The 57,671-nt window shown below is 56.4% G+C and carries 51 protein-coding genes (2 of these 51 running past the window's edge); 27 read left to right on the top strand and 24 right to left on the bottom strand.

Annotation, left to right across the window (positions count from 1 at the left end; all coding sequences use genetic code 11):
• Window positions 1-578 carry the 5' portion of an amino acid ABC transporter substrate-binding protein gene (locus tag QZ869_RS18420; RefSeq protein ID WP_296098243.1) on the bottom strand. It extends 223 nt beyond the left edge of the window, so the window shows 578 of its 801 coding nt (coding positions 1-578); it begins with the start codon at window positions 576-578; its stop codon lies beyond the left edge, outside the window.
• A gap of 152 nt (window positions 579-730) precedes the next feature.
• Window positions 731-2,935: an EAL domain-containing protein gene (locus QZ869_RS18425; protein WP_296106435.1), complete on the bottom strand. Its 2,205-nt coding sequence runs from the start codon at window positions 2,933-2,935 to the stop codon at window positions 731-733.
• A gap of 274 nt (window positions 2,936-3,209) precedes the next feature.
• Between QZ869_RS18425 and QZ869_RS18430 the strand changes: the two genes are divergently transcribed.
• A complete protein-coding gene (locus tag QZ869_RS18430) occupies window positions 3,210-4,142 on the top strand; it encodes a methylenetetrahydrofolate reductase (protein ID WP_296106438.1) in 933 nt (310 codons plus the stop codon).
• Between the two features lie 42 nt (window positions 4,143-4,184).
• Here QZ869_RS18430 and QZ869_RS18435 read toward each other — a convergent pair whose 3' ends face one another.
• Genes QZ869_RS18435 through QZ869_RS18450 form a run of 4 tightly spaced genes read right to left on the bottom strand, consistent with a single transcriptional unit; the run spans window position 4,185 to window position 8,072 of the window.
• Window positions 4,185-5,102 (bottom strand): ROK family protein, encoded by a 918-nt coding sequence (locus QZ869_RS18435; RefSeq protein ID WP_296106442.1) that lies wholly within the window; start codon window positions 5,100-5,102, stop codon window positions 4,185-4,187.
• Complete coding sequence (gene nagA / locus QZ869_RS18440) at window positions 5,099-6,280, bottom strand: N-acetylglucosamine-6-phosphate deacetylase (protein ID WP_296106444.1); 1,182 nt, start codon at window positions 6,278-6,280, stop codon at window positions 5,099-5,101. The genes QZ869_RS18435 and nagA overlap by 4 nt, the downstream gene beginning before the upstream one ends.
• Complete coding sequence (locus QZ869_RS18445) at window positions 6,277-7,299, bottom strand: SIS domain-containing protein (protein ID WP_296106447.1); 1,023 nt, start codon at window positions 7,297-7,299, stop codon at window positions 6,277-6,279. Before QZ869_RS18445 ends, nagA begins: the two co-directional genes overlap by 4 nt.
• 23 nt (window positions 7,300-7,322) lie before the next feature.
• The gene (locus QZ869_RS18450) at window positions 7,323-8,072 is read right to left on the bottom strand and encodes a GntR family transcriptional regulator (RefSeq protein ID WP_296017367.1); all 750 of its coding nucleotides are present in this window, start codon (window positions 8,070-8,072) and stop codon (window positions 7,323-7,325) included.
• Between the two features lie 469 nt (window positions 8,073-8,541).
• On the opposite strand from QZ869_RS18450, the gene QZ869_RS18455 reads away from it, so the two are divergent.
• From QZ869_RS18455 to QZ869_RS18475, 5 genes are all read left to right on the top strand, one after another.
• Complete coding sequence (locus QZ869_RS18455) at window positions 8,542-9,720, top strand: Gfo/Idh/MocA family oxidoreductase (protein WP_296080583.1); 1,179 nt, start codon at window positions 8,542-8,544, stop codon at window positions 9,718-9,720.
• Between the two features lie 13 nt (window positions 9,721-9,733).
• Window positions 9,734-10,618 carry a carbohydrate ABC transporter permease gene (locus QZ869_RS18460; RefSeq protein ID WP_296017371.1) on the top strand — a complete coding sequence of 295 codons (885 nt, stop codon included), beginning with the start codon at window positions 9,734-9,736 and terminating at the stop codon, window positions 10,616-10,618.
• Window positions 10,615-11,475 (top strand): carbohydrate ABC transporter permease, encoded by an 861-nt coding sequence (locus tag QZ869_RS18465; protein ID WP_296080580.1) that lies wholly within the window; start codon window positions 10,615-10,617, stop codon window positions 11,473-11,475. Before QZ869_RS18460 ends, QZ869_RS18465 begins: the two co-directional genes overlap by 4 nt.
• A gap of 95 nt (window positions 11,476-11,570) precedes the next feature.
• Window positions 11,571-12,734, top strand: a complete 1,164-nt coding sequence (locus QZ869_RS18470) for an ABC transporter substrate-binding protein (protein ID WP_296106605.1) — start codon at window positions 11,571-11,573, stop codon at window positions 12,732-12,734.
• Between the two features lie 123 nt (window positions 12,735-12,857).
• Window positions 12,858-13,976 (top strand): ABC transporter ATP-binding protein, encoded by a 1,119-nt coding sequence (locus QZ869_RS18475; protein ID WP_296017624.1) that lies wholly within the window; start codon window positions 12,858-12,860, stop codon window positions 13,974-13,976.
• Window positions 13,977-14,107: 131 nt separating this feature from the next.
• Here QZ869_RS18475 and QZ869_RS18480 read toward each other — a convergent pair whose 3' ends face one another.
• Together QZ869_RS18480 and QZ869_RS18485 are read right to left on the bottom strand one after the other, a co-directional pair.
• Window positions 14,108-15,583, bottom strand: a complete 1,476-nt coding sequence (locus QZ869_RS18480) for a M81 family metallopeptidase (RefSeq protein ID WP_296039620.1) — start codon at window positions 15,581-15,583, stop codon at window positions 14,108-14,110.
• Window positions 15,584-15,616: 33 nt separating this feature from the next.
• Complete coding sequence (locus tag QZ869_RS18485) at window positions 15,617-16,105, bottom strand: hypothetical protein (protein WP_296017377.1); 489 nt, start codon at window positions 16,103-16,105, stop codon at window positions 15,617-15,619.
• A gap of 114 nt (window positions 16,106-16,219) precedes the next feature.
• Here QZ869_RS18485 and QZ869_RS18490 point away from each other — a divergent pair, with 114 nt between their 5' ends.
• From QZ869_RS18490 to QZ869_RS18520, 7 genes are all read left to right on the top strand, one after another.
• Complete coding sequence (locus QZ869_RS18490; protein WP_062424125.1) at window positions 16,220-16,606, top strand: RidA family protein; 387 nt, start codon at window positions 16,220-16,222, stop codon at window positions 16,604-16,606.
• A 10-nt stretch (window positions 16,607-16,616) separates the two neighbouring features.
• Window positions 16,617-17,483, top strand: a complete 867-nt coding sequence (locus QZ869_RS18495) for a MurR/RpiR family transcriptional regulator (RefSeq protein ID WP_296106451.1) — start codon at window positions 16,617-16,619, stop codon at window positions 17,481-17,483.
• 4 nt (window positions 17,484-17,487) lie between these two features.
• On the top strand, window positions 17,488-18,270 hold the full coding sequence (locus tag QZ869_RS18500; protein ID WP_296106454.1) for an SDR family oxidoreductase: 783 nt from the start codon (window positions 17,488-17,490) through the stop codon (window positions 18,268-18,270).
• 27 nt (window positions 18,271-18,297) lie between these two features.
• Window positions 18,298-20,217 carry a family 20 glycosylhydrolase gene (locus QZ869_RS18505; protein WP_296106456.1) on the top strand — a complete coding sequence of 640 codons (1,920 nt, stop codon included), beginning with the start codon at window positions 18,298-18,300 and terminating at the stop codon, window positions 20,215-20,217.
• Window positions 20,218-20,231: 14 nt separating this feature from the next.
• Window positions 20,232-21,671 carry a M81 family metallopeptidase gene (locus QZ869_RS18510; RefSeq protein ID WP_296106459.1) on the top strand — a complete coding sequence of 480 codons (1,440 nt, stop codon included), beginning with the start codon at window positions 20,232-20,234 and terminating at the stop codon, window positions 21,669-21,671.
• A gap of 123 nt (window positions 21,672-21,794) precedes the next feature.
• Entirely contained in the window at window positions 21,795-23,033 is a 1,239-nt protein-coding gene (locus QZ869_RS18515; RefSeq protein ID WP_296106463.1) for an MFS transporter, read from the top strand.
• 79 nt (window positions 23,034-23,112) lie between these two features.
• Window positions 23,113-23,847, top strand: a complete 735-nt coding sequence (locus tag QZ869_RS18520; protein ID WP_296106466.1) for a copper homeostasis protein CutC — start codon at window positions 23,113-23,115, stop codon at window positions 23,845-23,847.
• A gap of 33 nt (window positions 23,848-23,880) precedes the next feature.
• Here the strand turns inward: QZ869_RS18520 and QZ869_RS18525 are convergent, their stop codons facing one another.
• Window positions 23,881-25,290 carry a diguanylate cyclase gene (locus QZ869_RS18525; protein ID WP_296106470.1) on the bottom strand — a complete coding sequence of 470 codons (1,410 nt, stop codon included), beginning with the start codon at window positions 25,288-25,290 and terminating at the stop codon, window positions 23,881-23,883.
• 227 nt (window positions 25,291-25,517) lie between these two features.
• Window positions 25,518-27,608, bottom strand: coding sequence for a carboxy terminal-processing peptidase (locus QZ869_RS18530; protein ID WP_296106473.1), 2,091 nt, complete (start codon window positions 27,606-27,608; stop codon window positions 25,518-25,520).
• A 213-nt stretch (window positions 27,609-27,821) separates the two neighbouring features.
• Here QZ869_RS18530 and QZ869_RS18535 point away from each other — a divergent pair, with 213 nt between their 5' ends.
• The 6 genes from QZ869_RS18535 (at window position 27,822) to QZ869_RS18560 (ending at window position 32,850) form a co-directional block, all read left to right on the top strand.
• A complete protein-coding gene (locus tag QZ869_RS18535) occupies window positions 27,822-28,649 on the top strand; it encodes an alpha/beta hydrolase (protein WP_296106476.1) in 828 nt (275 codons plus the stop codon).
• A gap of 268 nt (window positions 28,650-28,917) precedes the next feature.
• Entirely contained in the window at window positions 28,918-29,205 is a 288-nt protein-coding gene (locus QZ869_RS18540; protein ID WP_296106477.1) for a hypothetical protein, read from the top strand.
• Window positions 29,206-29,644: 439 nt separating this feature from the next.
• The gene (locus QZ869_RS18545; protein WP_296106607.1) at window positions 29,645-30,106 is read left to right on the top strand and encodes a ribonuclease HI; all 462 of its coding nucleotides are present in this window, start codon (window positions 29,645-29,647) and stop codon (window positions 30,104-30,106) included.
• 133 nt (window positions 30,107-30,239) lie between these two features.
• On the top strand, window positions 30,240-31,106 hold the full coding sequence (locus tag QZ869_RS18550) for an SDR family oxidoreductase (RefSeq protein WP_296106480.1): 867 nt from the start codon (window positions 30,240-30,242) through the stop codon (window positions 31,104-31,106).
• 46 nt (window positions 31,107-31,152) lie between these two features.
• Window positions 31,153-31,539 carry a hypothetical protein gene (locus QZ869_RS18555; protein WP_296080553.1) on the top strand — a complete coding sequence of 129 codons (387 nt, stop codon included), beginning with the start codon at window positions 31,153-31,155 and terminating at the stop codon, window positions 31,537-31,539.
• 174 nt (window positions 31,540-31,713) lie between these two features.
• Entirely contained in the window at window positions 31,714-32,850 is a 1,137-nt protein-coding gene (locus tag QZ869_RS18560; RefSeq protein WP_296106482.1) for a ceramide glucosyltransferase, read from the top strand.
• Window positions 32,851-32,898: 48 nt separating this feature from the next.
• Here the strand turns inward: QZ869_RS18560 and QZ869_RS18565 are convergent, their stop codons facing one another.
• From QZ869_RS18565 to QZ869_RS18590, 6 genes are all read right to left on the bottom strand, one after another.
• Window positions 32,899-33,150 carry a hypothetical protein gene (locus QZ869_RS18565; RefSeq protein ID WP_296017421.1) on the bottom strand — a complete coding sequence of 84 codons (252 nt, stop codon included), beginning with the start codon at window positions 33,148-33,150 and terminating at the stop codon, window positions 32,899-32,901.
• 114 nt (window positions 33,151-33,264) lie between these two features.
• On the bottom strand, window positions 33,265-34,479 hold the full coding sequence (locus tag QZ869_RS18570) for a glycosyltransferase family 4 protein (RefSeq protein WP_296106485.1): 1,215 nt from the start codon (window positions 34,477-34,479) through the stop codon (window positions 33,265-33,267).
• Window positions 34,480-34,643: 164 nt separating this feature from the next.
• The gene (locus QZ869_RS18575) at window positions 34,644-35,945 is read right to left on the bottom strand and encodes a glycosyltransferase family 4 protein (protein WP_296106488.1); all 1,302 of its coding nucleotides are present in this window, start codon (window positions 35,943-35,945) and stop codon (window positions 34,644-34,646) included.
• A 9-nt stretch (window positions 35,946-35,954) separates the two neighbouring features.
• Window positions 35,955-36,635: a polysaccharide deacetylase family protein gene (locus QZ869_RS18580; RefSeq protein ID WP_296106490.1), complete on the bottom strand. Its 681-nt coding sequence runs from the start codon at window positions 36,633-36,635 to the stop codon at window positions 35,955-35,957.
• 73 nt (window positions 36,636-36,708) lie between these two features.
• Window positions 36,709-38,046 carry an O-antigen ligase gene (locus tag QZ869_RS18585; RefSeq protein ID WP_296080538.1) on the bottom strand — a complete coding sequence of 446 codons (1,338 nt, stop codon included), beginning with the start codon at window positions 38,044-38,046 and terminating at the stop codon, window positions 36,709-36,711.
• A complete protein-coding gene (locus QZ869_RS18590; RefSeq protein ID WP_296106493.1) occupies window positions 38,046-39,515 on the bottom strand; it encodes a GumC family protein in 1,470 nt (489 codons plus the stop codon). Before QZ869_RS18590 ends, QZ869_RS18585 begins: the two co-directional genes overlap by 1 nt.
• Window positions 39,516-39,633: 118 nt before the next feature.
• On the opposite strand from QZ869_RS18590, the gene QZ869_RS18595 reads away from it, so the two are divergent.
• Together QZ869_RS18595 and QZ869_RS18600 are read left to right on the top strand one after the other, a co-directional pair.
• Window positions 39,634-40,923 (top strand): lipopolysaccharide biosynthesis protein, encoded by a 1,290-nt coding sequence (locus tag QZ869_RS18595; protein ID WP_296106495.1) that lies wholly within the window; start codon window positions 39,634-39,636, stop codon window positions 40,921-40,923.
• The gene (locus QZ869_RS18600; RefSeq protein ID WP_296080531.1) at window positions 40,920-42,008 is read left to right on the top strand and encodes a hypothetical protein; all 1,089 of its coding nucleotides are present in this window, start codon (window positions 40,920-40,922) and stop codon (window positions 42,006-42,008) included. Before QZ869_RS18595 ends, QZ869_RS18600 begins: the two co-directional genes overlap by 4 nt.
• A 125-nt stretch (window positions 42,009-42,133) precedes the next feature.
• On the opposite strand, the gene QZ869_RS18605 is transcribed toward QZ869_RS18600, so the two are convergent.
• The 5 genes from QZ869_RS18605 to QZ869_RS18625 all read right to left on the bottom strand — a co-directional run bounded on the left by QZ869_RS18605 (window position 42,134) and on the right by QZ869_RS18625 (window position 48,261).
• Complete coding sequence (locus QZ869_RS18605; protein WP_296106497.1) at window positions 42,134-44,299, bottom strand: glycoside hydrolase; 2,166 nt, start codon at window positions 44,297-44,299, stop codon at window positions 42,134-42,136.
• Window positions 44,299-45,300, bottom strand: a complete 1,002-nt coding sequence (locus QZ869_RS18610) for a glycosyltransferase (RefSeq protein ID WP_296106500.1) — start codon at window positions 45,298-45,300, stop codon at window positions 44,299-44,301. Before QZ869_RS18610 ends, QZ869_RS18605 begins: the two co-directional genes overlap by 1 nt.
• Before the next feature lie 178 nt (window positions 45,301-45,478).
• Window positions 45,479-45,703: a hypothetical protein gene (locus QZ869_RS18615; RefSeq protein ID WP_296080524.1), complete on the bottom strand. Its 225-nt coding sequence runs from the start codon at window positions 45,701-45,703 to the stop codon at window positions 45,479-45,481.
• A gap of 302 nt (window positions 45,704-46,005) precedes the next feature.
• Window positions 46,006-46,695, bottom strand: a complete 690-nt coding sequence (locus QZ869_RS18620) for an SDR family NAD(P)-dependent oxidoreductase (protein ID WP_296080607.1) — start codon at window positions 46,693-46,695, stop codon at window positions 46,006-46,008.
• Between the two features lie 15 nt (window positions 46,696-46,710).
• Complete coding sequence (locus tag QZ869_RS18625) at window positions 46,711-48,261, bottom strand: cryptochrome/photolyase family protein (RefSeq protein WP_296106503.1); 1,551 nt, start codon at window positions 48,259-48,261, stop codon at window positions 46,711-46,713.
• Window positions 48,262-48,987: 726 nt separating this feature from the next.
• On the opposite strand from QZ869_RS18625, the gene QZ869_RS18630 reads away from it, so the two are divergent.
• Window positions 48,988-49,158 (top strand): BA14K family protein, encoded by a 171-nt coding sequence (locus tag QZ869_RS18630; RefSeq protein WP_296106506.1) that lies wholly within the window; start codon window positions 48,988-48,990, stop codon window positions 49,156-49,158.
• Between the two features lie 67 nt (window positions 49,159-49,225).
• On the opposite strand, the gene QZ869_RS18635 is transcribed toward QZ869_RS18630, so the two are convergent.
• Window positions 49,226-49,855 (bottom strand): outer membrane beta-barrel protein, encoded by a 630-nt coding sequence (locus tag QZ869_RS18635; RefSeq protein WP_296039677.1) that lies wholly within the window; start codon window positions 49,853-49,855, stop codon window positions 49,226-49,228.
• A 289-nt stretch (window positions 49,856-50,144) separates the two neighbouring features.
• On the opposite strand from QZ869_RS18635, the gene QZ869_RS18640 reads away from it, so the two are divergent.
• A complete protein-coding gene (locus QZ869_RS18640) occupies window positions 50,145-50,342 on the top strand; it encodes a hypothetical protein (protein ID WP_296106509.1) in 198 nt (65 codons plus the stop codon).
• 126 nt (window positions 50,343-50,468) lie between these two features.
• Here the strand turns inward: QZ869_RS18640 and QZ869_RS18645 are convergent, their stop codons facing one another.
• Window positions 50,469-51,656: a Gfo/Idh/MocA family oxidoreductase gene (locus QZ869_RS18645; RefSeq protein WP_296106513.1), complete on the bottom strand. Its 1,188-nt coding sequence runs from the start codon at window positions 51,654-51,656 to the stop codon at window positions 50,469-50,471.
• 24 nt (window positions 51,657-51,680) lie between these two features.
• Entirely contained in the window at window positions 51,681-52,733 is a 1,053-nt protein-coding gene (locus QZ869_RS18650) for a sugar phosphate isomerase/epimerase (protein WP_296017448.1), read from the bottom strand.
• Between the two features lie 283 nt (window positions 52,734-53,016).
• Here QZ869_RS18650 and QZ869_RS18655 point away from each other — a divergent pair, with 283 nt between their 5' ends.
• From QZ869_RS18655 to QZ869_RS18670, 4 genes are all read left to right on the top strand, one after another.
• Window positions 53,017-53,709, top strand: a complete 693-nt coding sequence (locus tag QZ869_RS18655) for a superoxide dismutase (protein ID WP_296039681.1) — start codon at window positions 53,017-53,019, stop codon at window positions 53,707-53,709.
• Window positions 53,710-54,019: 310 nt separating this feature from the next.
• Window positions 54,020-55,618, top strand: coding sequence for an ABC transporter substrate-binding protein (locus QZ869_RS18660; protein ID WP_296098167.1), 1,599 nt, complete (start codon window positions 54,020-54,022; stop codon window positions 55,616-55,618).
• Window positions 55,619-55,768: 150 nt separating this feature from the next.
• Window positions 55,769-56,773, top strand: coding sequence for an ABC transporter permease subunit (locus tag QZ869_RS18665; protein ID WP_296017455.1), 1,005 nt, complete (start codon window positions 55,769-55,771; stop codon window positions 56,771-56,773).
• 15 nt (window positions 56,774-56,788) lie between these two features.
• Window positions 56,789-57,671, top strand: partial view of an ABC transporter permease subunit gene (locus tag QZ869_RS18670; protein WP_296017457.1) — the 5' portion only. The gene runs 35 nt beyond the window's last position; the window shows 883 of its 918 coding nt (coding positions 1-883); it begins with the start codon at window positions 56,789-56,791; its stop codon lies beyond the right edge, outside the window.

A 57,671-nucleotide genomic window follows, 5' to 3' on the forward strand; every position in this document is an offset into this window, starting at 1 on the left:
AACGCGTCTTTGGAAATCACGTAGTCTTCGGGCGACTTCGAGAATGCCACGTTAGCGGCCAGTAGAACATCATCCATGACGAAGGCGGATGCTCGGTTATTTTCTACCGCAGCGAATGCTTCCGAATTCAGTTTCGCGATCAATACTGAGATATTGAGCTTTTCCGCTCTGTTGAGATTTTGCAGCTGCGCTATGTTGATGGTGCCTGTCGTTGAGGCGACTGTGCGACCTGCAAGGTCTCTGATGGTGTTGAGGCTGCTCGATTTTTTTGACACGAAACGGGTGGCGGTGATGAAGTGAGGATAGGAGAAGGCCACCTGTTCACGCCGTTCGGCGTTGTTGGTGGTCGCGCTGCACTCCATGTCTATCTTGCCGGATTTGACCAGCAGAAACCGCGTAGCCGCCGTTGCTACCACATAATCTATCTTGATCGTATCGAGCTTGAGCGTTTGACGGACATGTTCGGCAATCTCCCGGCACAGATCGATCGAGTATCCGCGCGCCACGCCATCCGGCGTCACATAAGAAAATGGCAACTCGTCCTGGCGATGACCTATGGTAATCGTCTTTGTCCGCACGATCTTCTCGAGCGTCGGACTCTTCAGGTCTTCAGCGGCGGCAGGATGTGAAACACTTTGGGCGCAAATGATCGCGGCACATAGAATCGAAATAAGACTGAAGCACTTCGACAGGCGGAGCCTGGTATCACTATGCTGCACGATCGTTACTCCTAACCGTGGAAAATTTTTACGTCACTGGAATGCTGCCAACTTTCTATGTCTTTGAGAGCCATTGGACGGCCAAGATGGTATCCCTGCACCAGATCACAACCAGCGGCGCGTAGCAGGGAAAGCTGTTCTCGCGTTTCGACGCCTTCTGCCGTTGTCTCAAGCCCCAGGCCTTTAGCGATGTGGATGAGCCCTTGAATGATCGCAAGACTCTCGGTCTTCGTCATCGCTTCGGAAACAAAACTACGATCGATCTTGATCTTGCTCACCGGCAATTTGGTCAGATAGGCAAGGCTTGAATAACCAGTGCCGAAATCGTCGAGGGCGATTTTAACGCCGAGCGCACGGATGTCCTCCAGGCATTTTTCCGACTGCATATCGGAAAGAAGCACAGTCTCCGTCAGTTCAATCTCCAGCCTCGAAGGAGGCAAGCCGCTGTCTTTGAGCGCCCGCTTCACCTTGGCCACAAGGTCACCTTGCTGAAGTTCGATTGCTGAAATGTTAACCGCGACCGCCGCATCATTGGAGAACTGCATGGCTTCCACGCATGCGCGGCGCAGAACCCATTCGCCGATAGCGCAGATCTGACCGGTCTTCTCGGCAATAGGAATGAACTGATCCGGATTGATCAAACCGCGAAGGGGATGCCGCCAGCGGACAAGAGCCTCGAACGTCACTGGCTGCGAATCCGAGAAAGAAAAAATCGGCTGATAGTGCAAAACGAATTCGTCGCGCTGGATCGCAAGATCCACGTCCTGCTGGAGTTCGTGATCCTGTTCCGGGGACATCTCCATGCCGTTTTCGAAGAAGCGAAAGTTGCCGCGCCCTTCAGACTTTGCGCAATAGAGAGCCACATCGGCATGCTTGAGAAGCTCGGAATTGTCAGTCCCATGAATAGGAGCCATGGAAATGCCGATGCTGGTGCCGACGCTGGCTTCCTTGCCGAACAGGATAAAGGGACGTGATGCCGCCGCGACGATGCCTTCCGCCAGCCGGTTTGCCTCCCGCACAGCATTTTTTCGCACGACCTGGATCACCGCGAACTCGTCGCCGCCGAGGCGCGCCACCATGTCCTGCGGACCGATCAGTTGCAGCAGGCGCTCCGCGAAAGCCGTTAAAAGGGCATCTCCACTGGCATGCCCCATCACGTCATTAACGGCCTTGAAGCGGTCGAGATCAAGAAGCATGAGATTGAAACGAAGGCCGTTGCCCAGTTCGCCGATATCGCCATCCAAGCGCTTGCTGAAGAAAGCCCGGTTTGGCAGCCCTGTCAGCGGATCATGATGGGCAAGATGCTCCATCTGTCTTGCAACATCGCGCATCACGCGCAGATTTTCCCGCTCGACAACGGCCTCGCGCACCTTCTCGATTGCCACCGCAACACGACCGATCTCGTCATTGCGTCCTTGAAACGGCGTGACCGACTGAGTGTCGTCATGAGCGATTTTCGTCAAAGCCTCGATCAAGGAGGGGACCGGCATGAAGACCTTACGCATCAGAACCGTAACGATTACGCCTGTAGCGACAAGGATGGTTACTAAAAGAATGAGAGAGTTACGCAGAAGCTTCGTTTGCGTTTCGAACAGATCGGAAGCTTTGCCGATGGTTGTTACCACTCCGCCCTGAAGGCGCCCCGCCTGATCGACAACCGGAACATAGGCAATATAATACTTAACGTCGCCCAGTTCGGCGAAACCGACGTAAAAACGATTGAGTGTCGCGCCTTCGGTCAACGTAAGCGGTATTCTGTTGGCTTCCCCCATCGCATCCGCAGAGCTGACAAAAACATGACTTGCCGCGTCATTCTGGAAAATCCAGATGTTGTTCTTGGTTTGCGCGGCTGCGAGGGCAAGGACATCGCCCGGATTAAAACCCGTGTCGAGGATCGACGCTTCGTCACCAAGCGGCCTGTCACTTATGATTTTGACGATCTGCCCGTCCTGGTCGCTTTCTATGGAAATGAACGTGTAGATCGTGCGGATGGACGAACTCGTCACCTGCGCGTTGAGCTCGGCCTGTCGATGCCATTGATCGCGCGAGTCTCTCTCGACCATGATCCAGCCGACAGCAGCGCCGACAAGATAGGCGAGTACGACGCTGGAAACGAGAAAAAGAGTTATCTTCCAAAATAATGACTGGTACCAGACAATTCTGGTCGGTCGTGCTGGAGCAACTGCCTCGAAATGGTGCGGACTCTCGGCGCTCAAGGGCTTCTGACTTTCACGTTGTCCTCTTACGAGGGATAAACCGGGCCAACTTATCTTCTAGCGTCTCGACACGTCGCAGGTTGAGAGCCGCACTGTTGGCGAAGATAGTAAAGATATCCTGCCATCCACCGACATGATTTGACGGCATGGCTAAAAAAGAGAAAACAGCTTGGTCGGAATGGATTATTCGTTGCGTCGTTGGATCTAAAAGCCCTGTTACGGTGGCCGCGATCAAGAAGAGACTGCCCTTTGGGCAGGCAGGAAAAAACAGCACATGGCAATATTGAAATTCATCGATCGATCGAAGAACAATGGTGGCGCGGTCGCAAAATATGCAGGCTCACTGCTGCATCCTTACTCCATTGAGGTGACACCGCGTACCGCGGCAAAGATCGACGATTTTTCAGCTCTTCTGCCATCCGGAACACGCGTGTACATCGCCCATATCGCTGGCACATCGATCGGCGACATGGTCGCCACCGCAAGGCGGCTGCGTGAGGATGGCTTCGCCGTCATGCCACATTTTCCCGCACGCAGCATTCCCGACGTGCCGACACTGGAAAGCTGGATCTCGCTCTACCGTAACGAGGCCGATGTGACGGAGGCGCTTCTGCTGGCTGGAGGAGAAACGCGTCCGGTCGGCACTGTCGAGAGTTCTATTCAGCTACTGGAAAGCGGACTGTTCGACAGATATGGATTCAAACGCCTGCATGTCGCAGGCCACCCGGAAGGAAGCCGCGATATCGATCCGGACGGAACGACGCGCAATGTCGACAGCGCATTAAAGTGGAAGACGGATTTTTCCGGTCTGACCGACGCCCACATGGCGATCGTAACGCAGTTCGGCTTCGATCCGACCGTCATCACAACATGGGCTGAACGTGTTGCCCAAGCAGGAATCACACTTCCCATTCATGTGGGAATTGCGGGCCCAGCAAAACTCCAGACCCTGATCAAGTTCGCGCTCTCCTGCGGTGTCGGCCCTTCGCTGAAGCTCTTGCAAAAACGAGCACTGGACGTGACGCGGTTGATGCTTCCATACGGGCCGGGCGACATGGTCGGCGCGCTGACGGACTATGTCCGCGACAATCCTCAGACACTGATATCCCAGTTCCATCTCTTTCCACTGGGTGGCATCGAACCTGCGGCCAGATGGGTGGCCGACAATACCATCACCCAGCCGCGACCAGCGACCGCTACCTTGTGAAGGAGCGTTTACAGACCGGCTGTCGATGACATTCACCGAGAATCAGGCTTCAGACGAAGCGAAGGCCGCCCCCAGGACTGCGGCTCCCACAAGGCCCGGCTCTATTGCACATTCAGCGCGCACCACGAGCGGCCGCTGAAACTTGCGGAGAATTCTGGCTTTCACGGCGCGATCAAGAGCCTCGATCAGCGGCAGTGAATTTGACAGGCCGCCGCCGACCGGAACGATCGTAGCGCCAGTCATATTGACGACGAGCGCCAGTGGAGCGGAAAGAATATCGATATAGACGTCTATCGTGCGGGCTGCATTTACATCGCCGGTCTGCCAGGCGTCGAGGATGTCTTCCGCCTTCAACTCGGACCCCGCCAGATGACGATGCAGCTTTTCCATGCCACGAGCACTACCGATGGCGTCTACACATCCATCCAGCCCGCATCCACAAGCAAAGCGCGGTAGTTCCACAGGCGGATTTCCAGCGCGAGTGGCGGCAACCGGGCCATGACCCCATTCGCCGGCAAAGCCGCCTGCGCTATTGATCAGCTTTCCATCCACGACGAGACCGCCGCCGACGCCCGTTCCCAGAATCGCGCCAAAAACCACCCGATGCCCGCGCCCGGCGCCCGCACCGTATTCGGCGAGCGCACAGCAATCGGCATCATTGGCAATCAGAACCGGAAGGCCAAGAGCGGCTTCCAGATCTGCTCGCAGAAGACGCCCATGGGCGCAGGGAATATTGGCGATAACGGCGCGATCAGTATCGGGATCGATAATGCCCGCAATCGAAAGCGCCACACAGGTCGGCGTCTCGCCAATCTCGTCGATCACGTCTTTCAACACGCCGATGAAGGCGTCGAAATCATGGATTGGCGTTTGTCGCCGGGCCACGGGACGAACATCGTCGACCGCCCACGCGCCTGCGCCCTTAATGGCCGTGCCGCCGATATCGAAGCAGACGATCACGCAGCGACCCCTTTTGCAAAATCTTCGCCATAGGCGCAATTACCGCCAATAAAAGTCGCTCTCAAGGTCAGGTCCTCTTGCAGCACGAGCAGATCCGCATCCATTCCCACTGCGAGAGTGCCTTTCGTTGCGCAACCGATGGCCTCGGCCGGATAAAGCGAGGCCATGTTCAAAGCGTCAGCCAAAGGCAGGCCAAGATGCTCATGAACGAAGCGCACACAAGACAGCATGTCGATATCGGCACCGGCAAGCGTACCATCAGCAAGCGTCAATCGTCCGCCCCTGCGAAAGACCTCACGGCCATTCAGCAGGAAGCCCTGCAAGTCGGTGCCGATGGTCGACATAGCGTCGGTCACCAGGAATATCCGGGCCGGCCCCTTCTTTGCGGCCAGAGCAACTTGCATGACCATCGGATCAACGTGGAATCCGTCGGCAATAAGGCCGCAGGACAAGCGGCCATTGGCGAGCGCGACGCCAACGAGACCCGGCTCCCGGTTCTCCATCTGGCTCATCGCATTGAAGAGATGCGTGGCCATCGACGCCCCGGCCGAAACATAGGGAAGAATGTCGCGCGCCTTGGCATTGGTATGTCCGAGACTGACGACATATCCTGCCTCAACCAATGCTGTGACGTCGCCAGGAGAAACACTTTCGGGAGCGAGCGTGATGAGGGCCTCGCCAAAACGTCCCGCATGTTCCACAAGAAAACTGAGATCGGGCTGTTCAAGCGGGCGGATCAAGGATGGATCGTGGGTTCCCTTGCGCGCCACCGAGAGATGGGGGCCTTCCAGATGCAAACCGAGGTAGCCGGGCACCTTTTGCGAATATGCGGCAATACCGGCCTCGACCGCTCTCGCACGGATTTCGGCTGTATCGGTGATGACGGTGGGAAGAAGAGCCGTCGTGCCGTAAGCTGCATGCGCTGAACAGATGGTGCGAATGCCGTCGAGATCAGGCTGGTTGTTCAGCAGCACACCGCCGCCACCATTCACCTGAAGATCGATGAAGCCTGGAACGAGGAGGCTACCCGCCACGTCACGCCTTTCGATTGAAGGCGAAAGATCGGCCTGCGCCACAATGGCTTCGATGCGACCATTGCTCACGACCAACGCTTGCCCCTCAAGGAACCCGACGCCGTCGAAAACCCGACCGCCGCACAGTGCAAATGAACCACTCATCGTGTTTCCGTGACCTTTTTGAGCGCAACCGGCCTATCGGGATCGAAGCCGCGCGCGAGAGAGAGGACCTCGACCATGCTATAATACGGAACGATCAACGCCAGCGCATCGGTTAAAGGATGGCCCGTTTCGACAAAAGGCAGAACGGTGGCGCCTCTACCCTGATCTGATGTCAGATAGACATTGGCATTCTTGGTCACGAGACCCGACGCTGTCTGGGCAATCGACGCCTCTGCCTTGTCGCGCGCGGCAAAGGCAATCACGGGGAAGCTTTCTGCCACCAGCGACACTGGACCATGCAGAACCTCGGCCGATGAGTAGGCTTCCGCGTGTAGCTCGCAGGTTTCCTTACATTTCAGCGCCGCTTCCATTGCAATGGCGAGCGCCGGGCCGCGACCGAGCATGTAGAGGGATTCGGCCTTGACCAAAGGTTCGACCAGCACACTCCAATCGAGTGACAGCGCTTTGTCCAGATGATCAGGGAGCGCTGCCACAGCTTTTTTCAAGGTGGCCGAACCGCTCCACTCGCTCAAAACAGCAAGACCGGCAACAATCGAATTGACGTACGACTTCGTGGCTGCCACCGCGATCTCCGGTCCAGCCTGAATGTTAACAGAGATGGAAGCAGCATCTGCGAGAGGAGATGGTGTCGTATTCACCAGCGAAACGGTCAACGCGCCACCTGCCTTAGCGCCTTCAAGCATGGCGACGATGTCCGGGCTCGCCCCCGACTGAGATACCGCAAAGGCTGCAGCACGTTGCAAGCGAAGCGGCGCCTGATAAATCGACGCCAGCGATGGGCCGAGTGAGGCGACCGGTAGGCCAAGCTCGAGCTCTATCGCGTATTTGAGGAAATAGGCCGCATGATCCGAAGATCCTCGGGCAATGGTGACTACAACTGCGGGATCACGCGCGGCAAGAGCGCTTCCTGCCCGTGCCACATCGTCTTTTCCACGATCCAGCAGCCGGGCGACAGCCTGTGGAATTTCATTGATTTCGCGTCGCATCATAGTCGTCATCAGTAAAGCCCTTATGTTTTTGATCAGGCGCCGATCGTAAGTTCCGCGACGAGGTCATAAGCGTCGCTGCGATAAAGCGCTGTGGAGACCTCCATTACGCGGCCGGTGTTCAGATAGGCGATGCGCTGCACTGAAAGGGCTGCGGAGCCGGGAGCGACCTCCAACAATTCGCTCTCGTCATCGCGCAGCAGAACGGCGGAAATTCTTTGATTGGCCCGAACTGGACGAATATCCCGAGTTGCGAGGGCCAGATACAGCGATCCCTCGACCTGCTCCGGCTCCGGCAGAAGATCGTCGGGAAGGCTGGTCCTCTCAAGCGCAATCGGCGTATCGTCGGCAGTGCGAAGGCGAAGGATTCTTGCGACGCGCGCGCCTCCCGAGAGGCCGAGCATCATGGTTTCCTCTGGTGTTGGAAAATACAGTCCGCGCTCCAGCCAGCGCGAGCCCGCCACCATTCCCCTGCGGCGCATATCCTCGGTAAAGGAGGTGAGCCGCGTCAACGGCTGCTGCATTTTCGGCACAGGCTTGGTGACGAAAGTGCCGGAACCGCGCCTACGCACGAGGAGCCCCTGCTCGACCAAATCGTCGATTGCCTTGCGTACGGTCACGCGGCTGATGGCCGCAGCATCGGCGATATCTCGCTCGGCCGGTAACGCATCCCCATGCTTCAGGCGTCCGCTGGACACAGCATCTTCGATCAGACGCCGCAATTTCTGATAAAGCGGCCCGCCCCTTAATGCCTGCAATTCACCAAACGGCAAATCACCGTCCATTGCGCATCTCCGTTCCGTGTCTGTCGATATCGGCGCGCCCTTTGCAAAAGACACACAGCGCAGACACCATACCAAAATAGATACCAATACAAATCCACCTTGGCAAGGCGCGGGGATAATCCATCAATTTTGCTAAAAAACGAACGTTCTCAATGATGAACATATGTTCCAGACGCGGAATTGGAGAAATTTTTATTCCACAGTGGACACGCGGTATTTTTTTGGTATTAGATATTAACAATCATGACTGACCTGCGGGAAACCGAAAGTGGTCGGCGAAGGGGAAATGCCCAAGACTTCAGTGTTTCGATCAATCCGCTCATGCTCAACATGCATGAGTTGGACAAGCATAACCACCGCGTGAAAATTATTTTCATAGCGGAAGTCAAACGCGGTTTTTCTGATTGACCATCAGGAAGATTTGCAAGAGGCTACGAAAATAAATTACGAAAAGGGGAGCTTTAAGGCCATGAAAGTCGCGATAATCGGACTCGGGTTCCGCCTTGGCTATCTCGGCCAGGTCTTCACGGAGATCGATCCTGATTTTGAGATCGTTGCCCATGTCGATCCCGAGCCGGCAGGCTTGAAGCAGCTTGAAGCAGAAAACATTTCCGCCGGCCGCCGTTACGAAACTCCGCAGGAGATGATCGCGAAAGAGACTTTCGATCTTCTTATGATCGGCTCGCCCAATACATTCCATCTTGAACATATTCGCATTGGCCTCGAAGCTGGCCTCAAGGTCTTCACGGAAAAGCCCATCGTCACGACGATCGAAGAGAGCTTCGAGCTTGCTAGGTTACTGAACCAGTATGGCCAGGACCACCTGATGGTCGGTCTCGTTCTCCGTTACTCGCCACTTTACCGCGACCTGCGACAGGCACAGGCGCAAGGACTTCTCGGCGATATCGCCTCGATCGAGGCCTCCGAGCATATTGCTCCCTATCATGGCGCGTTCTTCATGCGAGACTGGCGCCGATACGACAAGCTTGCAGGCGGCTTCATGCTGGAAAAGTGCTGCCACGACCTCGACCTTTACAACGGCGTGATGGGCGTGCGCCCTCGTTATGTATCGAGCTTCGGCGGACGTCGCAGCTTCGTTCCGAAAAACGCTCCGCAAAATAGCGGCGTCAACGATCTCGACGTTTACTTCCGCAAACCGAGCGGCTGGATGGGTGCCGACAAGGTGTTCGACAGCGATGGCGATATCATCGACTTCCAGACGGCAATCGTCGAATACGAAAATGGTGCGTCACTGGCATTCCACACCAACCTGAATGTGCCCGACGAATTCCGCCGCTTCTGCGTCGTCGGCGCAAAAGGCATGGCTGAAGGCGATTTCGTCCGCGGCTTCCTCGACGTTCACCGCGCTCATGACAGCGCCAAGCTGATCGGAAACACCTATCAGGCACCGTCGGTGAAGTCGCACCATTACGGCGCGGATGAACAGATGGCAGCCGATGTGTTCGCCCACGTCACGACAGGTGCAGCACTTCCGGTATCGGCGCTCGACGCCATTGAGGCTGGCATTCTGGCGATCGCCATGGATGAGGCACGCGCCGCCCGCAAGGTCGTCGATCTCGCACCCGTCTGGACAAAATACGACGCCTGCCTTCACGGCACCGAAGACGCGCAAAAGCGCTCCGCCTGATGAGAGGGTGATCATGGACACCAGACGAAGCGCCGTTTTCTTCGCTTGGCTGCTTTTGGCGCCAGCCCTTCTTTATGTTCTTGCCGTCGTAGCTTATCCGCTCGTCGATACCTTCATTCTTTCGTTTACCGACGCATCGCTGAAGAAGACCACCAACTGGGTCGGCTGGACCAATTACGACAAGATTTTCAACGCTACGTTCGCGGAAGTTATTATCCGCACTTTCATCTGGACGTTCTTCTCGGTCGCCATCAAGATGATCATCGGCACCTTCGGCGCCACAATGTTGAATGCTGCAGTGCCGGGCCGCGCGATCTTTCGCATCCTGACCATGCCGCCATGGATCGTTCCGATGGCGATCGGCATCTTCATGTGGGGCTGGATGTATAATGGTCAGTTCGGCATGATCTCCGGCATGCTTCAGCGTGCAGGCCTTGTCGACGGACCGATCGCCTTTCTGGCGCAGGGTTCCACCGCATTCTGGGCAACCGTCATCACCGACGTTTGGATCGGCGTGCCGATGGTGACGCTCTATCTCCTCGCTGCGATGCAGGCCGTTCCGCAGGATCTCTACGAAGCTGCATGGGTGGATGGTGCCGGACGTTTCTATCGCTTCCGCCGCATTACCCTTCCGCTGCTCGTTCCGTCCATGATCACCATGTCGATGCTCTCGTTGATCTCGACATTCAACTCCTTCGACATCATCTGGATTTTGACGCGCGGTGGCCCGAATGGCGAAACCACGACGATGATCATCGATACCTATAAGACCGCGATCGGTTCTTATAAATATGGTGAAGGTGCTGCGCGCGCCGTGTTGATCTGCATCTTCCTGTCCATCTTCTGCATTGCCTACTTCCGCATTGTCAGCAAGCTATCCGCCGGAGACAAGCGATGACACCTCCTCCCGCACTGATCAACCGTTACAAATGGTACGAGATCCTCGCCATATATTGCGGCATCGCGCTTTTCTTGATTTTCGTGCTGTCGCCATTCGTCGAAGGCTTTCTGGTGTCGCTGAAGCCGCTCAGCCAGCTCTTCTCCTCACCCTATCGCTTCTGGCCCGAAAACGGCTCTTTCGAAGCCTATCGGACGATGTGGGTCAGCGTGCCGGGCTTTGCCCGCTACATTTTCAACTCGTTCTTCATCTCCGGGATCGTCACAGCCATCGTCTTGGCACTGGTCATTCCGGCCGCCTATGCGTTTGCCCGCTTCGAGTTTCGCGGTAGCGGTCTGCTGCTTGGCGCGTTTCTCGCCGTCAACATGTTCTCAGGCGCGGTTCTGCTGATCCCGCTCTTTCGCCTGATGCGCTCGATTGGTGTTTTGAACACCTATTTGGCGATGATCGTGCCGGGCGTCGCCTTCCTTATCCCGTCGGCCATCTGGTTGCTGAGAACCTACATGATGCGCATTCCGCGAGAATTGGACGAGGCGGCCTATGTCGATGGTGCCGGCTACTTTTATACGCTGCGCCGCGTGATCATACCAATTGCGATGCCTGGCATCGTGGTCGTAGCGATCACCACCTTCATCGGTTCTTACGCGCAGCAGTTCATCTACGCACTCACCTTCAATTCGAAATCCGAATATATGCCTCTGCCAGTCGGCCTGTTTGCCTATTTCGGCCGCCAGGAGGTCATCTGGAACGAGCTCATGGCCGCAAGTTTCGTCGGCATAGCACCGGCGATGATCGTGATCTTCTTCCTGCAACGCTATCTCGTCAGCGGCCTGACCGCAGGCGCGGTGAAACAATAAGATAACCACCAGAGAATGGGAGACTGACCGTGAATACCAAATTCAAGTTTACCCTTTACGCGCTGAGCCTTGCCGCCTCCACGGCACTGGGCGCCATGTCCGCACAGGCTGCCGGCCAGGAAATTTCCTGGATCTATTGCGGCGACAAGATCGACCCGATCCATGAGAAGTACATCAAGGAATGGGAAAGCAAGAACGAAGGCTGGACCGTCAAGCCGGAAGTCGTTGGCTGGGAACAATGCCAGGACAAGGCGACAACGCTTGCAGCATCGGGCTCTCCAGCAGCCATGGCCTATGTCGGCTCGCGCACGCTGAAGCAGTTCTCTGAAAACGACATGATCGTTCCTGTCCCGATGACGGACGAGGAAAAGAAGTCCTACTATCCGCACATCGTCGACACCGTCACGGTCGATGGCGAGCAGTGGGGCGTTCCGGTCGCCTTCTCCACCAAGGCTCTCTACTGGAACAAGGACCTGTTCAAGAAGGCGGGTCTTGACCCGGAAACGCCGCCGAAGACCTGGGAAGAAGAAATCGCTTTCGCCAAGCAGATCAAGGAAAAGACTGGCGTCGCCGGTTACGGCCTGCCTGCCAAGACCTTCGACAACACCATGCACCAGTTCATGCACTGGGTTTACACCAACAACGGCAAGGTCATCGATGGCGACAAGATCGTCATGGACAGCCCTGAAGTGCTGGCAGCTTTGAAGGCCTACAAGGACATCACCCCTTACTCCGTTGAAGGCGCGACTGCCTACGAGCAGAACGAAATCCGCGCAATCTTCCTCGACGGCAAGGTCGGCATGATCCAGGCTGGTTCTGGTGCAGCTTCGCGTCTGCAGAAGACCGGCATCAACTGGGGTATTGCCACACTCCCGCTCGGCCCTTCGGCAAAGGGTCCAGGCACCCTGCTCATCACCGACAGCCTTGCCATCTTCAAGGGTTCGGGCGTGGAAGACAAGGCGATTGAATTCGCCAAGTTCATCACCTCTCCAGGTCCACAGGGCGAGTATGAGCTTCAGGGTGATGCCGGCCTGACACCGCTTCGTCCTTCGCCGAAGGTCGATGAGTTCGTTGCAAAGGATCCTTACTGGAAGCCTCTGATCGATGGCATCACCTATGGTGGTCCTGAGCCGCTCTTCACCGATTACAAGGGCTTCCAGAACACCATGATCGAGATGGTCCAGTCTGTCGTCACCGGCAAGGCTGAGCCTGAAGCCGCGCTGAAGAAAGCTTCGGCAGACCTCGAGCAGTACAAGTAATGCCGAACGAAGGGGGCGTTACCTGACGCCCCCTTCGACACCACCGCAGGTGTCAAAACCCTTGCGGTAGAAGAAACAGCGCTGCCGAATGCACAGAATGCAAACGGCCCTCTGGAGACGATCGTGGGTCAGCTTCATCTCAACAACGTGAAAAAATTCTACGGCGACTTTGAAGTTCTCAAAGGCGTGCAACTAAATGTTCCGCATGGAGAATTCGTCGTTTTCGTCGGCCCATCGGGCTGCGGAAAATCAACGCTGCTGCGCATGATTGCTGGCCTGGAATCGATCAGCGACGGCGACATCGTCATTGATGGTATCCGCGTCAACGACAAGCCGCCCGTCGAGCGCGGCATCGCCATGGTTTTTCAGTCCTACGCGCTCTATCCTCACATGACGGTCTTCGAGAACATCGCATTTCCATTGCGTGTGGAGAAGATGGCGGAAGATAAAATCCGCGAAAAGGTTCATGCCGTCGCCAAAATCCTCCAGCTCGAGCATCGGCTGGAGCAGAGACCGGGTATGCTCTCAGGCGGCCAACGCCAGCGCGTCGCCATTGGTCGTGCCATTGTCCGTGAACCGAAGATATTCCTCTTCGATGAGCCTCTGTCGAACCTCGACGCGGCTTTGCGTTCAGACATGCGGATCGAGTTGACGAAGCTTCATCGCCAGCTGAAAGCAACTATGATCTATGTGACACATGACCAGGTCGAAGCCATGACCATGGCGGACCGCATCGTCGTACTCAACGGTGGTTCTATCGCCCAGGTCGGTTCGCCGCTTCAGCTCTATCACAAGCCGGATAATCTCTTCGTTGCGGGCTTCATTGGCAATCCCAAGATGAACCTCCTGCCCGTCACCTGTGTGGAAGCTTCGGACACTGGCGTAACCATCGCCTACGAAGGCAAGCAGCTAACGGTGCCGGTTGCGCGCGGCCAGGTCCGCGCTGGCGATACGCTGACACTTGGTATTCGCCCGGAACACTTAAGCCTCGGCACCGGCGACATGACCATTACCACGGTGCCAACCGTCATCGAAAGGCTCGGCATCAATACGATTTCTTATTCCACACTCTCTTCCGGCCAGCAGTGGTGCGCCCTGCTTCCAGGCTCTGCACCGGTTGCGGTAGAGCAGCCCGTCTCGGTCGCGATCAACGGTGCGGATTGCCATCTGTTCGATGGCGAGGGCAATGCGCTGGAACGTCGCATCGACTGGAAGACACAGGAAATGCCTGTTCTAGCTTGAGCTTGGTTTCAAGACGAATAGCAAAAATTTGAGGGTGTTTCCTTGTTTGTAGGAAACACCCTTACTGATGTCATCATGCGCATAGGCAACGAAAGAAAACCGCCGCTGCCCTCAAAACTATGAACGACTTCTCAGGCCGCCTTGTGCCCATGCGGGTCCTGCAGGATTGGCCAGATGTCGCGCCGGACCCTGCGGTATGGATTCGTCGCAGGATCGTTCGGATAAGGCTTGCCAGCGGAGCAATAGAGGATCTTCGACGCGATCTTGGAGAAAGCCGCGTAGAAATGGTTGGTCGACTTGATCAGCAGGATCTTCTTCGACAGAGGATCTATGCCAAGGGCTGTAAAGAGGGACGGGTCGTAGCTTTGAACCCGCACCGTGCCCAGGATCACGTCGATGCCGTTAAAATGAATGTGCGCTGCGTCGCCAAACGGGGCAATGCTGTCGCCAAACTTCATCTCAGCATTGGAGGCGACCTTCACCACCTTGACCAAGGCGTCGATCGGGTCACCGGTATTGGGTGCGGATTTTGCCCCGAAGCGCAACGGGATTTCAGCGCCCTCGCCTGCCGCCATGCAGATTTGCACTGCAATGGGATCCCAAACCAGACCGGCGGCGACGTTTGACGCACCCTGCGCCATCAGTTCCCGCAGGAGCACCGTGGCGTCACCGGCCGTACCTCCGCCTGGATTGTCCCACACATCGGCAATGACCACGGGTCCGTTAGAGGTATCCGCCTTCATCGCAAGCGCCACAGCCTCGGCCTCACCGATCTGCGGCATCATAAAGGTGCCACGCTTATCGAAGAGCTCAAGCCCGATCGAGCGCGCCAGGGCTTTCCCCTTGGCTTCATTGCCATCGGTGACCGCGATCGTCTTCGTTCCCATCTCCGGCACATCGCCCGCCATGAAGCCATGGATAACCGATAGCGACAGGACCTCTGGATCCTGCTTTTCCAGGGCAAACATGCGATCGACAATGCCGCGCATTGGCTCGCGCGAGGTCGGGAACACGTCGATCATGCGACAATCGAATACGGACATGATCGGTTTGACGCGACCTTCCAGCGTATCCACGGCGATCCGCCACAGATCTTCTGCGCGATCGACGAAGTCGGTATGCGGAAATTCCTTGAAGACGACGAAGAAGTTCACGGCATCGACGCGCTTCTGCGTCAGATGGCTATGCGGATCTAGTTCCGCGCATATCAGAACGTCGGGTCCAACGATCTCGCGGATCCGCGCCAGAAGATCGCCCTCCGGGTCCAGATATCCATCCGCCACCATGGCGCCATGGAGACCCATCACCACAGCATCAACGGGCATAGCAGCCCGCAGCTGATCGAGAATTTCATCGCGCAAACTTTCGAACGCCTGACGGTTGATCAGGCCAGCAGGATCCGCCCAGGCAGCTGTTCCTTCGATCAGCGTCCATCCCTTTGTGGCACAAACGGCGCGTCCGACGGTAATCGGCGCTGTACAGAGGGTGGGCGTTGCCGGGTGCTGGCCCGGAGGGGCGTATAGCGATTCCACGAACGCCCGCCTATCGATGCAGATTGGCGCGAATGTGTTGGTTTCTGTGGCGAGAGCCGCGGTAAAGATGCGCAAGGACTTGGGCCTTTTTGCTGAAGGGCGGGACGTTTACTGGCCCATAGGGTTTGGGAGATAACCGGTGAAGCCAGAAATCTTCCAGCGGCCCTCGTGCAGACGGCAGTAATAGAGCGTCTGCCACTTCATCACATCGACCGAGCCGTCGGGCTTCTTGATGCCGCCGTCGAACTTCTTGCGAACCAGCGCCGTATCACCGGAAATTTCGATTTCTTCCAGGGTCGTGGTGGTAAAGATGGCGGTGCGTGGATCTTCGCCGTAGCTTCCCTCGGCAAATTCGCGTGCCTGCTTCAACCACTCGTCCCGATAGGCGGGCAGATCAGGGAACGCCAGAGTCCATTTGTCCGGGTTCGGCTCGCGATTGCCGCTGATGCCGATAAACCCCTCCTCAACGAAATCGCCAGCGACCATCGACCAGTCTGCGGCCAGAAACGCATCAATATCGCGCGGCACAAGCATTTCCCATATGGAATGCCGCGCAGCATCCGAGGCAGGAAACGGATTGAGAAAAGGATCGCGCATCCGAAGGCTCCGTATCTAAATTATTTTCATGACAACCAAAAAACTCTGGCAAAAATCCGTTTTCTATGGTCACTTGTCAATGAATAACGAAAATAATTTGCAAGAGCCCGTCACATGAGCATCAAACGATACGGCGCTGAGAAGTCCGGCGCAGGTGGACAAACCCTTCCTTTTGCACGCGCCGTCGAAGCGGACGGCTGGCTGCATGTTTCCGGCCAGGTCGCCATGGAGAATGGCGAAATCATTTCCGGCGGGATCATCGAACAGACTCACAAGACCATCGAGAACGTGATCGCCATTTTGCACGAAGCGGGCTATGGCGTCGAGCATGTCGTGCGCTGCGGCGTATGGCTGGACGATCCGCGTGACTTCTGGACCTTCAATCGCATCTATCAGAGCTATTTCGGCGAACATCCGCCAGCACGCGCCTGCGTCCAGGCATCGATGATGGTGGACTGCAAAGTCGAAATCGACTGCATCGCCTACAAACCTAAGTCCTGAGCGCTGTCCAATGGATATCTTTGCGACCATTCAGGATGAGAGAGCGCAGTTTTCACCATCCGAACAGCGCATCGCGGAGATATTGCTGAACGAGTTCGACTTCGCCGTCGGCGCGTCGATCATAGAGCTGGCTGAAAAAGCGGATGTCTCTCCGCCGACCGTGACCCGCTTTTGCCGAAGGCTCGGCTGTCAAAACTTCGCCGATTTCAAGGTGCGTCTCGCTAAAACGGCGTTTGTCGGCGTGCGCTATCTGAACCCCGAGGCCAAGAGCACGTCGGCGGTCGATGTCGCCGAAGACATCATCACCAAGGCGCAGAATGCGCTTTTTATGGTTCACCGTGCGCTCGATCCACAGGTGCTCGATGCTGTGACCGAGCGGATCGCTGCCGCGACCATGGTCTATGCCTTCGGCTCCGGCGGCAATTCGTCCATGGTGGCGACGGAATTGCAGAACCGCCTCTTTCGCCTCGGCACCCGTATTACCGCCAGCAACGACCACAATATGCAGCTGATGCTGACTGCGGCGGCCAAAGAGGGTGACGTGATCATCGGGTCATCCTTCTCGGGACGCAACCAGGAACTGATGCGCTCCTTCAAGCTGGCTAAAGAAAACGGCGTTCGAACCATCGCGCTCACTCAAGTGAAAAGCCCGCTAGCAAAGCTTGCGGATCATGTCATAGGCATCGATCTGCCCGAGGGCGATAACATCTATCGCCCCACCTCGACGCGTTTTGCCTATCTTGCGGTGATCGACGTGATTGCAAGCCTCGTCGCCTATAAGAACCGCAAACACTCCACCGTCACGCTGCGCCAGATCAAGCAGCAGTTGCTGGAACATCGCGATGGCGGGGACGATCGCCAGATATTGGGAGACTGACGACATGACGACCCAGAAGCACATCGCCGTGGTCACGGGTGCTGCCGGCGATATCGGACGCGCCATTGCAGCCCGGCTAGCAGAAAGCCATGACCTGATCGCACTCGTCGATATCGACGTACACGCGCTGGAAAACGCCGTGGCAACGCTTGGCGGCGGATCGTCTTACGTCGCTATCGCGACGGATGTCACCAGCACGGACAGTCTCGCAGCTCTGGCGTTGCAACTCGAAAAGCTCGGCAAGGTGGTAACCCTCGTCAACAATGCCGGTGCAGCCCGTGCTGTCTCGCTGCACGACACGACGCCGGAAATCTGGCGAATGGATTCGAGCCTCAACCTGGAAGCTGCCTTCCTGACCTTCCGCGCTCTGGAGCGGGACCTCAAGGACATGCAAGGGTGCGTCGTCAACATTGCCTCCGTCAACGGCATGGCGGTTTTTGGCCATCCAGCCTACAGCGCCACGAAGGCAGGCTTGATCCATCTGACAAAGTTGATCGCGGTCGAATACGGAAAATTCGGGATCCGAGCCAACGCCGTGGCACCCGGAACCGTGCGCACTCAAGCCTGGGAAGCGCGCGCCGAAGCCAATCCAAACGTCTTCGAAGATGTGAAACGCTGGTACGCACTGCGCCGCATCGCGACCACGCATGATGTCGCCAATGCCGTCCATTTTCTGGCAAGCGAACAGGCAGCGGCGATCACCGGCGTCTGCTTGCCGGTCGACTGCGGGCTGACGGCGGGCCAGGCTGAGCTGGCGCACACCTTCTCTCAATCCGAACACTACTGAACACGCATAAAAATCAAGGGAACGACGATGAGCAAGACCGGATTTCGCCTCGAAAACGCATGGCATCCTATCGAAGGTGATGCGTCAGGCGGCTTCGCCTTTACCCTCATCAATCTGACAGACAAGCCGGTCGGCGACTTCAAACTCGCCTACACCGCGCTGACCCGCGTCATGGACAATCCGGTTTGCGAGAATGCGACCTTCCTGCTTCGCAACGCCAATTTCCACCAATACGCGCCGCCTTCTGGTTTCGTTCTGGAGCCGGGTGCGAGCTGGCGCTTTTCCGTGCGCGGCCTTTGGCGGCCTGCCAAACATAGGACAGACGGAGCGAAATCCGCTTATCTGACATTCTCCGACAACACCCATCACACGATCGACGTTGCTGACCTGATGTTGGAAGGAAGGCCAAGTGAACCGCAAAAGCCGCTACTGCCGGAAGGGCGTGTCACCGAGCCATTTTCCCTTTTGCCCTGGCCCAAGCAGGCGAATGTGCAAGCCGGTGAAACGCCTGTTGCCATGTATCCGGCAGAGGGCAGCGCGCTTGCCGATTTGAAAGCAATGGACACTGTGCTCGGCCTCCATCGCCGCCTTTTTTCCGCGGCCCATCAACCGTTCTCGCTGGCCGCCGTTGAACAGGGCAAGGCAGTTCGTTTCCAGCAAAGCGATTCACTTGCCGCTGAAGCATATGCGCTCACATTCGCCGAGGATGAAATCTTGCTTTCCTTTGGCGGCGATGCCGGTCGTCAGTATGGCCTGACAGCGCTTGCACAGCTTCATGATGGTGCGCGCCGAAACGCCGCGCTCTTTCGCTTCCCCGGGTCCGGCACCATCAAGGACGAACCGCGTTACGGCTGGCGCGGATGTCATCTCGATGTGTCGCGCCAGTTTTCTCCGGTGTCAGACGTGCTCCGTCTCATTGATATTCTCGCCTGGTACAAGATGAACGTGTTCCATTGGCATCTGACCGATGACGAGGCGTGGCGCTTTGAGGTTCGTGCCTATCCGCAATTGACCACCGTCGGCGTCAGACGTGGACCGGACGAGCCTATGCTGCCGCAGCTTGGAAATGCCGCCAAACCAGTGGAAGGATTCTATACCCAGGCCGACGTTACCGCCATCATCGCCCATGCGACCGAGCTCAATGTCGAAGTCGTGCCGGAAGTCGACATCCCCGGTCACAGCACGGCCATTCTCGCCGCTCTTCCCGAACTGGTCGATGGACAGGAAGCACCGGACAGCTATCGCTCCGTTCAAGGCTTCCCGAACAACGCGCTCAATCCTGCGATCGAAGAGACCTATGTGTTTCTCGGCAAGGTGTTCGATGAAATGGTCGAACTCTTCCCATCAAAGCTCATCCATATTGGTGGCGACGAAGTGGCCGACAACACCTGGATGGCCTCACCGCTCGCCCGCAAGCTGATGGAGAATGAAGGGCTCGACGGGACCTTCGGATTACAGAGCCACTTCATGAAACGAATTCAGAAAATGCTGGCCGACAGAGGCCGCAGCATGGCAGGTTGGGACGAAGTTTCCCACGGTGGCGGCGTCAATCCTGACGGTACCTTGCTGATGGCATGGCGCGCACCCGAAGTCGGCGTTGCGCTTGCCAAAGAAGGCTACGACGTGGTGATGACGCCGGGACAGGCTTATTATCTCGACATGGTGCAGGACGAAGCCTGGCAGGAGCCCGGCGCCAGCTGGGCCGGGACCGTCCCACCCCACCACACTTATCACTATGAGGCGGTGGGCGATTTTCCCGAAAACCTGAAGCCGCGCCTTCGTGGCGTACAGGCCTGCATCTGGACCGAACATTTTCTCAACCGCGACTACTTCAACCATCTGGTCTTCCCGCGCCTGCCAGCAGTTGCGGAAGCCGCATGGACGCCACGTGAGCGCAAGGATTGGAATCGCTTCTCGGCGCTCGTGCGCCTCAGCCCTACGCTGTGACAGGAGACATTTCGATGGTGTTACGTATAGCAGTCGGCGGCATTCATACGGAGTGCTCCACCTATTCTCCGGTTCTGATGCAGCCGGAGGATTTCCGCGTGTTGCGCGGCGACGATTTGACGGGCGCGGAGTATTTCAGCTTCCTGCCAACCGAGGATGTGGAAATCCATCCACTCCTTCACGCCCGTGCAATCCCAGGCGGGCCGGTCTCTCGCGCTGCTTATGAAGGCTTCAGAAAAGAGTTTTCCGAAAAGCTGCTGGCAACCCTGCCCCTTGATGGTCTTTACCTTGCCATGCATGGCGCAATGAATGTCGAGGGCATGGACGATGCCGAAGGCGACTGGATTGCTAATGCGCGCTCTATCATCGGGCCGGATATTCCGCTCGCCGTCAGCTACGATCTGCACGGAAACGTCACCCAGAAGATCGTCGATCAAATCGACATCTTCGCGGCCTACCGTACAGCCCCGCATATCGATGTGCGCGAAACGATGGAACGGGCCTGGTCGATGCTCGTCCGGACGCTGAAAACGGGAGAAAAGCCAGGTGTCGCCTGGGCGCCGATCCCGGTTCTGCTGCCGGGCGAGAAAACCTCGACCGAAGACGAGCCGGCCAAATCGCTCTACCACCGCCTGCCGGAGCATGACCGGATCGATGGTGTGTGGGATGCCAATCTCATGGTCGGCTATGTCTGGGCGGACGAGCCCCGCGCGACGGCCTGCGCCGTGGTGACGGGCTCCGATTATCAGGCGGCAAAGCGAGCGGCGGAAGAGATTGCGTTTTCCTACTGGCAGGCAAGGCAGGATTTTCGCTTCGGTCCCGTCACCGGTGACCTCGACGATATGCTCGACTTGGCTGAAAAGGCCGACACGAAGCCGGTCATTCTTGCCGATTCCGGGGACAACCCTACCGGTGGTGGCGTTGGCGATCGTGCCGACGTGTTGAAATCGCTCATCATTCGTGGCTTCGAGGGTGCCGTCATTGGCGGCATCACGGATCGCCCGGCGGTAGAGGCCTGCTTCGCTGCAGGCGTCGGCAAGACGCTGAGCCTCAAGATCGGCGGCTCGCTGGACCCGGCCAGCCCCTTTATTGAAGTGGGAGCAGAGATCATCAGCCTTGACGACCCAGGGCCCGCCGCCGAACGGCAGGCAGTGGTGAAGATTGGCGGCAACACCCTCATTCTGGCCGCACGTCGTCGCCCCTACCACAATATCGCGGACTTTACCCGCCATGGCATAGATCCCGCCAAGCTGAGGTTGCTGGTGGTAAAATCCGGGTATCTGTCGCCGGAGCTTCAACCCCTTTCCAACCCGAACCTGATGGCTCTGACGGATGGCGTCATCAATCAGGATATCGAGAAATTACCGTCAGAGCGCAGGGTGCAACCGATATTTCCTTTCGCTAAGGATTTCGATTATACCCCGGTTGCGAATGCCTCGGCGCGATGGCGTTAATACCCTGAAAGCAGAGTATTAACGCCGGCGGCCAGATCATTTTCCGCGCCCGATTATAGCCGAGCGCTCCCATACTTCATCGATCCTGCGTGTTCGCAGGCTGACCCTGCTACTGGACGATCCATGCTGTCGGCACTGCCTTTTGTTTATCGACACAGCCAGCTGCGGCTTTCCGCTGCGGGTATATTCGTCTTTGGATTTACCGGAGCAGCGACCGCGCCCTACATGTCGCTGATTGGCATTCGCGAACTCGGCCTGACGGATGCCGGGTTCTCAATCCTGAGTTTCGTTGCTGCCCTCGTCAACGTTTCGGCCAGTATCAGCATGGGCATCCTTTCGGACCGGCTCGGACATTACAAGCTACCCATTCTGGGAGCCTGCATATCCGGTGTCTTGGGATATGGCGTGGTCTTCGCCTTTCCCACCATCTGGACTTTCGCGCTAGCTCTGCTCATTCCAATCCCGATCTATGGCGCGCTCAATTCTCTGATTTTCGCCTATGTGCGTGCAAGCTGTGTCAGCATGCCGCCGCGAGAACTGATCGCCGTCAACTCCGCCGTACGTGCCGCGATTTCGCTGTCCTGGGTGCTGGTTCCAGGCATCGTCGGTTACGCACTGGCTGGCAGAACCAGTATGCTTTCCGCGTTCCTGTTGGCAGCGCTAGCATGTGCCTTCTGCTTCTTTCTCTTTGCTCAGTTCATGAGAGAGGAAAGCATAGCGCATACCGAACGAACGGAGCCTGGCTATGCCTTTCTCGCATCCATTCGCCATCTCGGATCAAGCGCAATCTGGCCCTTCGTACTTGCCATTGCGCTGATTTCGTCGACGCTCCATGTCAACGGCATTGTCCTGCCGCTGGTCGTGACAGGAAAGGCGGGAGGCCAACCTTCGGATGTTGGCGCAATCGTCGGTATCGTTGCGCTTCTCGAAATCATCTTTATCTTCTTTTGGGGATGGGTTGAAACCAAGACGTCTGCGGCGGTCGCCATTGGTGCAAGTGCACTTATCTATTGCGTTTATATGCTGGGCCTTGGATTGGCGAGCAACCCCATGACGGTCTATCTCCTCACCCCGCTGTCCGGTCTTGGGGCGGCTGGCATCATTTCCCTCCCAATTACCTATCTGCAAAATCTGATCGCAAGGCGTGCAGGTCTTGGGAGCTCTCTGATTGCCGTCAACATTTTTCTAGGCGGAGGTTTGAGCTCGTTGCTCTTTTCTGCGGGGACCGCTCTCAGCGATTATTCTCACACGGCGATGCTCGGCGCCTTTGCGGGTTTGTGCGGCGTGGCATTGCTCGCATTTCTCCACAACCGTCCGCCCGCGCGAAAAGCGGAATCGATTTTCCCAAGTCACGATATCTAGATTAAAGAGCATAGAATGCCCGTTGTGCATCCAACACGACGGACGTCACTTTAACGGCACCAGAAGGAAAGCGAACATCATGGCTGATCGAAGCGGGCGGTTGCTCGAAATCTGCGTCGATAGCGCAGAGGGTCTCGCCGCAGCCATCGAAGGTGGCGCTGACCGCATCGAACTCTGCTCGGCACTTGGCGTCGGTGGACTGACCCCGCCCTATGGCCTGATGCAATATGCGCAGCGCATCAGTCCGATCCCGGTCTACCCCCTGATCAGACCGAGGGCCGGCAACTTTGTCTATGATGCCTCCAATGTCGCCATCATGGAAGCCGACATTGCGCAGGCACGTGACCTTGGGCTGCCGGGTGTCGTTATCGGTGCCACTACCAACGATCGCAAACTGGACCGGCGGGTGCTGGAAAGATTGATCGAAACCTCAAAGGGTCTGGATATCACTCTGCATCGGGCTTTCGATATGGTGGACGATCCGGTCGAAGCGCTTGAAACCGCAATCGAACTTCGCATATCGCGCATTCTTACCTCCGGAGGAGCAAAAAGCGTGTCACTTGGCATAGCAACTATCCAAAGGCTGGCGGAACAAGCAGCCGGACGCATCGCCGTCATGCCGGGTGGCGGCGTCAGCGTGGAACTGGTGCCCGAGCTTCTTGCGTCATCCGGCCTCAATGAAATCCATGCCTCCGGTAGCGCCTCATCGAACGAAGAGGAACTCCTGGTGGAATTCGGCTTTGCGCCGCAACAGCGCAGACGAACAAGCGCTCAGGTCGTCAGGGCTTTAAAAACCGTGCTCATGGAGAGTTGAAGCAGATCGTTATAGATCGTTGCGCGACGAGCATCATGAGGACGAGGCTGCTAGATCGACCTCATTCCTGAAGGAAGATGCGACGGCCCGGTTGGAACGCTTGGCAATATAGAGCGCCTCGTCAGCACGCTTGAAGACCGGATCTGGCGAGATTTCTCCGTTCAGCACTCTGCTTATTCCATAGGACGCGCCCACAGTCATGATCGTCCCGTGGACCTCGTAAGGTTTGGAAATCAACGCCGCGATCTGCTTGCATCGTATCTCAGCCTGCTCTTCCACAACCCTCGGCATCATCACGGCGAACTCGTCGCCTCCCAACCGGAAGCAGATATCGTCCTTCCCGCATCCGGCGCGCAGCCGTTCCGCGACCTGTTTCAGAACGTCGTCTCCATCAGCATGTCCGAAGCGATCATTGATTGCCTTGAAACCATCGAGATCGATACAGACGATGGTCAGCGGCCCTTGCTGCGACAGTCGGCTGAACTCGGTCGATACGAGAGTTCTGTTTGCAAGACCGGTAAGGAAATCATGTGTCGCTGCATGACGCATCCGACGTTCGGCATCCAACAATATCTTCAATGCCTGGCGCGATGTTAAAATAGCGAAAATGCAACTCGCGACAAAGATGCAGAGAGTCACCGCTGCGATTGGAAGGGATTGACGAAGCAGATCGTGCGCCGGACTATCCGCGTGCCATGACAAAACCTGTACCTGGCCGTTTGGTGCAGTTGCTATTTCCACGGACGCGCGCCCAGGCGTTACCGAGGCTGCGGGTTCGACCGTCGCATCGTCGAGCATGAAGCGCTCACCAAAAAACGTCTGAAGGTTGCCCGCGATAGGAATGGCCGAGATGAGAATAGGAGCGTGACTCGTAGTTGGCACCACCGTTCCGATATCTGCCTGGAAGAGGCTGGCGGTCAACAAAAGGGCATCATCGCCAACGACTTCCATCCTGCTGAAAGCGATCTTGGCGGGAATGCCCTGTTTCTTTGGTTGATGCTCGTGCACGCGAACGAGATCCAGAAGCGGACGAGCCGCCGCCAAGAGGGCATCAGGGCCTCTCTTTAAAAAAGAGTGGTCGCTAAAATCATCCGCCGTCTTGGCATAGATGATCTTGTCGCTGCCATCGATTACGACGAGAGAACGAACGCTCGACGTTCCCAGAATGGACTTGCCGAGATTGCGCTCCGCCCAGTCGAGATCAAAATTATTGTTAAGCTTTTCAATCGCTTCATCCCAGATTGTCCAAGATGTCAGCGCCACTTCCGTGTCGAAAATCCACGTCGCGACATTGCGCCTGACAAGCGTTTCCTGACGTTCACGCGCTTCTGCATCCAGCCGTGTCGCACCGAAATAAAGAACAGTGGCAAGGCCGAGCAACAACAGCCCCACGATAATGGCGATGGGGCCGATAAACCTGGCATGATTGAAGCGCGTCGTCATAGGAAATTCCGTTTGCAACACGCAACAAATCTATATCAGCGACCCTTCACGGACTGTTATCGGTCAGAACGATAATCTCGACAGGGTTAACGCATTTACGCGTTAGCCCTACGCACCTCGGCATCGAGCTGGGAAATCGCCCGGATGAAGAATATCCGTGCAACCAGTTCGTGTTCAGTGGCGAGAGAAACGGGGCGGATGACCCGCTCACACACCCGGCTCTGACATTATCGCGCGGCCCGCTGTTTTCCTGGTGCGAGATCGGCCACATCGGCTACGATGGCAGCCGCCTCGGTCTGGAGAACGTCTTTGGCATTCTTGCGCGCATTTTCGAGCGCGAGATTGGCGCTGAGGCTGCGCTCATTTGCCTGAAGACCATCATCTTTCGGAAGGACGTCTCCACCTTCATCCTGACGCGCCTTCAATTTGGCAGCCACAGCCGCCATCTCCTTGCGACGCTCTCCCTCGTTGAGAGATATAGTCTTCTTTTCCCGCTCCGCTTTCAACTCTGCCACATCGGCGACAAAGCGTTGATAGTCCTTATCGTCTTTCACCCGCGCTTCGTGACGGCTTTCCAACTGAGGCACGAGGCCGGCCATATCGCCCAGTTTGCTGTACTTGGCGGGCTTGATCGTCGTCCAGGGCAATGCGTTATCGTAGCTCGATTCGCCCAAAGTCTTTGGGTCGAGCACGCCGGGGGTAGCGATATCGGGCGTCACACCGCGCAACTGGGTCGTCCCACCATCAATTCTGAAGAACTGCGCAATCGTAAGTTTGAGCTGGCCAAGCTCTGGCTCTTGCTTGCCCGCCACCTTGTCGAGATCGACCACCGTCTGCACAGTTCCCTTACCGAAGCTTGGATCACCGACGATGACGCCGCGGCCATAATCCTGAATCGCTGCGGCAAAAATCTCCGACGCTGAAGCCGACCCGCGATTGATCAAAACACCGAGCGGTCCGTCCCATACCGGGGCAGCGATGTTATCGCTTTCCACCTCTACCTTGCCGGCGGCATTGCGTTGTTGGACAACCGGACCTTTGCCGGTGAACAGGCCAGTCAGATCGATAGCCTCCGTCAACGATCCGCCGCCATTATCGCGGAGGTCTACCACGATGCCATCGACCTGCTCCTGCTTCAACTCGCCAAGAAGTTTCTCGACGTCGCGGCTGGCGCTCCTGTAATCCTTGTCGCCGTTGCGGCGCGCATCGAAATCCTCGTAGAATGTCGGCAAAGCGATGACGCCGATCTTCAAAGTCCGGTCTCCAAGCTTAACCGGAACGACGGACTTCTTTGCCGCCTGTTTTTCCAGGCTGACCTTATCTCTCACCAGACTGATGACCCGGTGTCCGCTGGCATTGCCGGCATCGGCGGGAAGAATGTCCAATCTCACGACCGACCCGACCTCACCACGAATCATCTGGACGACTTCATCGAGACGCGTACCGACGACCTCTTTAATCGACCCTTCTTCGCCCTGACCGACGCCGATGATACGATCTCCGACGGCAAGCTTGCCGGACAGTTGAGCCGGGCCACCGGCAACCAGTTCCCGGATCGTCGTATAGCCATCACGTTCCTGCAGCACGGCACCGATGCCGACGAGGGAGAGCTTCATCGAAATGTCGAACTCAGCAGATGCCTTGGCGCTGAAATAATCCGTGTGCGGATCGACCGCAGTGGTGAAAGCCGCCATGAAAGATTGGAACACGTCATCACCCTTGTAGGTATCGACGCGGTCGAGGATATTCTTGTAGCGCTTGTCGAGCGTGTCGCGGATCTTCGCATCGTCCTGATCGGCAAGCCTCAGCCTCAACCAGTCGCTTTTAACCCGCTTGCGCCAAAGCTCGTTTGCCTGCTCTTCAGTCTTCGCCCAGGGCGCTTCTTCGCGCGACAGCGGATAATCTTCCTGCACGGTGAAATCGAAGCCGTCTTTCAACAGACTGCGCGCATAAGTCATGCGCTCCGTCACGCGTTGATTGTAGATATCGAACATCGAAAAGGGAATCTTAAGATTCTTGTCGACGATCGCGTCATCCAGTTTTTTGCTCTGCTTGGCAAAACTCTCGATGTCGGCCTGTGTGAACAGCATGCGGTCGGGATCGAGCGACTTGATATACTTGTTCATGATCTTGATCGAGAGCGCATCGTCTAGCGGCACCGGACGGTAGGCATAACGCTCAAGAAACTGTGCGCTGAGAAGGGCCGCTTCAGCCTGGGGTGCAGTCGGCTCCAGCACAGGCAGGCGGGAGGCTTCGCGTGCCTGCGCGACAGAGGCAACTCCGATGAGAAGGCCGACGAAAAGGGGCTTCAAGCGCATCTCGACATGTTCCTTATTATTCCACATACGCCTCTTATCTTATTCTGGGGCGAAATTGCGATATTTTAAAAGCGGTATCAAAACATATTGATACCGCGGGCTCTCCCGCCGTTCAGATATCGGCCAGAATTGGCGCAGACGATCTGATATCTGCTCTCATAAGGAACCGCCGCTTCAAACAGCCGTTCACTCCAGCCAGAAAAGGAGATCGATATGGCCTATGTAAAGACGCGCGACGGCACAGATATCTACGTAAAGGAATGGGGTGAAGGACGCCCGGTCATATTGCTGCATGGCTGGCCACTCTCATCAGATATGTGGGATGCTCAAGCCATGGCGCTAGCCGAGGCCGGCTACCGGGCGATCGCCTATGATCGGCGCGGCTTCGGCAGATCCGGTCAACCATGGAACGGTTACACATATGATGGCCTGGCAGACGATCTTGCCGATGTGATGCAGGCGCTCGGCGCGACAGAAAATGCGAGCCTCGTCGGCTTCTCCATGGGTGGCGGCGAGGTCGCCCGCTATATGAGCAGGCATGGCGGAAAAGGCGTAGTCTCTGCAGCGCTGATTGCGTCTGTCGTTCCTTACATGCTGAAAACGGAGGATAATCCCGAAGGAACCCCGGAGAAGGTTTTCGACGAGATTGCCGACGGCATCAAGAAAGACCGGGCACATTTCTTCAAGTCGACATTCTTTCCGCAGTTTTTCGGTGTCGGACTGCTTTCCCAGCCTGTCAGCGATGAGGTCATCGCCACGGCTACGGCAATCGCTATGACCGCAGGACTGAAACCGACCCTCGCCTGCGCCCAAGCCTTCGCGACCACGGACTTTCGCCCGGACATGCCTCATTTCCGCGTACCAACGCTCATCATCCACGGAACGTCCGATAAGACTGTTCCGATTGACGCGTCGGCGCGCGCCGCGGCAGCAGGTATCCAACAATCACTCCTCATCGAATATGACGGAGCTCCCCATGGATTGAGCGAGACGGACGGTCCGCGTCTCACCTCGGATCTGCTTAATTTCCTGCAGAAGTAATGGTGCGTGATCGCCGCCTACCAAGCGGCGTTCCATATTACCGCGCCTAAAAGCAGGTCGCCAAAAAAGCGTATAACAACTACGCGACATCAGCTGCAATAAAGCAAAACCCTAAAGCGCGTGAGCGTCCTCAAAGATCGACACGCGCTTTAGACTTACTCTGGCCCTACAGTGACGCTGGCCAAAATGACAGGCGATATTCCCGTTGTCATCGGCTTGCATAGGGACGACGAGAAAAATAGACACTCCGTGCAATCAGGAGTAACACATGCAGAATTTAAGAAGCTTGATTATCGCCCTCGTGGTCGGCATCGCGGTTGGGACCGCATTCATGATGCTCGACAAATCGCAAGGCGCCGAATGGGTGGTCTCACCACAACAGATCGAGCAGGCGAAGGCTGAAGGCAAGCCAGGTTATGAATCCTCGCCTGGCACCATCGCGGTTTTACCCATCCGAAGAGAAACTGCGGACGTTATTCCGTTCAAATGGACGATGTACGGGCTTCTGGCGGCGGTGGTGACCTTCCTGACCATACGCAAGAAAAAGACCGCCTGAATCGAAAAAGCCTGCCGCGGGAGGAGGTGCGGCAGGCTTTCGAAAAGAACCGAATGGCAACTGGGAGGAGGAGTGTTGCCATTCCAGCAAATGCCCTTTGGGAGGAGGATAAGGACATTCGCGTATCGAAGCTCTGCGGGAGGAGGTGCATCGCTTCGATGACCAATGTATATTCTGTCCCTTCCCTGAGATAAATGCCGTTTATCGCAAGAGGGGTATGCATATTTGCATACCTTGGCCGGGATAGACGATATTGCCGGGCGAATATTGATGCGAAAATGGGCAATCTGGAATCAGCCTTCATGTTTTCTTGAAAGAATAGACAAACAGTGGCCAGACACGACAAAACGCTCACGCTCAATATCGATGTTCAGCCTTTAGAAAGGTCACTCCTTTGGTAAACACCGGACCAACCGTACCAGCTGAGTTTCACCTCTATGTGGATGGCTCCTATGACCCTACCGAGGGAAGAGGCGGATGGGGGGTGCTCGTTGTGCGCGACAATGCCGAGGTTACCCGCCATCACGGCAGTTTGATATGTGCCGACAGCAGCAAGCCCGAAATCGCCGCGTTACTCGAGGCTGCCCGCTGGCTAGAGCAGAACGCTGCAGGGGAGGTCGCGATCATCTGGTCGGATTCCGTCTATGCCGTCAATGGTTGCAACAGATGGCGCCACATTTGGAGAACGAACCGGTGGAGAAAGCGGGCGCCGAACGGCAGCGGCCGGAGCAGGAATGTCGCCAATATGGAGATCTGGAAATTGATCGACCTGCACCTCTTAAAAAACGAAATGATCAGCGTCCAATGGTGCAAGGGGCACGCAGGACTGGAATGGAACGAAAGCGCCGACGACTTGGCCAGACGGGCGCTCTCCCTGCCCTCCGCTTCGGTCAGTTCGTGACCGCTAAAACTTAGCTGTGAGGAATACGCGTTTAATGTGAAGAACAGTCGTTGCGTTCGGCTAAGGGTTAAAATCGGGGAACTGTAACGCCAAAATCGGGTTTGGGCTTCATACCTAGCAACGGAGCACATAGATGACCGCCGATATTCGCCGTCCCACGCCACCCTACCCGGAACAGAAGCAGACACCGCCCGGCACGACGCGCCAAATGGACCCCAAGCCTGATCACGGTGAAGAATCGTACAAAGGCAGCGGCTTGCTGGAGGGTAAGGTCGCTCTCATAACCGGTGCGGATTCAGGCATCGGAAAAGCCGTCGCCATCGCCTTCGCACGTGAGGGCGCCGATCTTGTGATTTCCTATCTCGACGAAGAAGAGGATGCACGCGACACGGTGAAGTGGATCGAGGACGCGGGTCGTAAAGTGATCGCGATCGCTGGCGACATCACCTCCGAAGAACATTGCAAGTCGCTGGTGCAGCGCACAGTCAATGAATTCGGCAAAATAGATGTTTTGGTCAACAATGCCGCATTTCAACGCACCTATGCGGATATTGGCGATATCGATGCCGCCGAATGGGATGAAACTTTCAAGACCAACATTTACGCCCCATTCTACCTCTCGAAAGCAGCCGTACCTCACATGAAGGCAGGAAGTTCGATCATCAATACGGCGTCCATTCAATCGAAACAGCCCTCGCCGCATCTTTTGGCCTATGCCTCAACGAAGGGCGCGCTCCTGAACTTTACCGCTGGACTGGCGGGAATGGTTGCCGAGAAAGGCATTCGCGTCAATGCGGTAGCCCCAGGCCCCATTTGGACGCCCCTCATTCCTTCGACCATGGGAACGGAAAAGACCAAATCGTTTGGCGAACAGACCTTGATCGGGCGGGCGGGACAACCTGCAGAGCTCGCGGGTGCGTATGTTCTGCTTGCGTCCGAGCGCAGCAGTTACATGACCGCAGCCGTCATTCCCGTGACGGGCGGCGAGATCATGATGTGAATTGCACCCGGCACGAAATTAAGATCAATCTTGACGGAGAACCGACATGTCCAACCAAAACTCCACGTCGCCCGCTGTTTCGTCGCTTCACGACGAGCAGGCGAAACAACGCTCGGACGATGGGCAACTTCAGCAGGGACTGGAGGACACATTTCCCGCATCCGATCCCGTTTCCCATACGATGACAACGACCGCAACGCCGACCATCACGTCTGAGAATACGGACGACATGGAAGACACACCCAAGGTTGACGAAGCGCTTGCTGCGGTACGAGCACGCTCCCACACCCCGACGGTTTCGGCCTCAGGCAGGATTGCTGGACGGGAGATCCGCTCGGTCAGACAGACGATTGCCGATCAGGTTCGCGAGCACCCGCTGTCTGCCCTCGGATTGGCTGCACTGGCGGGATATGTCTGGGGAATGACACGATAGGTCAAATGATAAAGCGCACCGAACGGTAGGTGCGACAAGCCAGCCCGTCCACAACGAAATGAAGGGTATATGACAGTCATACCCTTCATGACATGCGCCTGTCATGAATGCGTTATAGTTGCGATATGGACAGGAACGCCGGGTCGATGAACCGGAGGTTGGAGCTGGTTGCAAATGGATATCATCCTGGCCGCAGTGGCGATTGCGCTCATATTCGTGCATTTGGTGAGTATTGCTCTGACGGCTTTTCGTGTCCGGCTAGATGAAGCTCCGGCGGTGCCTCGAACAAGCCGACCACCCGTATCGCTCGTCATCCCACTGCGCGGCATAGAGAATTTCACGGCTCTGACAATTCCGAGCGCCTTTCGTCTCGACTGGCCGGATTACGAAATTCTTTTCTGCGTCGCGGATCCCTTGGACCCGGTCATTCCCCAAGTCAAATCCAATATCGCCCTCTTCCCTCACATCAGAGCAAGAATACTCATCGGCGATGACAGGATCAGCGCCAATCCCAAGCTCAACAATTGTGTGAAAGGCTGGCGGGCTGCCAGCCACGAGTGGGTCATTCTGGCAGATTCAAACGTGCTGGTGCCGCAGCATTACATATCGACACTCATGGCGGCATGGCGCAGTGATAGTGGGCTTGTTTGCTCTCCGCCACGTGGATCGCGTCCAGAAGACATATGGTCCGAGCTCGAATGCACCTTCCTCAATACTTTTCAGTGCCGTTATCAATATGCAGCAGAAACTCTGGGACAGGGCTTCGCCCAAGGTAAGACGATGCTCTGGAACAAGCCGCTGCTGGATTCGCTTGGCGGCATTGAGGCCTTGGGTGCGGAGATCGCGGAAGACGCGGCGGCAACCAAACTCGTTCGTGCGAGCGGCCTGAAAGTTCACCTTGTTCCCTCTCCCTTCGAACAGCCGCTCGGCAAGCGGAGCTTCGAGGACATATGGTCTAGACAAACACGTTGGGCGAGGCTGCGTCGAGTGACCTTCCCGCATTTCTTCGCCCCGGAAATTCTCGTCGGCGCCTTTCCTGCGCTGTGTCTGGCGCTGGCATCAGGCTTCCTGGCAGATGTTGATGCCACGACATTGCTTGCCGTTGCGGTTGCTGTTCCGAGCATCATGTACCTGCCGGAACTGGCCCTCGCAAAGGCAAAAGGCTGGCACGTTTCCTGGGCCAGCCTTCCAGCCATGATAATGCGTGACGCCCTTCTGCCGATCATCTGGGCAAAAAGCTGGATGGGCTCATCCGTGTCTTGGCGCGGCAACATGATGACAGTGGGAACTCAGGAAAGCACACTCGGCTAGACCACACTGGTCAAGCAAAACTGGAAGCGGCAGTTGAGCATAGAGCCGTCACGCCTCTGGCTCGGTTTGCATTTCCACGAGTTGAGCCAGTTCCTCGCCTGTGATCAGTATGTCATGGCCGCCGCGATGGATGTGAAGTTCTGTACGCGTGGGGCGAAACATGTTGTTGCGCAGAAAGACCAGAGCAGCATCGAGAGAGTCGAACATTTGGCGATGCGCTACCTCGAAGCGCTGCCACAGAACGACCGTCGTGTGACTGTCACCAAACCTGCATCGTGCCTCTTGCGCATCGAAAACCACCCCAGTCCTCCTCGAGGTTGCTATTGTGAAGCAACGCCTCAACGCGCCTATCGTTCAACTGCTACAGGACGTTTTGATTCGAGACAGCCTGCAAGGTCGCGAACATAGGCTTCGTCAACGGCGTTTCAGTACGGAGAGATAGAGCGCTGCGGTTTGCTCGCAGATCGTCCGCCAATTGTACCGCGACATGATCTTGCTACCGGTGTCCTGCGCCTCAGCCGGTTTTGGCGAGGACTCTTGCCGTTCCAGAAGTTTTACGCGCATAGCTCGTGACAGAGCGGATACGTCGCCAAGCGGAAAGTAGGAAGACGGATCCAACTCGAGAGCGACATTTGCTTCGATATCGCTTGCCAACACTGGAAGGCCATATGCCATAGCCTCAAGTAGTGCGATCGGCATGCCCTCATGGCTCGACGGCAGGACGAAAAGGCCTGCATTGGCGAAAAGACCGGCGAGTTGAGCACCCGATTGTGAGCCCGTCAAAACGATGTTTGGATTAGCCTTGGTGCGCGAGCGTAACATCTCAGCATAGCCACTTCGCGCGTCACCACCACCCACCAGAACAAGCTTCGTGTCAGGCAGATCAGCACTCAAGAACGCGTCGATCAGATCTGTCTGACGCTTTTCCGCCACAAGACGTGCCACAAGCAGAACGTAGCGACCTTTGGTCAAGTCGAACGTCTCTAGAATGCCGTTATCAACCGCACTGAGATCGACCTGAACCCCGTTCGGAATGAACTTGACGTCTCTTTTAAACTTGGCCTGCATGGCGTCGGCTATATGTCTGGCAATAACGATACGCCCCTGCGCAAAGCGCATGCCTGCCCATTCCCCAAGTCGCAGGATTTTCTTATCGACCGCGTTCCACTTTTCCCGATCGTAGTCGTAGCCGTGGTGGGTAAAAACCACATTCAACCCCATCAGACGTGCCAAGGGCGCCACGAGGGAAGGGCCGACAGCGTGAATATGGACGATATCGGGCTTGAGCAGTCTGGCCTTGAAAAGCGCAAAAAGCGTGTGAACGATTGCTTCCAGGCGCATATTGTTCGGCGCCCAGCCGGGATGAACGGTAATGCCACGCCAAAGATATGGTATCTTGCCGGCCACATAATTCTCTCGAGCGAAAACGTGAACTTCCGCTCCCTTATCGACTAATCCTGGAGCGAGTTGCTCGACATGCGTTTCAATACCGCCGGGCACACCCGGCACGCCGCGCAATCCGATAATACAGATACGAACGCCTTCCAGAGTGCAAAACTCGGCCACGGATGTCGTCTTAGCGGACAACGACGCATCCGGCATAAGCTTGTTGGCACCGACGTCGTTCATGACGCTCTTCCTCCCGGGCATCCTACCCTTTACTCAGCTACGCTTGTACCAACAGTTTCAAGCGCCCTCTCCGCGCCCAGGCATGCAATCATTCATCGATCTAAACTTAGTTATCGCTAAAATTCGCTTGTGCCAAGCGGGTTTGAATTCGGATATTACTCCGATTATATTGATAAAATGCTTCCATCAGCGTCGCGTTTGCCTCGTCGGACATCCCTCACGGGATCTGTCGGTCTTGAAACGCCAAGTTCACGATAAAGGTCGAGCGTTCTGTCGAAGAATGCCTGACGCGAAAAATCCTGCTCAACCCAAGCGCGACCGTGCGCGCCCATCTGCTTGCGTTCTGCGGCCGACAGTGCATCCATTTTCGCCAGCACACGAGCCAAGTCGTCGGGATCGCCAGACCTTGCAATGAGGCCTGTATGGTCAGGCTGAATCAGTTCCGGAATTCCGCCTATATCCGTTCCAATGACAGGGCGGCCAAGAGCGTAGGCTTCCAGAAGACTGACAGGCGCATTTTCGTACCACTCCGAAGGCAAAACAAGCGCCTTGGCGCCCGCCACGGTCTCATGCAGCGCCGCACCCGAGAGATAGCCCAGAAACTGCACATCGGCCCCTTCCTCTCGCGCCAGCGCCTGAAGCGATGCCTGTTCCGGACCGGTGCCGGCGACGAGCAGGCGCTTTTTCGCGCGCGCCACCGCACGAATGAGGGTAGCCACACCTTTTTCAGGCGCAAGACGTCCGGCAAAAAGGAAATAGTCGCCTTCGTCGGCCTGAAGGCGCTGTTTGCTGATCGCATGCTCAACGAAGTTGGGAATGTAGACCAGTTTTTCGCTTGGCCAGCCCCACTCCATCAGCTTGTTTCTGTAAAACCGGCTCGGCACGACGAGCCTGTCTATGTGATCACGATAGAGCCGCAGCGCTCGATGAACTGCCGTTTCGACCATCACGAGCCCGCTGAGTGCCACCGAGCCCTTCATGCATCGATGGAGAAGCACGTTATGGATGCGCCCACCTTTACATCTTTCACAAACACCATCAGGTGCCAGCATCTTGTAGGAGGGACAGGCAAGCTTGAGGTCGTGCACCGTCATCACGGTCGGGATCCCGCGATGTTTCAGAAGTGGAAAGATCGCAGGCGAGATGTGGTGATAGACATTATGGGCGTGAGCCACGTCCGGCCGAACCCGATCGATCAGTGCGCTGAGGCTGCGTCGAGCCTTGCGAGAATAGATGACCTCGATCCCATGACCTATTTTCGTCAGTATACCGCCCTGATGACCAAATTCGATTTCAGGAACGAAATAAGACGACCATTCCGTCGGCAGGTTGTCCGGATGCTGCATCGAAAAGGGTACGGCTTGCCACCCGGCGCGGGCGAACATGTCCATTTGGTCAAGAAAGATCGCATCCGCGCCACCGCGGCGATAGTGATAATTGTTGATTGCCAGAAGCCTGCCGTTCATTCTTTCTCCCTAGCCCCGAACATGTTCGAGAGCATCACGCACCGGAAGCACGAGGCAATTGCTCGACACCGCGTATCTCACCAATGTGGAAAAGGTCGAAGGCGTGCATCCATAGGGTGTCGGCGTATCGCTGACATCGTGGGTGAAAAAGATGAGCCAGCCCGGATTCTTCACCACCTCATCGATCTGCCGAACCAGTGCCAGAGCGTCCTGTTCCGGTTGGCGGATTTCCATTCCCCATAGAAAGCCGCGATTGACCGTGCCCCGATTGATGCGATCGCCGCCGCCGCGCGCCGTCAGATATCGATCGGCGATGAGTTGCCGATGCCGTAGCGATCCTTGATTATAGGGATAAGCAAAGTTCCGTTTCTTCACCGGGCGCTCAAAGGTGTCGAGCAAGGCGCCGTTGCGATCGAGATTTTCACGTAAGGCGCGTCCGGACAGGGTATGTACGATCTCATGCCCAAAGGTGTGACAACCAAGCTCATGACCCGCCTCAGCAAGCTCGTGGCAGCCTTGGACTGAGATCATATTCCGATCCGGCTCCACCTGATTGAGCAGCCCTCCTGCTATATAAAACGTACCGCGAACACCATATTCCTCAAGGATCCGCGCACCCGCACTCAATGCCGTACAGGGAACATCGTCGAAGGTGAAAGACACGACGGGACGGCGGCAGGTGACAGTCATTGTCGAGGCCGGCAAAGCGCGTACTGCCCTTTCGGCTAGGCGATCGCGCAAATAATTGAGGTTACAGCTGGCCTTAGATAGAAACGCCACGGCTTCCCTCCCTGGCTGCGACGTGTTCTTTTACGAGGCTCATCCTCGACTGCAGAACCAATCCGAAAATGGAGATGAGGAAAGCGAAGAACACTGCGCTTCCGTTCTGGAAGAAAACAGCCTCCAAGCAGGCGGAGTAAAGCACGCAAAGCCATGTGCGCTGAAACAAGCGAGTCAATGCGGGATCTTTCGACGGTGTACGGTCAAGGCAGGCTATGGCGCGCATCGGCACCAGAATAACGAGAGCAAGCGCCAGCAACAGCCCTGGAATGCCGGTCGTCAGCAGCGTATCAACGTAAGCATTATGTCCGTTGAACGCTCTGACTGCCCAGTTTTCCAAGGCGGCAGGGCTATGCATCATGTTGGGCGTCTGCCAGAAACCTTGAAAGCCGTAGCCAAAGATCGGCGAACGGGCGATGCCATCGAACGCGACTTTCCATATGTCCGATCGGTTTGTGAAGGTCGGATCGATCCCGAGAGATGCTACGAGGTCACGGAAGTCCGGAAAGAGCGTCGCACCAAGGATCAGCGTGTTAAAGGCAACGATGCCACCGACCGCGATAAACCACCGGGTCCAGCGAAATTTCTCGAATATCCATTGTAGAACGAGGATCATCGGTAACATTGCCGTCGACGATTTTCCGCCCGTGTGAATCAGAAAGAACACGGAGAGGAAGGTTATGGCAATCCCGCTCTTTTTCCAGCCCGCACTGCGAAAGTAGAGCCCGCAAAAGGTGAGTTGCAGTGTCACCGCCGCGGCGAGATTCTTATGCGGGTAATGTCCTCTCCAGTAACCAGCGTTCATTGGCTCAAGCACTTCGGTCGCCTGGTGGATCGACAAACGGGGTAGAAAGAGAACGCCGAAATAGGCAACTCCAAGCGTGATGGACGTTCCATATAGCAGCAGACGCGTGAACTGCTCCTCCGAACGGGGAAGAAGCAGGAACATGCCAGCGTTGAAGAATGTCATGGTCGCGAGGATCGTTCGTTTTATCCCATCGACTGGATAGTCCGACAGAGCGGAGGAGATGAAAAACCAAGATAGAAGCGCGATGATCAGAAGTCTTGGACGACAGATCTGCGCCCGCAGGGGATGAGTCACGGCGACATAGATCGTCAGCGACGTGATCAGCAGGAACGTAATCTGGTTGACGACATTGGAACCGGTCGACCCATCCAGGCCGGCAGCCTGCAATTGCACGAGGTCGATAAACGGATTCGTGGTGATCCAGAAGAACAGGAATACGGCCATGAAGATCGCGACCCTGATCTTTTCATGCTGAGCATTCACCTGCACTGCCGGGACCGTCGTTACCTGCATCACACGATCCGATCGAACCGCCAGTCGTTTCGCCTCAGCTCGATGACGGTGCGGCCCGAGATCACGAAGAATGCACCCAGCAGAAGCCCGGCGATCAGGCCGCCGATTGCCAGCAGCGATGTCGGAGGCGGAAAGCTACGCCTTTCAGGCGGCACCGGTTCGGTCACTATGCGAAGATTGGAGACATTGAGCTGTTCCTGCTCTCCCGTTTCGCCCGCACGCTTCAGGAACGTATCGTAGAGTGCGGCCTTTGCTTCGGCATTTCTCTGCAAATCCTGCAACTGAACTTGCGCCGCATCGTCGTTCGATACCCGGCCCTGAGCGTTATTGATCTGGGTACGAAGAGAATCGACAGCACTCTGAGCCTGGTCCATTTCGATCTTGACGCTCTGCAACACGCGTTCTGTCTCCCGCGCGATTTCGGTTCTGAGAGTCGCAAGCTGCGCGCGTGAAGCGGCGAGCTTGGGATAGCGTTCCCCATAGGTCAGCGCCAACTCGTCATATTGCTGTTTGAGAACCGAATATTGCGAGCGCAGCGTGTCGAGGAGCGGCGAAGATAGAGAATTGGCACCGGCAGCACCATTTGCAGAGGTTTGACTGAGCTTTTTGTAACGGGCCTTAAGGTCCTGCAATCTGGAATTGGCATCGTTCAACTGGGTGTTCAGCTGAGACAGACTTTGAACGTTAACGGAACCTGCGCTGCCAAGATCGAGAAGATTGTTTTTCTGCCGGAACTCCACGACCGCACTGGCGGCCTGTGTCGCGGCATCTCTCAGCTCTTCAAGACGCGTTGCGAGCGCAGTGCTTGCGCTCTTGGCAAAATCGCTGCGCGCCGCCTCAAGTTCCTGTTTGAAGGAGTCGGTGAGTGCTGCCAATATTTTGACCGAGCGCTCCGGATCGCGTGTCCAGAGACTGATGTTGATGAGGTAGGTTCCACCTTCACGGCCGACCTTGATGCGCTTGTCGAGAATTCTCATCGCCGTCAGGGTCTGATCCCCCGGCGGCTGCGGCTTGGACAGGCCGAGCGCCTGCATCAGATTGAAACCGCCTTCGAGCGAAGGATTGAACTCTGGAAGCTGCTGCAACTGCTCGCGCTCGACAGTTTGCCTGAGAACATTACCAGAGTTGAGTAGCAGAATTTTGCTGGAGATATCGAGGATTTGGGCTTCACTCTGAATGGCAGGAGCCGTCAACTCGTTCGGAAGGACCTGGCCTGAAGGTGGCGGCAGCAGGATATCCATCGAAGCCGTATAGCGCGGTTTGGTCAGGACGCCAAAGGCAATGCCCCCCACAGCGCCGATGATACCGAAGAGCAGAATGATTAAAAGCCCGCGACGCAGCCAAAGAAAGACGTTGCCGGGAGTAATGATCGGACCCGAGGATGCAGCCGGCCGGTTATCGACGTTTGGGCGCGGCGAAGGCTCCGGCTTTGGGCGCTCGACACGCTTTTGCGTTGGATACTCGTACATGCGCGACTGGCCTCTGTGTCAATCGAAACGAAACATTTTCAGCTTATAGCTCCCATAAACCACACAGACCGCTGAGAAATGGTTTACGGCCTTCCTCTTTCTCGGCACGGAACGAAACATGGCAAGAAACGCACCCGGAAATACATCCAGATTGCTTGGAATGCTCTTGTCCTATAGCGCATCCTCGGCAAGTCTTCTGATTGCTAACGCCGCGCAGCTCATCACGTTCGCGATACTGGCCCGCACATTAGGTGCCGAAGAGTTCGGTCGTTATGTGTCATTTATTGCCATTACCAGCATCGCCGTTCATCTCTGCGGGATGGGCGCATCGGAATCTCTTGTCCGTCGTGTGCCGCAAGATCCATCCTGCTTCCCGCGTATCTTCGGCCACAGCATCATACTCAGCGCGGTCAGTGGAGCCGTATTGGTCTCGCTCGGAGTGCTCGTGCTGCCGCACTTCATGCGTTTTGGAGAAACGTCGGGTGCGAATATCTGGATAACCTTTCAGTTGCTTTTGACGAACATCGTCCTGGTGCGCCTGATCATGCTGGGCGAAACGATCTTCCTGGCCCACCGCAGAAACGGCGCAGCCAATGCTTCCATCATGGGCTTTGCGCTTATCCGCACACTGACAGCAGCGCTCGCCTGCCTCGCGTTCAAAGTCGATACGGTCGAGAGCTGGGCAACATGGCAGATGATTTCATATGCGCTGACGCTCGTGCTTTATGGTTCGATCGCCTTCCGCATCGCGCGCCCGGACTACAGGCTGGAACGTCCCGAAATCCGCCTCGGGGTTCTCTTCGCCACTCCGTTCATTTTCCGCGCCTTTCGCCAGAATGTCGACCTTCTGGTTCTCGGCTTCGTGGCCGGTCCCGAAATGGTAGGCAGTTACGGCGTCGCCAGGCGTATCACCGATAGCAGCTATATGGCGGTCGATGCGCTCAACCGGCTCATTTACCCTCACCTTGCCGTGGCCAGCGTCAACGGTATCCATCATGCCTTCAAGCTGACGATGCGTATCCTGGCAATAGCGATCGCTCTCGGACTGGCCGCAGCGCTGTTTATATTCTTCTCCGCCTCTTTCATGCCGCTGATCTTCGGAGCGGAATATGTATCCCTGCCGAGGTTTCTCCGGATTTTGGCGCCTCTGATCCTGTTCATAGCAATCTGGTCGGTTGCAGTCGACCTTCTCGGAGCGGCCGGCGAACACGGAGCCCGCGCCTGGGTCTTGAACCTCGCAAACGGCGTCGGCGCACTCGTTATTGGTGTGGCAGCATGGATTTGGCCACCCTACGGAATTTTCATCTCGGCATATATTATCGAATTTAGCATCGTGATCGCTTCATGGCTCGTGGTTAGAGCCTTCGTCGCCCGTTCTATCGCAGCAAGCAAAGAGGTTCAAACATGACGACAAAAGCCACTTCGAAGCTTCGGCCCGCAGAACTTGCTGATATTCCCCAAATGAGCGCGCTTTTCAGCTCGGTGTTTCGACCCAATTCTCAGCCAAAAACGAAAGCGCTTGAAGCCCATCTGTCTCACATCCTGTTCTCACACCCCAATTACACGCCCGAGAACGGCAGCCTCGTCTCCGCCGATGAGACAGGAACATTGAAGACAGTTTTGAACATTATACCGCTCACCTATCGTGTCGGTGAGGAAATCGTTATCTCAAGGCTCGCCTGCGGCTTCACGACTGCCCCCGATGCGAACCCACGGGCAGCAGCGGCCGTGTTTTTGAGCGCGCGCCCAAAGGCGGACAATATCCTCTTCACAGACAGCGGCGCCCCCATCGCCGTGGCCCACTTCAAGGCAATCGGAGGGATAGAGCTGCAGGTGCAAGCGCTGCGCTGGTACAAAATGTTCAAACCCGTACCGGCGCTGATCAGCTTTCTCAGAATGAAATTGTTCGACCGCTTTCCGCGCTTCATCAGCCGTGGCCAGCTTCCTGATAACACCCTTGCGAAAGATGTGAAGACCCCAGACGGACACAGTGTGGTGGAGGCAACTCCCGCTGTCTTTGCCGACTACGCCAACCGCTATCTGGCACGCTATGTTGTCGCCCCCGTGTATGACGAAACCTACGTGTCTTGGGCAGTCAGTGCCTCCGCTGGAGAGGACGGACGGGGCAGGCTGATGCTGGCACAGGTCCAGGATAAAAACGGCAACATAGTCGGCGTCTTCTCATTTGTGGGCGAAATGGGCGGCTCAGCGCAGATACTCGATCTTCTTTACGCAGACAGCGCTCAGGATGCCGTTGTCGATGCCGCCTTGCTGGCCTTGCAGCAATCGGGCTTTACCTATGCCTGCTCGCAGGCAAGACCCGAAATGATCCGCTCCCTCTCCCGCTACCGCCGCATCTGGTACCGCTACTTCACCGGCATCTCCGCGACCTGCCGCTCTGCGTTGTTCAAGGATGCTATGGTAAGTGGCCAAGCTTATTTTGGTGGGCTTGGCGGTGAAGGTTGGACACGTCTGACGCGCGATTTCTACTAAACCGCCTTGAAGCATATCGTTCTCGCAAAGGCATGAAGGGCGTATCTGGACGATCGCGATCCGCTTCAGCCTTTGCGGATTAAAAACTCCGAGCGCACGGGCTTTTCTAAAGATCGCTGCGCGCTTTATTCCGCTCTTTCCACCAGGAAGTAGGTCGTCGGACCATTTGGCGTATCGTTCGACAATTGTATCGTCTCGCCGCTCTTTGCGGTTGCTACAGGGGGCCGAACCCGTCCATCCAGACCGACGGGCGAAACCTTGAAGGTGCCAGGGCCCTCAAATCGGATACCAACCGTCATGCGCCTGATCAGCACAGGCAGATGACCGAAATTTTCGATGACGTGTTGATCGGCATCGCGAAAGCGCATGCCGGAATTGCGCGCATCAGATGCCAGGATCAAAAGCTGGCGTTTGCTCTGTCCCAAGGGCACACCGTCCAGAGAGGATAGCGACAGTAGCCCTCTCCCGTCCGCCTTTTTAACACTGATCGTTCCGAGCTCGACGCCATCTCCTACTTTGTCGAAAGCCACCGCCTCCGTCATCGACGTTCTCAAAGCCAGCGCCTTTGCGGCAGCGTCCAGTTGCAGCTCACCGGCCTGGCTTACAACGTTGCCATTGTCGAGATCGGACGGGCTGGAGGGGTCGAGGCGTCCTGCTTGCTTGAGCTCTGCCACGATCGCCATCGGCGTCTCGCCCTCTCGCGCGGGATCGACAGCCACAACACCCGGCTTCGCCTCAGCAATCGATTGAAGGCCGATAGCCCCGAGAAGACCAAGGCGCGTCAAAAGCTCGGGCTCCATATCGTTGACGCCCTGAGGCAGGCCCTTCTGCCCATCCACCAGGAACGGGATATCGAGCGGCGCGCTCTTGGCATCGCCACGACGAAAGACGAGCGCTGATAGCGTCTCGCCAGCCCGCGCCACGGGGTCGAGTGCAATCGTGTAGGGCAGTATCTGCTTTTTAAATTTAAAATCTTCGCCATAAGCGAGAACGATCGGACCGTGCGCGTGCCTGCACAAAACGTCCCATCCCTGCAAGGCCGCAAAAGCGGGTGCGGCAAGACCTGCTTCGTAGCGATAAGCGTTCCAGAACAGATGATCATATTCGGTGATGACGAATGGGCGGCCGAGCCAGCGCGCAGCGCCCACCGTTCTCAGATAGCGCAGCCCATCTTCCAGCGAACTTTTACCCTCAATGCTCGTGCCCGGCTCGTAGGAGCCGACCCAATCATGATAGGTGTTCATCGCCACGGCATCCTGGATGCTGCGGCTGATACCTGTCTGGATCGTCGGCCAGTTATTGTAAGGCAAGACGATGCCGCGAAAGCCAAGATCGCGCAGCGCCTTGGTCATGCGGCGTGTGGCATTCTGCTCCACGTCGATGAAGAAAGATTGCAGGTCGCGCGTCCGTTCGCTACGTTCGTTGCGGTTCGTTGGCAGCGCAACGGAACGGTCTTCCAGGCTACCCTCTTTCGTCCACCAGCCCCATTTCTGTTTTAACGCGTCGTCGCTGCCATATTTTTTCAGCAGCCAGTCATTGAAAAGCGGTCGAAGCTGCTTCTGAAAAGCGCTGCCCCGAACGCCCTCCTGCACCATGGAATCGAATTCCAGACCGTTTTCGTTGAAGGGAACGATGGCGACGAGCGCCGGATCGCGAATAGGGGCGATGCCGGTATAGGGATTAACCTTGCTGAAGAAAGCCTTCTGGAACGTCAGCCAGTGATTAAAACCCTCGTCACCAATCTGCGCATCGACTTTCAGGTCGCCTTTCAGATCCCAACGGTCATCGTAGCCACCATAGGCCCCACGGGTGGAGCTCAAACCGTCCATGATCCAGTAGATGCCGTTTCGCTTCAGCGCTGCCATGAAGTAATGGACGCGGTCCAGCACCTGCGGATCGAAGTCGAAATCCTTGCCGCGGTCAGCCATCAGCGCGGCATCGACATAATGAAAACGAGCTATGTTGTAGCCATGTCTTTTGAGCTGAAGCGCGTAGCGGTCTGCTGCATCGTGATCGGGAAATCCGCCGGACGCTGGGCTGAGCGCGAGTGAGGCACACAGAAAACGCTGCGGCTTGGTGGCGTCGTTCGCCATTGCAAGTTTGCCAGCGGGATTGATGACGATCCGCGTGTTCTCGTCGATCTTTGTTTCAGGAAGAATGCTTGAAAAATCAAGCGGGCTGCCGGCTTGAACTTCAAGCGACGTTTCTCGCACAGCGAGCCATTCTTCGGCATAGGCTGGCCGGATCAGAAGAAGCGAGGCGACCAGTGACCAAAGAAGGCTTTTTTTCATCAGGGCTTCAACAACTTGCTTTCGATCCAATCGTTGGGATTTCGTCTAGGCGCGAAAAGGCCAAACGGCAGTGCTGCGGCATGAAAGCACCACGCAACGATGGCGTAAAGGCCAAGCGAGACGCTTTTTTTCTTGAGCATCATCACCAGAACCGGCAACAGCAGCACAACGGCAAAGCCTAATAGCCAAGCCGGATGGAAAATGCCGCCGATCAAAAAAACGATTAGCAGCGCCCACCAGACATATACCCCAAGCCAGAGCTTCATCTCCGGATTTTCTTGGATCACAGCCTTCAATCGGCCCTGTCGCCACCCCGCTCGCAGAAGCTCTCCAGTGCCGAACAGATACTTGGTGGACCAGCGCCGTGTCAGCAGGATATAGGAATTGATACTGTGGCCGAAGTGATCGACATAGCGGCGATCCAGAAGATACAGCGTCCAGCCACGCAGACGAAGCCGTTGCGCGAGATCGAACTCCTCGAAAGCGTGAAGATTGCGGTCGGAGAAATATCCTGCCTCTTCAATGGCCACCCGGCGATAAATGCCTCCGCCATTAAGACGATCGCGAACGCCGTGCTTGACTTGCGAAGCAATTCTCTGGACCCGACGTGTGAACTCCAGATTGTCTAGATTGACCTCGTTGATGTTGCCACTGACACCGGCGACACGCGGATTTTTATCTAGATAATCGAACGCCTCTGGCAGGAAGGTCGGATCCAGCAGCATATCGCCGTCCATCAGACAGATGAATTCACCCTTACTGTATTGGAAGCCCAGTTGCGGACCGACACCGCAACTGGCTGTGGCGGGCGCTTGGATCTGTGCAACAATAACAGGATATTTAGACGCGATCTCGACTGTTCTGTCGCGCGAACCACTATCCGCAACAATGATTTCGCTTTCGAAATCAGGCAGGGCCTTCAGGGCGGCGATGACACTTTCAATCGCTGCGCCGATGCGCTTTTCTTCGTTGAGCGTCTTAAGAATGACCGATAATTTCACAGCCGCATCCATACATGTCATAGGGCATGAAAAGCATACTCGCGCGAGAGAAAATTTTAATCAGATATTGCTCATATGCTTAATATCCGGAAGATTGGCTTAAGCGCTTCTTCAGGCTATGGCAACCATACGACAATACCACGGAGCTTTGACCGACGAGCGATGACTGCGACGGTCGTCAATGGAGCGTTCCGCTATGGGCGGATTTCTCCATGTAGAGCTGCAGAAGCGTCATGGCCTGTTGCAACATCAACTCCAGCGCCCCAAAATTGTCAGGTGACGGCTGACCGCTTTCGCCCTCTATCATGGCGGCCATTGCGCGAAAATTTTCGACAAGACGCACTTCGCCCTCTTCTTCTGCATGCTCTGCCGCATCGGAAAGAGCTTCCGTTATAGTGCTCATTATGGCCTGTCTCTCACCATGGTTCATTTCGGGCAAGGATTTTGGTGCCGACTGCATGGTCCACCTCCGCGAGCGCGCGCTCAATCCGTCCTTGCGGACGCATCGGCCTTTACGCATTGTTCGATTGGAATTCAAAGTGGGAAGATGGGGGCGCGGATTGCAAGACGCAAGTCATGACAGCGATGCCGCCTACGCATGGCGCACTCGCTACGCCGCAAGACAACCTCCGACGAAAGGCATCGGATTAACGAGGTAAGGCGGGGAGGATTTGCGAACGCAGAAACCCCTTAGCTACCCAGACCCTACCACTCGATGCTCGATCCGTCATATGCGAAAAAATTGCCGCTCTGCTCCGGCTGAAGCCCGTCAAGAACCGCCAACATCTTGGCCGCGCTCTCCTCTGGGCGAAAACGCTCGCGGCCGCTTGAATAGTCTTCGCTGAGACTGGTTGCAACCGTTCCTGGGTGGAGAGCGGCCAGCACCGATTGTGAGTGGGTGCGAGCAAATTCGATAGAGGCGGTGCGAATGATCTGGTTCAGCGCCGCCTTGGATGCACGGTACGATATCCAGCCACCAAGATGATTGTCACCTATAGAACCCACACGTGCGGATAAAAACGCGATCAGACCGCGTTCGCGTTTAACCATCTTCGTAGCGAAGTGTTTCAGGATGAGCGCAGGGCCAAGCGCGTTCAGCGCAAACTGTTTCATCATCGCGTCTGGATGAAGTTGCTTAAGCGCCTTTTCAGGTCCGACGCCGTCGATGGTGAGAGCGCCGGTGGCACAAAATATAAGATGAAACTCGCCTTCCAATTGCGCAGCGGCATCCCGAACACTTGCCTCATCAGTAATGTCGAGGCCATCTTCGGAGCGCGAGAGGGTAGCGATCTCGGCACAGCGACCATCCTGGCGCAATGCCTCGGACACAGCGGAACCTATTCCGCCGCTTGAACCGATAACGAGTGCCCGAAACCCCTCGGGAAGCGAAGTCATGACCATCGTGAACTCCTAAACAGGTTCTGCGTCATCGAGTTTCTTCAAGAATGTTCGCGCAGCGGACCTGTAAGCCTTGTGTTGTTCGCCCTTCATCCGCCGCCACGTCGCATAGGGCTGAGCGAGACGCCGATTGCCGGCAAGCTTCTCGCTGTTTCTATCGAGGAAATCCCAGTAAAGCGAATTGAACGGGCACGCGCCCTCTTCCGTCTTTTTGCGCACATCGTAATGACAGGTTTCGCAGTAATCCGACATGCGGGAAATATAGGCGCCGCTCGCGGCGTAGGGCTTTGACCCAAGCAAACCGCCATCGGCAAACTGGCTCATTCCAATCACATTCGGCAGTTCAACCCACTCAAAGGCATCCGCATAGACTTCCAGATACCATTGATGCACGGCATGTGGGTCGAGGCCCGCCAAAAGGGCGAAATTGCCGGTAATCATCAACCGCTGGATATGATGCGCATAGGCATTTTGGATGGTTTCGCCGATTACCGTGGAAAGGCAGTTCATTTTGGTTTTGCCGTCCCAGAAAAAGGATGGGAGCGACCGCGATGCGTCGAAGAAATTCCGCGCTGCATAGTCCGGCATGAAATGCCAGTAAATCCCGCGCATATACTCACGCCAGCCGATAATCTGCCGAATGAAGCCTTCCACGGCATTGAGGGGTGCCTCACCCTCTAGATAAGCGCGCTCCGCCCTGCGGCAGATATCAAGGGGATCGAGCAGACCGAGATTGATGTAGAAAGACAAAAGCGAGTGGTTGAGAAATGGATCGCTGGTCAGCATGGCGTCCTGCGTTTCGCCGAAATTGGGCAAGAAATGCTCAATAAAACCGTCCGCCGCACGCTCGGCATCCGGTTGCGTCACCGCAAATGCAAAGCCCTTCGCCTCACCCATATGATCGGCAAAGCGCCCATCGATCAACGTCATCACCTGTCGCGTCACGCCGTCAGGCGGAAAATGCAAGTGAGACGGACGGAAGAGATCTGGCTTGGCCGGTTTTCGGTTTTCTGCATCGAAGTTCCACCTTCCTCCCACCGGCTTGTCGCCTTCCATGAGAAGTCCTGTCTTTCGCCGCATGTCGCGGTAAAAGAACTCCATCCTCAGCTCGCGCCGTCCCTCGGCCCAATTGGCGAACTCCTCCCTCGAACAGAGAAAACGACTGTCGAGGCGTATCTCCACTGGCAAGTTGAAGGACGTTTCCCACTCTGACATTGCCTGCGAAACCCGAAACTCGCCTGGTTCGGTGACGATTACTCTTTCCGGTTTAGTCTCTTTGACAGCACGCTTCAGCTCGTTCGTGAAGCTCCCAGAGTTGGCCTCATCATCCAACTCGATGTAGCGAACATCGAATCCTTTACCGCGTAACTCTTGTGCGAAATGGCGCATTGCAGACAGGATCAGGACGATCTTCTTGCGATGGTGCCGAACATAAGTCGTTTCTTCATGCACCTCGCACATGAGAATTATATCTCGGCCCGGATCGGCCCCCTCCAGACTTGAAATAGAGTGGGACAATTGATCGCCAAGGATGAAGATGAGATTACGATAGCGCTGTTTCATCGCCGCAGAACGTCAGGACGCCACGTCCCGTTCCCAATGTAAGTCGGCACCGGCTGATTTTAGAAGTTAAGCTTTCGTCGCCACTAAAAAGCATGCTGCCTCTCATGTCGTCTCAATGACCGGCACCTTTACGCGAAAAAGAAACAAGCCGCTATAGACGAGGCAAACCGACGAGAATTGAGACGGCCCAAACGAGCGTCGCATCCTTGTGGCTGGAGAATGTCACAACCGTATCGAATGAGCGATTGCCACCAGCAAACAATTCATACAGCCGATGACGAGAAGAGCGACAATAGGGTTGAATGCGCGTATGGGAACCCCAAAAAAATCCTCCGCGCCTGACGCGTCGTCTCAGTCGATGGTCCAGAGTCGCGACCACATGGACGTGATAGCAAAGCTACCGACTAAGCCCCCATGCGCCTTTTGATGTTTTGATACTGGCGGCCCCCGCTCGAATCACCAAGGCAAAGGCAGCAGAAAGTAACAATCACCGGCACGTGAATTCTAAGACTTCGTTAACAGCGGAACCAAAGCAGGCTTCGCTACGTTGCTTTTTCGAGACACGGAAAAGGAACTTCCAAAATGTCAAGATCAGGAAACATAAAATCCGTAGTTTTTTTTGCAGCAGCATTTGTATGCGCCGCGAACAGTCCATCGCTCGCTCTGAGCGTTATCAATCCCGCCTATGTGAGCGAAGCGTCCGCGGAAGAAGGCACGAACGTTTCCGTGTCCGCATTCAGCAATGGCGGCGCGACGAAAGGCAGCGGAGCTCTTCTTCTTTCTGCCGAAGAGGTCCAGCATATTCGCTGGTGCGCAACGCGCTACCCATCCTACCATGCATCCGACAACACTTTCGCCGACGCATCTGGCGTACGGACCGAGTGCCACTCCAAGTAAGGCAGGCGCGTTTCGCCCGCCCTGCTTGAAGACACCTTATTGGGAGGTTTCAATACCGCCAATAACCTTAGAAGTGGTAGTTCAGACCGCCCTTAACAACGTTATCGCTGATGTCTGTGTGGGAAGTCCCACTTGCTGAGAACGTGCGGACGTCGTTGGTCGCGACATAATTATACTCGACCTTGCCCGAGATCTGCTGATTGAACTTATGCTCAATGCCAGCACCCAGCAAATAGCCTTCTTTCATACCGTCGGGCCCGACAACGTTGGCCCCGTCACGCAAGCTGGTAACTGTCAGACCGGCTGTACCATAGACCAGAGTATCATCGAGTTTCATGCCAGCCTTGGCCTTAGCGGCAACTCGCCAGCGCTCGCGCAGATTTCCATCAGGCACCGAGACACGTGTATCGCCCAAATGCGTCGCCTCAAGTTCACCGCCGACGACTGCGCCGCCGAGATCGTAGTTGTAGCCGCCCTGAACGCCCAGCGCCAAACCTTTTCCGTCACGGAAAGGGTTCGCGCTTGGCATAGCGGCACCGATGTGACCACCTGCGTACGCACCCGTCCAGGACGAGCTTGCAGGCTCGTTATAAGCGGGAGGTGCCTCATAAGACGATGTGAGGTCTGCAGCGACGACCGGGCTTGCAGCCAAGAGTGCCACAGCGGCAACACTATAAGATCTGAATTTATAGGACATTATCAACTCCATACAAGTCCACGTGCCTCCTGAGCGGGGAGGCGTTATTCCGAAAGCAACCGTAGACAGCGCCTGTCTGATTGCCGTTATGGTCAACATAATCGCGAAGGTATGGCGGAAAAAGAAACTTGGTTAGAATTTAGCTAAAACTTTAACGGCATGGCTAACAGGGGGTTAACGACAAATTGAGATTGGCGCCCGTTGGAAGAAGTGGCGCTACGCAAGCAAAATGGGAACCAATGGACAGGGCTTCTGTTTACTTTGTGAACCACAAACGAAGGAGCGCACCATGCCAAACCGTGATCCATTGGACGAATCCACGATCGACAGTCCGCGTGGTCCTACATCGACACCGGGCATTCCCGACCGAGTTCAGGAAAAGCCGCCAGTGCCCCCAGTGAAGGATCCGGGCGATACGAAGAATCCCAACGATCCGACCCTCGACCCCGCACTCCTGCCAATAGGCGATCCAGCAGGCGCTGCCTGAGGACATAGTAATTCAGCAAACCGCCGTGCGAGGCTGTCGCACGGCGGTTTTTGTATTTAGACATGGTCGATACGATCGACACAGAACTGTCGGTCAAAATACCAACCTGAAAAATCGCGGAACGCGTCAGAGCTTGACCCAGTTGCCGTTGTCCTTGGACGAACGAATGCACGCATCGACAAAGGCAACGCCTTTCACACCATCATCCACGGTCGGGTAGATGACGGCCTTGTCAAGTTCAGAACCGTTGCGTCGTGCGTCGATCGCATTTGCTGCTTCCGAATAGATCGTCGCGAAGGCTTCGAGGTAACCTTCGGGGTGGCCAGACGGAATGCGCGTGACACGGGAGGCCGCATCCCCTGCGCCGGCGCCACCGCGGGTGATCAGCTGCTTCGGCTCTCCCAGTTTGGTGAACCACAGATAGTTGGGATCGGCCTGGGTCCACTCCAGTCCGGCCTTGGTACCGTATACACGAACCTTCAATCCGTTTTCGTGGCCAACCGCGACCTGGCTGCACCACAAAAGGCCTTTGGCCGCCTGTTTGCCGTCCTTCGCCTTGAAGCGAAGCATGACATGCGCATTGTCATCAAGAAGTCGGCCCTCGACAAAGGTGTGTACATCGGCAGCCAGCTCATCGAGCTCAAGTCCGGAGATGAAGCAACCGAGGTTATAGGCATGGGTGCCGATATCGCCGGTGGAGCCGCCAGCACCAGACTGTGCGGGGTCCGTTCTCCACACCGCCTGTTTGGCTCCGGTCTGTTCGATCGGCTCTGCCAGCCAATCTTGCGGATACTCCATCTGCACCAGACGAATATCGCCAAGCGCGCCGCTTTCCACCAGTTCGCGCGCGTGCCGCACCATGGGGTAGCCGGTGTAGTTGTGTGTGAGCACGAAGAGCGCGTCAGCTTTGTCTGCAACCTCTTTCAGCTTTCTGGCGTCTTCGAGATTGGAGGTCAGCGGCTTGTCGCAGATGACGTGGATGCCACGCTCCAGAAAGGCCTTGGCCGCCGGAAAGTGCACATGGTTCGGCGTAACGATCGCGACAGCATCGATACCATCGTCGCGCGCCGCTTCCTTCTGCGCCATTTCCTCATAGGAGCCGTAGCAGCGGTCTTCATCAAGACCGAGTTCAAGACCGGACGCCTTCGACTTCTCCGGCGTCGACGATAGCGCGCCGGCCACCAGTTCGAAGCGGTTGTCGAGACGCGCTGCCATGCGGTGAACGCCGCCAATGAAAGCGCCGCTACCACCGCCGACCATGCCGAGGCGGATACGCTTGGACGCCTTGTCGGTCGTTTTTCCTTCAATTGCCATTATCAAATCCTCGAAATCGTTCTGTTACAAGCCGAGCATGCGCCGGTTGGCCGCGTCATCCGTACCGCTGGAAGCGAAATCGTCGAAGGCCTTCTCCGTCACCCGGATGATGTGCGCCTTGACGAACTCCGCGCCCTCACGTGCTCCGTCCTCGGGATGTTTTAGTGCGCATTCCCATTCGACAACGGCCCAGCCGTCGAAATCATTGGCTGCCATTTTGGAGAAGACGGCACCGAAATCCACTTGCCCGTCGCCGAGCGAGCGGAAGCGGCCTGCGCGGTTGACCCAACCCTGGTAACCGCCGTAAACGCCCTGGCGTCCCGTCGGGTTGAACTCCGCGTCCTTGACGTGGAACATCTTGATGCGGTCTTTGTAGATGTCGATATTGTCGAGGTAATCCAGGCACTGCAGCACGTAGTGCGACGGATCGTAAAGCATGTTGGCGCGGCTGTGATTTTTCACACGCTCAAGGAACATCTCGAATGTTACGCCATCATGCAGGTCCTCGCCTGGATGAATTTCATAGCAGACATCGACGCCCTGTTCGTCTGCGAAGTTCAGGATAGGTGTCCAGCGTCTTGCAAGTTCGTCGAACGCCGTTTCTACAAGGCCAGCAGGACGCTGCGGCCATGGGTAGATGAAAGGCCAAGCGAGTGCGCCCGAGAATGTCGCATGCGCATCGATGCCGAGATTGCGTGACGCCTTCAGCGCAAGTTTGACCTGCTCAACCGCCCATTCCTGCCGCGCCTTCGGATTGCCGCGCACTTCGGGTGCAGCAAAACCATCGAAGGCTTCGTCATAGGCGGGGTGTACCGCGACCAGCTGGCCCTGAAGATGGGTGGAAAGTTCCGTGACTTCGACGCCATTCTGCCGTGCAACGCCGGCGAATTCGTCGCAGTAATCCTTGGATTCGGCGGCCTTTTTCAGGTCAATCAACTGGCTTGCCCATGTTGGCACCTGAACGCCAGCATAGCCTTTTTCAGCGGCCCATTTTGTGATCGCGTCCCAGCTATTGAAGGGTGCGGCATCTCCCGCGAACTGACCCAGAAACAAACCGGGACCCTTGATCGTCTTCATCTCTGACTTCCTCCTGTATCGATACAGTTGAACGGACCGAGCCTCCGCCGCACAACCGCGGACAAGCTAACCGCTCCAGAATTTCGTGCAACCCTGAATGTCGCATCCGCCACTATTAAATGCACCCAAGCGACAAGTGCTCCTAGAGCGGACGGGCTTATGCGGAGGCGAAGCGATAACAAGTTCGGGAGCGTCTCTCAAATGACGCCTCCAGAGGAAACCTTTCCGCAACTGCTTCGGTTAACGGGGCTTGACCTCTCGCGATCAGGAGCTTTGAACCGCCATGATACTGACCAGACGCACAGTCCTTGCAGCAGGAGCGGCCTCCGCTGTCGCCACGGTTCTTTCAACGCCGTCCATTGGCCGCGCCGCAGTTCCTTTCGAGCAGCCCTCACTCCCGTTCAAGGAGGATGCGCTGGCACCGCATATTTCGGCAAAGACAGTGGGTTTGCATTACGGAAAGCACCATAAGGCTTATTTCGACAAGCTCAACACGCTCGCGAAGGGCACGCCTTATGCTGACATGAAACTCGAGGAGATCGTGACAGCGTCCTACGGCAAGCCCGCAGACAAAAAGATCTTTAACAATGCCGCTCAGGCGTGGAACCACATTTTCTACTGGGAGCAGTTCGTCCCGGGCGGCCCGAACAGACCTGAGGGCAAAACGGCGGACGAGATCAACACGGCATTCGGCAGCTATGACAAGTTCATCGAAAAGGCTGTGACCGCGTCCGACGAAGTGTTCGGCACCGGTTGGGTATGGCTTACCAGAGATGACGCCAACAAACTTACGCTAGTGGGATACGAGGACGGAAACAATCCTGTAGCCGTTGGTCGCCCAGCTTATCTCGGCATCGATATCTGGGAACATGCCTATTATGTCGATTACGAGAACCGAAAGCCTGCCCACATCAAAGCAGTATTGGAAAACTTGATAAACTGGCGCTTCGTCGGCGAGAAAATGTCTGCGGCGTAAAGTTTCTTTGGCAAATCCAAGGCCAAGCCCCGATGTAAATCATAGACGCCCTGCTTTCAGCGGGGCGTTTTGACATGAGTGAGCGTAAAGGACGATAGGAGGATATACCGCTTTTAAGCATCTCAACGATCATAACATTCTAATCGCGCCGCCTAAAATAGTATCAGATCGCGATAAGTTGATTATTTCATCAAAAATCATATGAATCGTTTCAGGTGTCCGCTTGAGTATGTAAAGACTTTCTTATAACGACGATCAGTCGGCATCCGCGGGACAAGCGAGCCGGTTACAAAAAATTGGGAGCTCACATATGAGATACAAACTTAGCATCATCGCCGCAGCCTTGCTTTCGGCGACGTGCTTTGCAAACGTGGCAAGCGCGAAGACCTTCGTTTACTGCTCCGAAGGTTCGCCAGAAGGCTTCGATCCAGGCCTCTACACCGCCGGCACCACCTTCGACGCCGCTGCGCACACCGTGTACAGCCGCCTGCTGGAATTCGAAAAGGGCACCACGAAGCCAGTACCAGGCCTCGCCGAGAGCTGGGAAGTTTCGAAGGATGGCAAGGAGTACACCTTCAAGCTGCGTCCTGGCGTCAAATTCCAGACCACGGAGTTCTTCACCCCGACCCGCGAACTGAACGCCGATGACGTTGTTTTCTCCATCGAGCGCCAGATCAAGACCGACAATCCATGGCACCAGTATGTTCCGGGCACGTCCTGGGAATACGCAGCCGGCATGGGCTTCCCTGAACTGATCAAGTCGGTCGAAAAGGTCGACGACATGACGGTCAAGTTCACGCTGAACCGCCCGGAAGCTCCCTTCCTTGCAAACCTCGCAATGCCTTTCGCTTCGATCGTTTCGAAGGAATACACCGACAAGCTCGCCGCTGAAGGCAAGCAGGCAGAGTTGAACCAGAAGCCGGTCGGCACTGGTCCGTTCGCTTTCGTCGGCTACCAGCAGGATGCCGTCATCCGCTACAAGGCCAACAAGGACTACTGGGGCGGCGCACCGAAGATCGACGATCTCGTTTTCGCCATCACCACCGATGCTGCCGTTCGTTACCAGAAGCTCAAGGCTGGCGAATGCCACCTGATGCCTTACCCGAACGCTGCCGACGTCCAGTCCATGAAGTCGGATTCGAACCTCAAGGTTATGGAGCAGGAAGGCCTCAACGTTGCCTACCTCGCCTACAACACCACTCAGGCTCCGTTTGACAAGCCGGAGGTGCGCAAGGCGCTGAACAAGGCCATCAACAAGAAGGCCATTGTCGACGCAGTCTTCCAGGGCATGGCAACACCTGCCAAGAACCCGCTGCCGCCGACCATGTGGTCCTACAACGACAAGGTCGAGGACGACGCCTACGATCTCGACGCCGCCAAGAAGATGCTGGCAGATGCCGGCGTGAAAGACCTTTCCATGAAGGTCTGGGCGATGCCGGTTTCGCGTCCTTACATGCTGAACGCCCGCCGCGCTGCTGAAATCATCCAGGATGATTTCGCCAAGATCGGCGTCAAGGTTGAAATCGTCTCTTACGAGTGGGCCGAGTATCTCGACCGCTCCAAGGCCAAGGATCGTGACGGCGCCGTCATGCTCGGCTGGACCGGCGACAATGGCGATCCGGACAACTTCCTTGACACGCTGCTCGGCTGCGAAGCTGTTGGCGGTAACAACCGTGCACAGTGGTGCAACAAGGAATTCAACGATCTGGTGAAGAAGGCAAAGGTTACGACCGATCAGGCCGAGCGCACCAAGCTCTACGAAGAAGCTCAGGTCGTCTTCAAGAAAGAAGCGCCTTGGGCCACGCTCGACCACTCCCTGTCTATCGTGCCGATGCGCAAGGAAGTAACCGGCTTCGTACAGAGCCCGCTGGGTGACTTCACGTTCGAAAACGTCGACATCACCGAGTAATCGCTGCACCCGAATAGAATTGCCGCGCATCTCTTAAAAAGGTGCGCGGCACTTCCTTTATGCGGCACTTATAAAACATCAATAAGCAGGCAAAAAACTGCCTCGTGCCAGAGCATAGGTTCCTTGTAAGGAACAGATCGAAGGTTTCTCATGATTGGCTTTCTTGTGCGGCGTATCGCCGTGCTCATCCCGACATTCATCGGGGTTTCCATTATCGCGTTCCTGTTCATCCGGCTTCTGCCAGGCGATCCGGTCGCACTTCTGTCCGGCGAGCGCGTCATGTCGCCAGAACGCCATGCGCAGATCAGCGCCGCTCTCGGCATGGATCGGCCGTTGGTCATCCAGTATTTCGATTACCTCAAGGGTATTTTGACGGGTGATTTCGGCACTTCGATCGTTTCCAAGTCGCCGATCATCGATCAGTTCTTCGCGCTGTTTCCAGCAACCGTCGAGCTCTCCGTCTGCGCCATCATCCTTGCTGTCTTCATCGGCATTCCGGCAGGCGTGATTGCCGCCATCAAGCGCGGATCGATCTTCGATCAGGGCCTGATGGGCGTAGCGCTCGTCGGCTACTCCATGCCGATCTTCTGGTGGGGCCTGCTGCTGATCATCCTGTTCTCGGGCATTCTGCAATGGACACCGGTTTCAGGACGCATCTCGCTGATGTTCTATTTCCCGCCAGTCACCGGCTTCATGCTGATCGACTCGCTGCTTTCCGGCCAAAAAGGCGCTTTTGCCTCGGCGCTGAGCCATCTGGCGCTGCCGTCGATCGTGCTGGCCACAATCCCGCTTGCCGTCATTGCGCGCCAGACGCGCTCGGCCATGCTAGAGGTGCTGTCGGAAGACTATGTGCGCACCGCGCGCGCCAAGGGCCTGTCTCCCTTCCGGGTGATCGGCATCCATGCGTTGCGCAACGCCATGATCCCGGTCATCACCACCATCGGCCTGCAGGTCGGCGTCATGCTGGCCGGTGCCATCCTCACCGAAACGATCTTCTCCTGGCCGGGCATCGGCAAGTGGATGGTCGATTCCGTCTTCCGCCGCGATTACCCGGTTATTCAGGGCGGCCTGCTGTTGATTGCGGGCATCATCATGGTCGTCAACCTTATCGTTGACCTCCTGTATGGCCTGATCAACCCGCGCATCCGGCACTAAAAGGAGGACCGTTTCATGGCCGATACCGCCATTACCAAAACCGCAGCACCGGTTTCCTCTTCCGCCATGCGCAAGCAGATGCTGAAGGAATTCTGGTTTTACTTTTCTGAAAACAAGGGTGCCGTCATTGGCCTTTATGTTTTCCTGGCACTCGTGATCATCGCAGTCTTTGCGTCGATCATCGCGCCGCATTCGCCATTCCAACAATATCGCGATGCCGTTCTTCTTCCGCCTGCCTGGGTTGAAGGTGGACGCCTGACATACCTGTTAGGCACCGACCCCGTCGGCCGCGATATCCTGTCGCGCCTGATCTATGGCGCACAGTATTCGCTGTTCATCGGTGTGTTCGTCACCACACTGTCCTTGACCACCGGCGTCGTCATAGGCGTTCTGGCCGGCTACTATCGCGGTTGGCTTGATACCGCCATCATGCGTTTGATGGACATTATTCTAGCCTTTCCGTCCTTGCTTCTGGCGCTGGTTCTGGTCGCTATTCTCGGACCGGGCCTCACCAACGGCATGATCGCGATCGCGCTCGTTCTTCAGCCGCACTTCGTGCGCCTGACGCGTGCCGCCGTCATGGCGGAAAAGTCCAAGGATTACGTCACGGCCTCCCGTCTGGCCGGTGCCGGTCCGCTGCGTCTGATGTTCCGCACGATTTTGCCGAACTGCACCGCGCCGCTCATCGTTCAGGCGACACTCTCCTTCTCCAACGCCATTCTCGATGCGGCGGCTCTAGGCTTCCTCGGCATGGGCGCGCAGCCGCCCGCACCCGAATGGGGCACCATGCTTGCCGAAGCGCGCGAGTTCATTTTGCGCGCGTGGTGGGTCGTTACCTTCCCCGGTCTTGCCATTCTCATCACCGTTCTTGCCATCAACCTGATGGGCGACGGTCTGC

The sequence above is a fragment of the uncultured Agrobacterium sp. genome, assembly GCF_913777885.1.
In the GTDB taxonomy this organism is placed as follows: domain Bacteria; phylum Pseudomonadota; class Alphaproteobacteria; order Rhizobiales; family Rhizobiaceae; genus Agrobacterium.

Bases quoted from the DNA above. Each gene is read 5' to 3' on its own strand.
- QZ869_RS18430 (WP_296106438.1), top strand. From the start codon at position 3,210: ATGGCAATATTGAAATTCATCGATCGATCGAAGAACAATGGTGGCGCG.
- nagA (WP_296106444.1), bottom strand. From the start codon at position 6,280: ATGAGTGGTTCATTTGCACTGTGCGGCGGTCGGGTTTTCGACGGCGTC.
- QZ869_RS18445 (WP_296106447.1), bottom strand. From the start codon at position 7,299: ATGACGACTATGATGCGACGCGAAATCAATGAAATTCCACAGGCTGTC.
- QZ869_RS18450 (WP_296017367.1), bottom strand. From the start codon at position 8,072: ATGGACGGTGATTTGCCGTTTGGTGAATTGCAGGCATTAAGGGGCGGG.
- QZ869_RS18455 (WP_296080583.1), top strand. From the start codon at position 8,542: ATGAAAGTCGCGATAATCGGACTCGGGTTCCGCCTTGGCTATCTCGGC.
- QZ869_RS18460 (WP_296017371.1), top strand. From the start codon at position 9,734: ATGGACACCAGACGAAGCGCCGTTTTCTTCGCTTGGCTGCTTTTGGCG.
- QZ869_RS18465 (WP_296080580.1), top strand. From the start codon at position 10,615: ATGACACCTCCTCCCGCACTGATCAACCGTTACAAATGGTACGAGATC.
- QZ869_RS18470 (WP_296106605.1), top strand. From the start codon at position 11,571: ATGTCCGCACAGGCTGCCGGCCAGGAAATTTCCTGGATCTATTGCGGC.
- QZ869_RS18485 (WP_296017377.1), bottom strand. From the start codon at position 16,105: ATGCGCGATCCTTTTCTCAATCCGTTTCCTGCCTCGGATGCTGCGCGG.
- QZ869_RS18490 (WP_062424125.1), top strand. From the start codon at position 16,220: ATGAGCATCAAACGATACGGCGCTGAGAAGTCCGGCGCAGGTGGACAA.
- QZ869_RS18495 (WP_296106451.1), top strand. From the start codon at position 16,617: ATGGATATCTTTGCGACCATTCAGGATGAGAGAGCGCAGTTTTCACCA.
- QZ869_RS18500 (WP_296106454.1), top strand. From the start codon at position 17,488: ATGACGACCCAGAAGCACATCGCCGTGGTCACGGGTGCTGCCGGCGAT.
- QZ869_RS18505 (WP_296106456.1), top strand. From the start codon at position 18,298: ATGAGCAAGACCGGATTTCGCCTCGAAAACGCATGGCATCCTATCGAA.
- QZ869_RS18510 (WP_296106459.1), top strand. From the start codon at position 20,232: ATGGTGTTACGTATAGCAGTCGGCGGCATTCATACGGAGTGCTCCACC.
- QZ869_RS18515 (WP_296106463.1), top strand. From the start codon at position 21,795: ATGCTGTCGGCACTGCCTTTTGTTTATCGACACAGCCAGCTGCGGCTT.
- QZ869_RS18520 (WP_296106466.1), top strand. From the start codon at position 23,113: ATGGCTGATCGAAGCGGGCGGTTGCTCGAAATCTGCGTCGATAGCGCA.
- QZ869_RS18525 (WP_296106470.1), bottom strand. From the start codon at position 25,290: ATGACGACGCGCTTCAATCATGCCAGGTTTATCGGCCCCATCGCCATT.
- QZ869_RS18530 (WP_296106473.1), bottom strand. From the start codon at position 27,608: ATGCGCTTGAAGCCCCTTTTCGTCGGCCTTCTCATCGGAGTTGCCTCT.
- QZ869_RS18535 (WP_296106476.1), top strand. From the start codon at position 27,822: ATGGCCTATGTAAAGACGCGCGACGGCACAGATATCTACGTAAAGGAA.
- QZ869_RS18540 (WP_296106477.1), top strand. From the start codon at position 28,918: ATGCAGAATTTAAGAAGCTTGATTATCGCCCTCGTGGTCGGCATCGCG.
- QZ869_RS18550 (WP_296106480.1), top strand. From the start codon at position 30,240: ATGACCGCCGATATTCGCCGTCCCACGCCACCCTACCCGGAACAGAAG.
- QZ869_RS18555 (WP_296080553.1), top strand. From the start codon at position 31,153: ATGTCCAACCAAAACTCCACGTCGCCCGCTGTTTCGTCGCTTCACGAC.
- QZ869_RS18560 (WP_296106482.1), top strand. From the start codon at position 31,714: ATGGATATCATCCTGGCCGCAGTGGCGATTGCGCTCATATTCGTGCAT.
- QZ869_RS18570 (WP_296106485.1), bottom strand. From the start codon at position 34,479: ATGAACGACGTCGGTGCCAACAAGCTTATGCCGGATGCGTCGTTGTCC.
- QZ869_RS18575 (WP_296106488.1), bottom strand. From the start codon at position 35,945: ATGAACGGCAGGCTTCTGGCAATCAACAATTATCACTATCGCCGCGGT.
- QZ869_RS18580 (WP_296106490.1), bottom strand. From the start codon at position 36,635: ATGACTGTCACCTGCCGCCGTCCCGTCGTGTCTTTCACCTTCGACGAT.
- QZ869_RS18585 (WP_296080538.1), bottom strand. From the start codon at position 38,046: ATGCAGGTAACGACGGTCCCGGCAGTGCAGGTGAATGCTCAGCATGAA.
- QZ869_RS18590 (WP_296106493.1), bottom strand. From the start codon at position 39,515: ATGTACGAGTATCCAACGCAAAAGCGTGTCGAGCGCCCAAAGCCGGAG.
- QZ869_RS18595 (WP_296106495.1), top strand. From the start codon at position 39,634: ATGGCAAGAAACGCACCCGGAAATACATCCAGATTGCTTGGAATGCTC.
- QZ869_RS18600 (WP_296080531.1), top strand. From the start codon at position 40,920: ATGACGACAAAAGCCACTTCGAAGCTTCGGCCCGCAGAACTTGCTGAT.
- QZ869_RS18605 (WP_296106497.1), bottom strand. From the start codon at position 44,299: ATGAAAAAAAGCCTTCTTTGGTCACTGGTCGCCTCGCTTCTTCTGATC.
- QZ869_RS18615 (WP_296080524.1), bottom strand. From the start codon at position 45,703: ATGAGCACTATAACGGAAGCTCTTTCCGATGCGGCAGAGCATGCAGAA.
- QZ869_RS18620 (WP_296080607.1), bottom strand. From the start codon at position 46,695: ATGACTTCGCTTCCCGAGGGGTTTCGGGCACTCGTTATCGGTTCAAGC.
- QZ869_RS18625 (WP_296106503.1), bottom strand. From the start codon at position 48,261: ATGAAACAGCGCTATCGTAATCTCATCTTCATCCTTGGCGATCAATTG.
- QZ869_RS18635 (WP_296039677.1), bottom strand. From the start codon at position 49,855: ATGTCCTATAAATTCAGATCTTATAGTGTTGCCGCTGTGGCACTCTTG.
- QZ869_RS18640 (WP_296106509.1), top strand. From the start codon at position 50,145: ATGCCAAACCGTGATCCATTGGACGAATCCACGATCGACAGTCCGCGT.
- QZ869_RS18645 (WP_296106513.1), bottom strand. From the start codon at position 51,656: ATGGCAATTGAAGGAAAAACGACCGACAAGGCGTCCAAGCGTATCCGC.
- QZ869_RS18650 (WP_296017448.1), bottom strand. From the start codon at position 52,733: ATGAAGACGATCAAGGGTCCCGGTTTGTTTCTGGGTCAGTTCGCGGGA.
- QZ869_RS18655 (WP_296039681.1), top strand. From the start codon at position 53,017: ATGATACTGACCAGACGCACAGTCCTTGCAGCAGGAGCGGCCTCCGCT.
- QZ869_RS18660 (WP_296098167.1), top strand. From the start codon at position 54,020: ATGAGATACAAACTTAGCATCATCGCCGCAGCCTTGCTTTCGGCGACG.
- QZ869_RS18665 (WP_296017455.1), top strand. From the start codon at position 55,769: ATGATTGGCTTTCTTGTGCGGCGTATCGCCGTGCTCATCCCGACATTC.